This is a genomic window from Pseudomonas juntendi (assembly GCF_009932375.1).
Lineage (GTDB): Bacteria > Pseudomonadota > Gammaproteobacteria > Pseudomonadales > Pseudomonadaceae > Aquipseudomonas > Aquipseudomonas juntendi.
On sequence record NZ_BLJG01000036.1, the window covers coordinates 1 to 43,345 of the forward strand.

The following is a 43,345-nucleotide window of genomic DNA, read 5'->3' on the forward strand; positions in this document are numbered from 1 at the left end:
CCTGCTGGCCGGGTTTCCTGGCCATTCACCGTTGCAGCCGCCACCGCATTCGCGGGTAAACCCGCTCCTACGCTGGTCGGTGGTAGCTACGTGTCCGTGGACCGACGAGGCCTTTTGTGGGGGGCAACCGCGAACAGGCGGGCCTGCTGGCGAGATTTCCTGGCCATTCGCCGTGACAGCCCCGCCGCATTCCCAACATTGGTCGGTAGTGGCTACATATCCGCGGATCACGAAGCCCGATGTAGGAGCGGGTTCACCCGCGAAGAGGCCGGGCCTGCTGGCCGGGATTTCCTGGCCATTCGCCGTTGCAGCCGCCACCGCATTCGCGGGTAAACCCGCTCCTACACTGGTCGGTGGTGGCTGCGTGTCCGCGAAGAAGGCGGGCCTGGCGGCGGGGTTTCCTGGCCATTCCCCCATCAGCCGTACGGCGGCGCCGGAAGTTCGGCCAGCAAGGTTTTCAGGCCTTCGCCCCACTGCCGGCGAATCTGCTGGTAATAGGCATCGTCGCTGGCGATGCGGATGGGCTGCGGTGCCTCCAGGGCATCGGCTCGGTACACCAGCAAGTCCAGGGGCATGCCTACCGACAGGTTGCTGCGGATGGTGGAGTCGAACGAGATCAGGCCACAGCGCAGCGCCTCATCCAGCGGGGTGCGGTACTCCAGGTTGCGGTCGAGTATGGGCCGCCCGTATTTGCTTTCCCCCAACTGCAGGAAAGGCGTGTCGCGCGTGGCCTGGAAAAAGTTGCCCTGGGCATAGACGTTGTAGATCGCCATCGGCCCGCCCGCAATCTGGCCACCGACGATGAACGAGCTGCTCAGGTCGATACCGGCAGTCAGCTTGCTGCGGTCGCGGCACACCACCTCGCGCAGGGTATCGGCCACCAGCACGGTGGCATCGTAGAGCGTGGCGACATTCAGCAGGTGCGGGCCGCTGCCCTGGCTGCGTTGCTGCAGCAGGTTGACCACTGACTGCGAGGTTGCCAGGTTGCCCGCCGTCTGCAGCACGATCAGGCGCTCACCGGGTACGCTGAAGACGAACAACTTGGCAAAGGTGGAGATCTGGTCGATACCGGCATTGGTGCGTGAGTCGCTGATGAAAACCAGCCCGTCTTGCAGGTGCATGGCGACACAGTAAGTCATGCAAGTTCCCTTGTGTGGCAGAGGTAGTGGCCTTGCTGCAGGCGCGCAGCAAGGCTGGCTTGAGGGCCAGGCGTCACTGGCGATGCACGTGAACACTGGCTTGCATGGACTCGGTGCCACCCCCGCGGCGCACGCCCCTGACCGGGCAGGCGTCGAGGTAGTCCAGGCCCACGGCCAGCTTCAGGTGCCGCTCGGGCCGGGTCAGGCGGTTGGTGATGTCGAAGCTGTACCAGGCATCGTCGACCCAGGCTTCGGCCCATGCATGGCTGGCCAGGTGCTGTTCATCCTCGGTGCACAGGTAGCCGGAAACATAGCGGGCCGGCACCCCCAGGCTACGGGCGCAGGCCAGGAAGGCATGGGTATGGTCCTGGCACACGCCCGCACCGGCATTGAACGCTTCGCTGGCCGTAGTGCCGACGGAGGTCGCCCCTGGGCTGTAGGGCATGCGCTCGGCCAGCCCCTGCATCAGGTCGATCAATGCGGCGCGGTCACGGTGCGTGCCGCATTGCTGGGCGGCGAAGGCCACCAGCGCGTCATCGGCCAGGGTCAGGTGGCTGCCACGCAAGAACGGCAGGGGTGACTGGCAGGCTGCCTCCTGTTCGCAGGCCGGGTCGATTTCGACCTGGCCGCTGGCAGTGAGGGCCAGGTGCCCATGGGGCTTGTCCAGCGTCAGCACATGCAGGATGTTGCCGTACGGGTCGATCTGGCTCTTCACCTTGCAAGGCAGGTCCAGTTGCCATTCGACGATGCGCTGGCGTTCGCTGCTGCGCGGGGTAAGGCGCAGGAACTGAATGCTGTTGGACACATCACTGGCGTAGCTGTAGGTGGTGTCGTGGCGGATGGACAGTTTCATACAACCTCCAGGTAGGAGTGATGGACCGCCTGGCCCAGTTGGTTGACGCGGCCGATGAAATCGCTGAGCCAGGGATGCAGCCCGGCGTCGAGGATTTCGTCGATGGCGGTATAGCGCAGCCGCGCGTTGAGCTCGGCGGCCAGCCGCTGGGCCGCTCGCCCGGTACTGCCAGGCAGGCCGGCCAGGATCTGGTCCAGCTCCTCGATACAGGCATGCAGCGAGCGCGGCACGTCGACGCGCAGCAACAGCAATTCGGAAACCGGCCCGGCACTGGGCGCGGCGCGGTAGATTTCATTGAAGGCTTCGTAGGAGGTCAGGGCGCGCAGCAAGGCACTCCACTGGTAAAACCCCCTGGCCGAGTCGTCGCTGACCTCGTCGGAGGCCTCGCCGAACATTTCATAGCGCGCATCGAGCAGGCGCAGGGTGTTGTCGGCCCGTTCCAGGAAAGTGCCCAGGCGAATGAAGCTGTAGGCATCGTTGCGCATGATGGTACCGGAGGTGGCCCCGCGGAACAGGTGCGAGCGCTCCTTGACCCAGTCACAGAACTGGCTGATGCCGTAGCGGCCCAGCCCGTTGCTGGCAATGTTGCGCATTTCGATCCAGGTGGCGTTGATGTTCTCCCACATGTCCGCCGTTATCCGCCCGCGCACTGCATGGGCGTTGGTTCTGGCCGCCTGCAGGCAGCAGTAGATGCTGCCGGGGTTGGTGGCATCGAGGGCGAAGAAATGCAGCATGCGCTCGGTGTCGAGCTCGGCGTGGCGACGGATGTAGTCGTCGAGCGTGCCCGAGGCCAACAGTGACATGGCCAGTTCGGCATGGCCGTCGCTGCGCCCCGCCTGCGGCATCAGTGACAGCGAGTAGCTGACCTCGAGCATGCGCGCCAGGTTTTCCGCACGTTCCAGGTAGCGGGACATCCAGTACAGATCAGAAGCAGTTCGAGAAAGCATGGTTCAGTCCTCCACCACCCAGGTGTCTTTGGTACCGCCACCTTGTGACGAGTTGACCACCAGCGAGCCTTCCTTCAGCGCCACGCGGGTCAGGCCGCCTGGCACCAGGCGGGTTTCGCTGCCCGACAGTACGAACGGGCGCAGGTCGATATGCCGCGGCGCGATGCCGCTGTCGACGAAGGTCGGGCAGGTGGACAGGCACAAGGTCGGTTGCGCGATATAGGCATGAGGACGCGCTTTGATGCGGGCGCGGAAGTCCTCGATCTGCGCGGCAGTGGCGGCCGGCCCGACCAGCATGCCGTAGCCGCCAGAGCCCTGGGTTTCCTTGACCACCAGCTCGGGCAGGTTGGCCAGTACATGGGACAGGTCGGCCGGTTTGCGGCACTGCCACGTCGGTACGTTGTTGAGGATCGGCTCCTCGCCCAGGTAAAAGCGGATCATGTCGGCGACATAGGGGTAGATCGACTTGTCGTCGGCTACGCCGGTGCCCACCGCGTTGGCCAGCACTACGTTGCCGGCGCGGTACACCGAAATCAGGCCGGGCACGCCCAGCATCGAGTCGGGGTTGAACGAGAGGGGGTCGAGGTAGTCGTCGTCCAGCCTGCGGTAAATCACATCGACCCGTTGCGGGCCGGCGGTCGTGCGCATGTACACATGCTCGTCGCGCACGAACAGATCGGCGCCTTCGACCAGCTCGATGCCCATTTCGCGGGCCAGGAAGGCATGCTCGAAATAGGCACTGTTGAAGCGCCCTGGGGTAAGCAGCACAGCAGTGGGGTTATCCAGCGGGCTGGCGCTCTTGAGCGTGTCCAGCAGCAGGTTGGGGTAGTGGTCGATGGGCGCGATGCGCTGGGCGGCGAACAGCTCGGGGAACAGGCGCATCATCATCTTGCGGTCTTCGAGCATGTAGCTGACACCACTGGGGGTGCGCAGGTTGTCTTCCAGCACGAAATAGCTGCCATCGCCATCGCGCACCAGGTCCACGCCGGCGATGTGCGCATACAGGCCCCGGTGCAGGTCCAGGCCCTGCATGGCGATCTGATAACCCTCGTTGGCCAGGACCTGCTCTGGCGGGATGATCCCGGCCTTGAGGATGCGCTGGTCGTGGTAGATGTCTTCCAGGAACAGGTTCAGGGCCTGCACGCGCTGGATACAGCCGCGCTCGACCGTACGCCACTCGCTGGCGCGGATGCTGCGCGGGATGATATCGAAGGGGATCAGCCGCTCGGTGTCCTGTTTGTCGCCATACAAGGTAAAGGTGATACCGGCGCGGTGGAACAGCAGGTCGGCCTCGCGCCGGCGCTGCTCCAGCAGCTCCAGCGGGGTGTTCGCCAGCCAGCGGGCGAACTCCTGGTAGTGCGGGCGGCAGCTGCCGTTCGCGTCGTACATTTCATTGAAAAAAGCCCGGGACATACCCACTCCTTGCCGCCGTTACCGGCAGCTTCATTGCCGTTCATCTGCGTCTTTCAGGGTGCTGCCTAGCTAGTAAGCGGGGGTGTCTTCAGCCTCGGTCGCGTTGGGTGGCGGGTGCATTCCGTTCACCAACCAGCGTTGCAATGAAAGTGCCGAAAACCCGGTGCAGTGCCGGGCAGGCCAGGGAATGGGCGGTGGGCAGCGGTTTTGCTGGGCGGCGCCTGGTCCAGGCGGGGTGAGGTGGCGGCCGGCTGACCGGCCGGCATGCATCAAAACAGGGCGCCTGGTGTGCAGCCGCGTTTTTTGAACCGAGTTGGTGCGTACCGCCATGCCGGCCAGGCCAGGCAGGCGGTTCACACCTCAACCCGCGTGGGCGGTCAGTTCCTTGCGTACGATGGCAGCCCCGGCGCTCAACGCCTTGAGCTTGCCGCTGGCGACCGCGCGCGGCAGTGGGGCCATGCCGCAGTTGGTGCAGGGGTAGAGTTTGTCGGCGTCGACGAACTGCAACGCCTTGCGCAGGGTGTCGGCCACGGCTTCGGGCGTTTCGATGGCAATGTTGGCGACATCGATGGCACCGACCATGACCTTCTTGCCCCGAATCAGCTCAAGCAGTTCCATCGGCACATGGGCGTTGTGGCACTCCAGCGAAATGATATCGATGCTCGACTGCTGCAACGTCGGGAACACCTGCTCATATTGCCGCCATTGCGCCCCCAGGGTCTGTTTCCAGTCGGTGTTGGCCTTGATCCCGTAGCCATAGCAGATGTGCACCGCGGTTTCGCACTTGAGCCCTTGAACGGCGCGCTCCAGGGCGGCCACGCCCCAGTCGTTGACCTCATCGAAGAACACATTGAACGCCGGTTCGTCGAACTGGATGATATCGACGCCCGCCGCTTCCAGTTCCAGGGCTTCCTGGTTGAGTAGCCTGGCAAATTCCCAGGCCAGTTTTTCCCGGCTTTTGTAATGGCTGTCATACAGCGTGTCGATCATGGTCATGGGGCCCGGCAGCGCCCACTTTATTGGCTGGGCAGTTTGCTGGCGGAGGAACCTTGCATCGTCGACGAACACCGGCGCCTGTCGCGCGACAGCACCCACCACCGAGGGCACGCTGGCGTCGTAGCGATCGCGAATGCGCACGGTCTGGCGTTGCTGGAAATCGACCCCGCTCAGGTGTTCGATGAACGTGGTCACGAAATGTTGGCGGGTCTGTTCGCCGTCACTGACGATATCGATGCCCGCGTGCTGCTGTTCCTGCAAAGCCAGGCGCAAGGCGTCCTGTTTGCCTTCGGCCAGCTGCGCGCCCTGCAACTTCCAGGGTGACCAGAGTGTTTCAGGCTCCGCCAGCCAGGAAGGCTTGGGCCAACTGCCGGCAGTGGAGGTGGGAAGTAGCGTGTTCATCAGCGGTTACCTTGTGCGTTGAGGTGATCAGCCGGCGTATTGAGCGGACCATTGCTCCAGGGTGGCCTGGTACGGTTTGACGAAGCGCTCCTCGGCAAACCTGCCTTGTTCGAGCGCCAGGCGGCTGCGCTCTTCGCGGTCGTAGACAATGCGTGTAAGCGAATAGTCCTGGTGCTGCAGGCTCGGTTGGTAGGCCATTGCGGCTGCCGCATTGGCGTTGTAGATCTCGGGGCGGTAGATCTTCTGAAAGGTTTCCATGGTGCTGATGGTGCTGATCAGCTCCAGGTCGTTGTAGTCGGCCAACAGGTCACCGGCAAAGTAGAAGGCCAATGGCGCCACGCTGCCGGGCGGCATGAAGTAGCGCACCTTGAGCCCCATCCTGCTGAAGTACTCGTCGGTCAGCGAGTGGTCGTTCTGGTGATACTCCACGCCCAGCACCGGGTGCTGGTTTTCAGTGCGGTGGTAAACCCTGCTGCTCGACACACTCAGGCAGATGACCGGCGGCTTGTCGAAGTGCGCCTTGTAGGTGGCCGAGTTGATGAAGCACTTGAACAGCTTGCCATGCAGTTCGCCAAAGTTGTCCGGCGTGCTGAAGCTTGGCCGACCCTTGTTGTGTTCCAGCAACAACACACTGAAGTCGTAGTCCCGCACGTACGAGGAAAAGTTGTTACCGACCATGCCGTCGATACGGCGGTTGGTGGTGTGGTCGACGATATGGGTCTGCAACAGCTCGATCAGCGGCAGGCCGCTGCCGCGCTGTGCACTGTGCAGGTGCAGTTCCACCGAAATGATATCCAGCTCTACGCTGTAACGGTCTGCATAAGCATTGTCCCAGTGCGCCAGGGCGTTGAAGCGGTTGTCGATCATCTGCAAGGTGTTGCGCAGGTTTTCCTGGCGGTTTTCCCCCCGCGCCAGGTTGGCGAAATTGGTGGTGATGCGCGTGTTTTCGCCGGGCTGGTAGTGCTCGTCGAAGGCGATGCGCTGCACAGTGAATTGCGGTGCGTAGGCCATGTTGTAGGGTGTCCTGGTGCCTCGCTCGTGCCGTTGGGTAGTGCAAGCAGGCAACTATTGCCATGGCGCGAGCGACGTGATGTCCGTGTTCAGGCCGTATTCTAGGCAGGGTCCCTACATGAATGATATTGAAGATAAATCACTAATGATTTAGCACTGCTCATGATGCTGGGGTGTCGGGAGTAGCCAACGGGAAGGAAAGCTTGTGTATGCGGTCGAGCGCGGGCGGTTGGCCCTGTGATCTTGCTCGCAACTTTCCAGACTAAAGGTACGGAATTTTCAAGTTGGCATGAATATCCCATGTTAGTCGGGAGTCCAGTCTCCACCTACTGCACTACCTCCATCACCTCCACGGAAGAACAAGAAAGGGGGCTAACATGAGTTGTCTGATTTGCGCAGGGCACGCGGAATCCGTCGAATGCACCCTTGGATGGGAGGAGCGGCGCTGTTCCCAATGCGGGTGTTACCGAATGTCCCAGTCGCTGATCCTGGCGATGATGGATGAGGGGCAGATATTCGACACCGAGCGCATGCGCGAGTGGCTGGTCGTGCAACGCGGGCAGGTGCCTGTGCCCGACATCGACCATGACCACGCCATACTGCGCTAACGGCCTGCAGCGGTGTAGCGCCACAGGCCATGGTCGTGCCTGGGGTCAGTGCGCGCTGGCCACGGTCTGCGGTTGCCAGCCGCCACCCAGGGCTTTGTAGATGGAAACGATGCCGCGGTACAGCTCGACCTCGCCTTGCGCTTGCGCATCTTCGGCACTCAGCCGTTCGCGTTCGGCATCAAGCAGCACCAGGTAGTCCACGGTCCCCTCGCGGTAGCGAATCGAGGCCAGTTGCGCCGCCTGGCGACTGGCTTCGCTCTGGCGCATCAACGACAGCAGCCGTTGTTGGGTCTTGGCGTAGTCGCTGAAGGCGTTGGCCGACTCTTCCAGTGCCAGCAACACCTGTTGCTCGTAATTGGCCATGGCGCCTTCGGCGTCGGCCTTGGCCCCGCGCAGGCGGGCCCGCACGCTGCCCAGGTCGAACGCCGCCCAGGTAATGCTGGGGCCCAAGGCCCAGGCATTGGCCGCCGATGAGCCGAGCTGCGACCCGCGCGCGGCGGTAAAGCCCAGGAAACCGCTGAGGCTGACCCGCGGGAACAGGTCGGCGGTGGCGACGCCGACGTTGGCCGTGGCGGCTGCCAGTTGGCGTTCGGCGCTGCGAATGTCCGGGCGGCGGCGCAGCAGTTCGCCGGGGTCGCCCACCGGCAGCGCCTTGGCGATGGCCGGCAGCGCCTTGGGCGACAAGTCTACGCTGAGGGCGTCGGGGCGCTGGCCGAGGAGGGTGGCGATGCGATGCCGCGCCCGGGCCTGTTCGGCCTGCAGTTGCGGCACGGTCGCTTCGACCCCGGCCAGGCGGGCATCGGCGCGCACCACGTCGAGGTCGTTGCCGACCCCGGCGTCGCGCAGGGTTTCGGTGATGCTGCGCGATTGCTGCTGGGTCTTGAGGTTGGCCAGGGCAATCTTCTCGCGCAGCTGTGCACCGCGTAATTGCCCATAGGCATCGACCAGTTCGGCGATCAGGCTGACCTGCAACTGCTGCAGGTCGGCGGCAGCGGCCGCTTCCTGCGCTTCACTGGCTTCGATCTGGCGCTGGATGCGGCCGAACAGGTCCAGCTCCCAGGCCATGTCCAGGCCCAGGTCATAGCGTTCGCTGTTCACCCGTTGCTCGGTCTGGCCAGGAACCTGGCCTTTGCCGATATCGCTGCTGGCACGGCTGGTGACCACCGGGAACGGGTCGTTCTCGGCGTCTTCACGGATCGAGCGGGCCGACTTCAGGCGGGCGAAGGCCACGCGCAGATCCCGGTTGCCGGTCAACGAAGCCTGCACCAGCTGGTTCAGTACCGGGTCGTCGAACTGCTTCCACCACAAGCTTTCAAAGTGGCTGCGGTCATAGGCCTTGGCCTGCGCATCAGCGCCCAGCTGGGCAGGTGCGGTGGCGGGGGCCTGGTAGTCCGGGCCGACCGCGCAGGCGGCCAGGGCCAGGGCCAGCAGGCTTGGCGTCAGGGGTTTGAGCAGGTTCATGCGTGGTTCTCCAGCACTTGCACGCGTTCGGCCTTGCGGGCCTGGCGACGCTCGACGAAACGGCGGATCAGGAAGAAGAACACCGGGGTGAGGAACAAGCCGAATACGGTCACGCCGATCATCCCGGAGAACACCGCCACACCCATGGCATGGCGCATTTCCGAGCCTGCACCCGAGCTGAACACCAGCGGCACCACACCCATGATGAAGGCGATGGAGGTCATCAGGATCGGCCGCAGCCGCAGGCGGCACGCTTCCAGCACGGCAGCCAGCGGGTCGAGGCCCTTGGCCTGTTCGTCCTTGGCAAACTCGACGATCAGGATCGCGTTCTTGCACGCCAGGCCCACCAGCACGATCAGCCCGATCTGGGTGAAGATGTTGTTGTCGCCACCCGATACGATCACACCGGTGATCGCCGACAGCAGGGTCATCGGCACGATCAGGATCACGGCCAGCGGCAGGCTCCAGCTTTCGTACTGGGCAGCCAGTACCAGGAAGGCCAGCAGCACGCACAGCGGGAACACGAACAGCGCGGTGTTGCCCGAGAGGATCTGCTGGTAGGTCAGGTCGGTCCACTCGAAGGTCATGCCGTTGGGCAGTTCCGCTTTCAGCAGTTTTTCGATGGCCGCCTCGGCCTGGCCGGAGCTGTAGCCAGGGGCTGCGGCACCGTTGATTTCAGCGGTGATGAAACCGTTGTAGTGCATCACACGGTCCGGCCCGGAGGTATCGCTGACCTTGAGGAAGGTCGCCAGCGGTATCATCTCGCCCAGGTTGTTGCGCACCTTCAATTGGCCGATTTGCTCGGCATCGAGGCGGAACTGCTGCTCAGCCTGGACGTTCACCTGGTAAGTGCGGCCAAAGCGGTTGAAGTCGTTGGTGTACAGCGAGCCCAGGTAGACCTGCAGGGTGTCGAAGATGTCGCTGATCGCCACGCCATGGGTCTTGGCCTTTTCCCGGTCGATGGCGGCATCGACCTGCGGCACGTTGACCTGGTAGCTGGTGAACAGGCCCGCCAGCTCCGGCACCTCGTGGCTTTTGGCAATGATGTTCTGGGTTTCCTTGTACAGGGCTTCATAGCCCAGGTTGCCGCGGTCTTCGATCTGCAGGCGGAAGCCGCCGATGGTGCCCAGGCCTTGTACCGGCGGTGGCGGGAAGATCGCGATGTAGGCGTCCTGAATGTCGGCGAACTGGGCATTGAGCGCGGCAGCGATGGCGGCAGCCGACTGGCTTGGGTCCTTGCGCTCGTCAAACGGCTTGAGTGGGGTGAACACGATGCCGCTGTTCGGGCTGTTGGTGAAGCCGTTGATCGACAGGCCAGGGAAGGCGACCGAGTCGGCCACGCCAGGTTGCTTGAGGGCGATTTCGCTCATGCGCTTGATGACCGCCTCGGTGCGGTCGAGGCTGGCGGCGTCGGGCAACTGGGCGAAGGCCACCAGGTATTGCTTGTCCTGGGCCGGTACGAAGCCGGTGGGGGTAGACGAGAAACCCAGGTAGGTCAGGCCCATCAGGCCGGCGTACACGAACAAGGCGATGCCGCTGGAGCGAATGACCCGGCGCACGCCGCCCACGTAGCGGTGCGAGGCACGGTCGAAAAAGCGGTTGAACGGGGCGAACAGCCAGCTGCCCAGGAGTTTTTCCAGTACCCGCGAGAAACGGTCCTTGGGCGCATGGTGTTCCTTGAGCAGCACGGCAGCCAACGCCGGTGACAGGGTCAGCGAGTTGAATGCCGAGATCACCGTGGAAATGGCGATGGTCAGAGCGAACTGCTTGTAGAACTGCCCGGTCAGGCCGGAAATGAAGGCAGCAGGCACGAACACCGCACACAGGACCAAGGCGGTGGCGATGATCGGCCCGGTCACTTCGGCCATGGCCTTCTGCGTCGCCTCCAGGGGTTTGAGGCCCAAGCCGATATTGCGCTCGACGTTTTCCACCACCACGATGGCGTCGTCCACCACGATACCGATGGCCAGCACCAGGCCGAACAATGACAGCGCGTTGAGCGAGAAGCCGAACAGGTGCATGACCGCAAAGGTGCCGATCAGCGATACCGGCACCGCCAGCAACGGGATGATCGAGGCGCGCCAGGTTTGCAGGAACAGGATGACCACCAGCACCACCAGCACCAGCGCTTCGAACAGGGTGTGCACCACCGCCTCGATGGAGCCGCGCACGAACACGGTCGGGTCATAGACGATGCTGTAGTCCATGCCTTCGGGGAAGTCCTTCTTCAGCTCGGCCATTTTTGCCCGTACTTCGTCGGAGATCTCGATGGCGTTCGAGCCTGGGCGCTGGAAGATCGGCAGTGCCACTGCCGGCTGGTTGTTCAGCAACGAGCGCAGGGCATATTGGCTGGAGCCGAGCTCGACCCGGGCGATGTCTTTCAGCCGGGTGATTTCGCCGTCGGCGCCGGCGCGGATGATGATGTTCTCGAACTCTTCCTCGTTGACCAGGCGGCCCTGGGTGTTGATCGACAACTGGAAGCTGGTCGAACCTGGGGCGGGCGGGGCGCCCAACTGGCCGGCGGCGACCTGCCGGTTCTGTTCGCGAATGGCTGCGACCACGTCACTGGCGGTGAGGTTGCGCGAGGCGGTCTTGTTCGGGTCGAGCCAGACGCGCAGCGAGTAGTCGCCCATGCCGAACAGCTGCACATCACCCACGCCGCCAAGGCGTGCCAACTCGTCCTTGATATTGAGGATGGCATAGTTGGACAGGTAGAGCATGTCGTAGCGGTTGTCCGGCGAGGTCAGGTGCACGACCATGGTCAGGTCGGGCGAGGCCTTGTCGACGGTGATACCGATGCGGGTCACTTCTTCCGGCAGCTTGGGCTGGGTGCGGGTGACGCGGTTCTGCACCTGCACCTGAGCGTTGTCCAGGTCGGTGCCCAAGGCGAAGGTGATGGTGAGCGTCAGTTTGCCGTCAGCGGTGGACTGGGAAGACATGTACAGCATGTTCTCCACGCCGGTAATGGCTTGCTCCAGCGGCGCAGCCACGGTTTCGCCGATGACTTTCGGGTTGGCACCCGGGAAGTTGGCGCGTACCACCACGGTTGGCGGCACTACCTCGGGGTATTCGCTGATGGGTAACTGGAACAGCGAGATCGAGCCGGCAATCAGCAGCACCAGCGACAGCACGGCGGCGAAGATCGGCCGGGTTATGAAGAATTTGGAGAAGTTCATCGGTCTGGTCCCTTAACCGCGTGGCGCCTGGGCGCTGGCGTTTTTCACGTTGTTGCCCGCCACTTTGGGCGCCGGGTTGCTGGCCTCCAGGGCCTGGCGCTGCTGGGCGAGGGCGGCGAGGGTCTGCTCGCTGGCCATCTGGGTTTCCTGCGGCGTCACCGGCGAACCCGGGCGTACGCGCTGCAGGCCCTTGACCACGATGCGGTCGTCCTTGCCCAAGCCGCTGCGCACGATACGCAGGCCTTCGAGTTTCGGCCCCAGTTCCACGGCGCGGTAGGCGGCCTTGTTGTCCTTGTCCATGACCAGCACGAACTTCTTGCCAAGGTCGGTGCCCACGGCCTCGTCGTTGATCAGTACCGCGTCGTACTGGGCACTGCCCACCAGCTTCAGCCGGGCATACAGGCCGGGGGTGAACTGGCCGTCGCGGTTGTCGAACACGGCGCGGCCACGGATGGTGCCCGTGCGCGGGTTGACCTGGTTGTCGACGAAGTTCATCTGGCCCAGGTGAGGGGTGCCGGTTTCATTGGTCAGGCCGAGATACACCGGGGTGCTCTGGCCGCGTTGGCCCTCGCGCGCCAGCTGGGTGTACTTGAGGTACACGCGCTCGTCGGCGTCGAAGTAGGCGTAGACCTTGTCGGTGGAGACCACGCTGGTCAGCGGGGTCACGTCGGCGCTGACGATGTTGCCGGCCGTGAACGCGGCGCGGCTGACCCGGCCGCTGATCGGCGCGGTAACCCGGGTAAAGCTGAGGTTCAGGCGGGCGAGGTCCAGTTGTGCCTGGATGGCGTCGACCCCGGCCCGGGCTTCGGCAGCGGCGCTGCTGCGCGATTCGGCCAGCTCGGCGGAAATGGCGTTGCTGTCGCGCAGGCGCTCACCACGGCGGGCTTCATTGGCGCTGCGGATGGCGGTGGCCTTGGCTTGTTGCAACTGGGCTTCAAGGCGGCGGACTTCTGCCTGGAACGGGCGCGGGTCGATCTGGAACAGCAGGTCGCCTTTCTTGACCTGGGCGCCCTCGGTGAAGGCGACCTGGTCGATCTGGCCGGACACCCGCGGGCGCACCTCGACGGTTTCCGGGGCTTCGAGGCGGCCGGTGAACTCGTCCCATTCATTGATCGGTTGCTCGATCACCTTGGCCACGGTGACCTTCGGCGCGGCGGGAGCCTGGACGGCGTCGGGGGTTCGGCCGCAAGCGCTGATCACCACCACAGCCAGGGCTGCGAGGGGGAAGCGCAAGGGTTTGAGTGATTGATCCATGGAGAACTCCGCCAATGTATTAGTGATGGGCGGAGTGTGAGTGTCTTGCGCGAGAGGCACGAATCGAACGGGCCGAAATGTATTATCACGCTGAATGATAGGTCGGGATCAGCGGGTGGTGAATCGACGGTGCGGGCCTGCACCCGAAGCCGGTGCCAGGGCCCGCTGCCACGGGCTTAGCGTTGGCTGCCGCCAGCGCCGCCTGCGTCGCCGCCACCGGTCCCTTCGGACCCTGTGCCGTCCATGCCTGGCAAGTCACGATTGTCGTCCTGCTGGGCGGGCGGGCTGTCCGGGTCATTGCCCTTGATGCGTGGGTCGGTATCCCGCGGCATGGGTTTTTCGATCGGGTTTAGGGTGCTGTCCACGCCGGGTTGCGGCGCGTTGTTGTGCGGGTCGTCGGGGTAGGTCGGGCCAGTGCCGGCGGCAAGCGCCAGTGGCGAGGCGAGCAGGGCAATCAGCAGCACGCTTGAGCGGTTCATGGCAGTCTCCATTGCGTCGGGTGGGGCGTACTCCTTTTCGGCCCCACCCGTGGCGCTAACGTGCCATTGTTGCGCTCATTGTTCCGATCAGCGGTTACACCACCAGCGACAACAACATGATGAAGATGATGCCGACGATGGAAAGAATCGTCTCCATCATGCTCCAGGTCTTGAAGGTTTCGGCCACGGTCATGTTGAAGTACTGCTTCACCAGCCAGAAGCCGGCGTCGTTGACATGCGACAGGATCAGCGACCCGGCGCCGGTGGCCAGCACCAGCAACTCACGGTTCACCCCCGGTACCAGGTCGATCACCGGTGCCACGATACCCGCGCCGGTGATGGTCGCGACGGTGGCCGAACCGGTGGCGATACGGATCACCGCCGCCACCAGCCAGGCCAGCAGGATCGGCGAAATTTCCGCTTGCACGGCCATTTGCCCGATCACGTTGCCCACCCCGGTGTCCACCAGCATCTGCTTGAAACCGCCGCCGGCACCGACGATCAGCACGATCGCAGCGGTTGGCGCCAGGCTCTGGTCGAGCATTTTCATGATTTGCTGGCGGTTGAAACCGCGGGCCGAGCCAAAGGTGTAGAAGGCCAGCAGCAAGGCAGCGAGCAGGGCGGTGATCGGGTGGCCGATCAGGTCCATCCACTGGCGCACGATGTGCTCGGCAGGCAGCACCACGTCGGCGAAGGTTTTCAGCAGCATCAAGGCCACCGGCAGCAGCACGGTGATCAGGGTGATGCTGAAGCTCGGCAGGTTGCCCTGGTCGGACTCCTTGGCGATCTGGTCCATCAGCTCCTGCGACGGGTTGCCGGGAATGTAGCGGGAGATGAAGTTACCGAACAGCGGGCCGGCGATGATGGCGGTAGGCAGCGCCACGATCAGGCCGTAGAAAATGGTCTTGCCGATGTCGGCGTGGAAGATGCCGATCGCCAGCAACGGGCCCGGGTGCGGCGGTACCAGGCCGTGCACGACCGACAGGCCGGCCAGCAATGGAATGCCGATTTTCACCAGTGAAACCCCGGAGCGCCGGGCCACGATGAACACCAGTGGAATCAGCAGCACGAAGCCGATTTCGAAGAACAGCGGAATGCCCACCAGGAAAGCGGCGAACATCATGGCCCAGTGCACGTTCTTCTTGCCGAAGGCGCGGATGAGGGTTTGCGCGATCTGGTCGGCGCCGCCGGAGTCGGCCATCAGTTTGCCAAGCATGGTGCCCAGGGCGAGCACGATGCCGACAAAGCCCAGCACACCGCCAAAGCCGTCCTGGAACGACTTCATGACCTTGGCCACCGGCATGCCGGAGGTCAGGCCCAGAAAGCCGGCCGCCAGGGTAAGGGCGACGAAGGGGTGAACCTTGAAGTGGGTGATCAGCAGGATCAGCCCGACGATCGTCACGAGCGCGTCGAGCAACAGGAAGGTATCAGTAGCCAGTCCGAACATGGTTTCAAGGCCTCGGTCTTATCGTTGTTTTGGCGTAGCGTTTTGGGAACTTTCCGCGCTTTCGCGGGCTCGGGTAGCGCTGTCTTTGGTGAGCCGGTAAACCGCTGGGTCAGGCGGTCTGCGCCAGGCCCTGCTCACCGCAGCGCTTTAGCCAGCGGTCTACCGCTTCGGCCAAGGCTTCGATGGGCTGGGTAGCGTCCAGGGCCAGGGTCAGGGGCTCGCCACGGGGCGATTCCAGGGCGGCGAACTGGCTGTCGATCAGGCTGGCCGGCATGAAATGCCCAGGGCGTGCCAGCACGCGCTTTTCGGCTTCGGCAGCCGACAGTTCGAGGAAAACGAACACCAGCCCAGGCATGGCCTGGCGCAGGGTTTCGCGGTAGCGGCGTTTGAGCGCCGAGCAGGTCAGGATCGGGCGTTCGCCGGCCTGGCTGATGGCTTGCAACTCTTCGCCCAGGCGCACCAGCCAGCCGGCGCGGTCGGCGTCGTCCAGGGGGATGCCCGCGCTCATCTTGCGGATGTTTTCGGCAGGGTGGAAAGCGTCGCCTTCGATCAGGCGACCGCCGCTTCGGGCAGCGATGGCAGCACCGATGCAGCTTTTGCCGCAACCGGCCACGCCCATCACCACGATGGCGGACAGGGGAGAATTCATCAGTACCTCCTGCGGGGTGAGGTAGCGCTGTCTCGTCGCTGACGAACAGCCACCTCCCCGGTGTTATTGGTCTTGTCCTTACGCAGTATGGACGCCTGGCAGCACGCGTGTAGCGGCAGCTACCAAAGATTACATTGCCTGCATCCTGAGACAGCGCTACCTTAGTGGCCGTTCCCCATCCTTGCAAGTAGTAAAATTACAACATCCATGTCTCGCACCGGCTCCCGTACCACAGGTCGTCCTACCCTGGCTGAAGTGGCCAGGCTTTCCGGGGTTTCCCCGATCACCGCTTCGCGCGCGCTGCGCGGCGTGAGCACGGTTGCGCCAGAGCTGGCCGCAAAGGTCATGGCTGCCGCCGCTAGCCTGGGCTACGTGGCCAACCCTGCGGCCCGGGCGTTGGCCTCGGCGCGCAGCCAGTCTGTCGTGGTGCTGATCCCGTCGCTGTCCAACCAGCTGTTCATCGACACCCTGGAGGCCATCCACGACGTCATGCGCCCGCGTGGGCTCGAGGTGCTGATCGGCAACTATCACTATGACCTGGCCGAAGAAGAGAACCTGATCCGCAATTACCTGGCCTATCAGCCCTGCGGGATGTTGCTGACCGGGTTCGAGCGCAGCGATGCGGCCCGCCAGATGCTGGCCGCCAGCGGCGTACCCTGCGTGCACATGATGGAGCTCAAGGGCGAGCCGGGGGCAGTATCGGTCGGTTTTTCCCAGGAGCAGGCGGGGCGGGCTGCCGCGCGGCATCTGATCGAGCGCGGGCGCAAGCGCCTGGCATTCATAGCCGCGCAGCTCGACCCGCGGGTGATGCAGCGGGCCGAGGGGTTCCGCCAGGCCCTGGCCGAGGCGGGCCTGCACGCTGCGGAACTGGAAGTGTTGGCCCCGGAGCCTTCTTCGATTGCCTTGGGCAGCACACTGTTCAGCCGCCTGATGCAGCAGGCCCCGGATGTGGATGGCATCTTCTTCTGCAACGACGACCTGGCCCAGGGCGCTGTCTTGCAGGCGTTGCGCCAAGGTGTGGAGGTGCCTCGCCAGGTGGCCATGGTGGGCTTCAACGACCTGCCGGCTTCGGCGCACATGGTGCCGCGCCTCACGTCTATCCGTACCCCGCGGGCTGCCGTCGGTCGGGGCGCGGCCCAGGCCTTGCTCGCGTTGCTGGACGGCAAACGGGTGGCCAGTGCCCAACAGGACCTGGGTTTTGAGCTGATGGTGCGGGAAAGTAGCTGATTCGCTCGCCTGTGCAATGGCGTTGACCACGCCCTGGCGGCCTGCCGGCGTAACAGAAATGGAGTAATCACAAAGCGATGGCACTGTGCTTGCACCGCGCATACGGCCATCTATGCTCATGAAACCGCGCATAAAGGAGGCCCGGCGTCATGTTCGATTTCCATCGCAAATCCGATTTGGTCGAGATCCAGCGCAGCCATCAGGCATTGGCCGACGCACAGGCCAAACTGGCTGCCATCAGTCGCTCCATGGCAATGATCGAATTCGCCCCGGATGGCACCATTCTCGACGCCAACGAACGCTTCTGCCAGGCCATGGGTTACAGCGCTGAAGAGCTGCGCGGCCAGCACCACCGGCTGTTCTGTGAGCCGGGCTACGCCCAGAGCGCCGAGTACCAGCAACTGTGGCATGAGCTCGGCCAGGGCAAGGCCATCAGCGGCACGTTCGAGCGCGTCGACAAGGCCGGCCGTGAAGTCTGGCTGGAGGCCAGCTACATGCCCGTGCTGGATGCCCAGCGCCAAGTCAGCAGCGTGATCAAGGTGGCGTCCGACATCAGTCAGCGCGTCGCCCTTGAGCATGAAAGCGAAAGCCTGCTGAAGGCGATCAGCCGCGCTATGGCAGTGATCGAGTTCACCCCGCAAGGGCGGGTGATCAAGGCCAACCAGAATTTCCTGGACACCATGGGTTACCGCCTCGACGAGGTGGTAGGCCGCCACCATGGCCTGTTCTGCCTGCCGCACGAGCGTGAGTCGGCTGAGTACCGCCAGTTCTGGGCCTCGCTGAACCGTGGCGAATACCACTCGCACCGCTTCGAGCGGGTGAACAAGCAAGGCCAGACGGTGTACCTGGAAGCCTCCTACAACCCGATTTTCGACAGCAAGGGCCGCCTGTACAAGGTGGTCAAGTTCGCCAGCGACATCACCGACCAGGTCTGTACCCAGCAAAGTGCCGCCGATGCGGCCCATGCCAGTTCGGTGCAGACCGATGCCTGCGCGCGCAAAGGCACCGAAGTGGTACAGCAGACCGTGCAGGTGATCGAGCAGATTTCCGTGGAGCTCAACGACGCAGCGCGCAGCATCGATGCGGTGAGCAAACAGTCGGATGTGATCGGGCAGATTGTGCTGACCATTCGTGGTATCGCCGACCAGACCAACTTGCTGGCGCTGAATGCGGCCATCGAAGCCGCCCGTGCCGGCGAACACGGGCGCGGTTTTGCCGTGGTCGCCGACGAGGTGCGCAACCTGGCCGCGCGCACCAGCAAGGCTACCCTGGAAATCGTCGATGTGGTGCGGCAGAACCACGACCTGTCGCTGCTGGCTGTGGCCAGCATGCAGTCAAGCCTGAACCGCACCGGCCATGGCGTGGCGCTGGCCAATGAAGCCGGCACGGTGATCATGGAGATTCAGCAAGGCTCAAGGCACGTGGTCGATGCCATCAGCCAGATCAGTTCGACCCTGCAATTGCATTGAGCGCAGCACGCATATCGTCCAGCAGGGCCTGCAGGCTGGCTTGCAGCCGTGCGCGCGGCTCGTCGGTCGGCGAGCCTTGCGCCTGGGCCGCTTCGATCGCTTCGCAATCCTGGACCACGGTGCGTACCCTGATCATCTTGGCACCGCCCTTGATGCGGTGGGCCAAGGCACGCAGCGCCTCTTCGGGCGCGTCCGCCGCCAGCGCATGCAGGGCCGCCAGGTCTTCACCAACGCTGATCGACAGTTGCTCGAGCAAATGCCTGGTGAGCTGCGCGTCGTCCTGCGTCAGGTGGCGTAGCTCATCCAGGTTCAAGCCGCCCGGGCGGGCTGTTGGCGCAGGTGGGCGGGCCTGGGGCAGGTGGGCTTTGAGGGTTCGCAAACCTATCGGCTTGAACAGGCAAACGTCCATCCCGCTGGCCAGGCAGCGGGTACGTTCCTCGGCCTGGGCATTGGCGGTGATGCCCAGAATCCGGCACCTGGGCAGGCTGCGCTCGGCCTCGAACTGGCGAATGCGCCGGGTGAGTTCATGGCCATCCATGACCGGCATGCTGCAATCGGTGATCACCACATCGAAGCGCCCCGCTTGCCAGCGGCCCCAGGCGACTTCACCGTTCTGCGCCAGGCTCACTTGGTGCCCAAGGGTGTGCAATTGCCGCTCCAGCAATAGCAGGTTGGCAGGGTAGTCGTCGACGATCAGCACATTCAAAGGGCCGTCGCTGTTTTCCAGTTGGGCCGGGTCCTCGGGCACGGCTGCCGGGGGCGCGCAGGTGGGCAGTTGCAGGTTCACTTGCACCCGGGTGCCGACGCCTTCGACGCTTTGCAGCTTCAGCGTGCCGCCCATCAGCTCGGCAAGCGTGCGGCTGATGACCAGGCCCAAGCCTGCGCCCTGGCGGGCCCTGGGGCCGTCGGCCTGGACAAAGGCATTGAACAGGCGGGCCTGGTCGGCAGGACTGATACCGATGCCGGTGTCGCGCACATCCAGCTCCACCGGCAACGTGTCATGGCCGGCGATAACCGGCAGAAGCAGGCTGGCCTGCACCTCGCCACGGTCGGTGAACTTGATGGCGTTGCTGATAAGGTTCGACAGGATTTGCTTGAGCCGCAGCGGGTCCGCCAGCACCCAGGCCGGTTCAGCGGGCAGTTCGCCGTGCAGGTGCAGGCCCTTGGCCCGGGCGTTGCCTTCGAACACGCGCAAGGTGGCGCGCACCAGTTCGCGCAGGTCCGTGGGCACGGGTTGCAGGGTGATGTGCCCGGACTCGATCCGGGAAATATCGAGAATGTCGCCAATCAGTTCCAGCAGGCCAAGCGCTGAATCATGGGCCGTCTGCAGCGTATGGATATCGCTGCGGCCGCTACGGCAGTCCTCCAGCGCCAGTTCCAGCAAACCGATCACGGCATTCATCGGGGTGCGGATTTCATGGCTCATGGTGGCCAGGAACGTGCTTTTGGTCTGGCTGGCCTGTTCAGCGTCGTCCTTGGCCTGGCGCAGTTGCTCCAGCAGCCCGCGGCTCAGTGCCAGCTGGTCCTGCAGGGCATGTTGCGCCTCGGTGCGCTGGTTGATCAGCTTGCGCAGGTAGCTGTTCCAGAACACCACGCCGGCCAGCAGCAGCGCCGACAGCACCAGCACTTGCAGGGCGAGGGTGCGGTAGTCGCGCCAGGGGCTGTCGCTGACCAGTGAGCTGGTGCGCCAGCGGTTGATCAACTGGGCCAGTTCTTCAGGCGGAATGCTCAGCAGCGCCTTGTCGAGAATGGCCTGTAGCTGGGGCTGGTCGGCGGCCACGGCGAAGGCGGCCAGGGCCGGGTCTTCATCGAGCACACTGGCAATGCGCAGGCGGTCCTTGAATACATGGCTGATGTAGTACGCCGCATTGATGTGGTTGCTCAGGGCGACGTCGGCACGGCCATTGGCCACGGCCTCCATCAGGCCCAGCGGGTTGTCCACCTCGACCAGGCGGGCCTGCGGGTAGCGTTGCTGCAGCAAGGCGCGTTGCGGCGAGCCTTTGACCACCGCGATACGCTGGCCGTCCAGGGCCTTCAAAGGGGCGGGTGCGGTGATGTCGCTGCGGGTGACCAACACCCTTGGGCTGACCAGGTAAGGCCGGGTGTAGCGCAGTTGCCTGGCGCGGTCTGCGCCGTAGCCCAAGGCGCCGATCATCAGCGCATCACCTTGGTTCAGCCGCTCGACCATGTGGTAGGCCGATGTGCTTTCAACGGTCTTGAACTGCAACCCGGTGCGCAAGCCGATCTGCTTGAGCAGATCCAGGGTGATGCCGTTGGCGTTGTCCTGGGCGTCGTTGAAGGTCAAGGGCGCCAGTGATGTGTTGATCAGCACGTTGACCACCGGGTGCTCGGCAATCCAGGTTTCCTCTTCGGCACTGAGGGCCGTCAGGTGACGCTGCAACAACAGGCTGGTATTGCCACCGCTCCAGCGGCGCAGGATGTTCAGCCGTTCGCTTTCACTGATGCGGGCCAGTGCCTTGTCGACCAGCTGGCGCAAGTGCAGGTTGTCGCTGGACAGGGCGAACGCGAACGCTTCGGGGGCGGCCGGGGAAAAGTGGTCGATCTTCAACGTGCCCTGGAAGCTTTTGCCGATCATGAAGTCGGTACTGATGGCGTCGCCCAGGTAGGCGTCGGCCTCGCCCAGTTCGACAGCGGCCAGCCCGGCCAGGGTGGAGCGGTAGAGGCTCAGTTGCGCCTTGGGGTACAGGCTGCGTACGGTATTGGCGGGCAGGTAGTGATCAACCATGGCCAGGCGCAGGCCGGCCAGGTCGGGCGTGGCCTTCAGGCTGCGCCCCTCCCGGGTCACGACCACCGGCAGGTCGTCGGCATAGGGTGAGCTCAGGCTGAGGTGGGCGTCTGCTGCCTCGAAGGCGTTGGAGCTGCCCAGCAGGTCGATGCGCCCCTCATGCAGGGCAGTGATGGCCTCGTGGCGGCTGGCAAAACGGCGCACTTCGATGCCAATGCCAAGCTGCTCGCCGATCAGGCCGGCGTAATCGGCGCTCAGGCCTTCGTAGTCACGGGGGCTGACATTGATCTCGAAGGGCGGGTAGTCCGGCCGCGAGCTGCCCAGCACCAGTTGCCGGTGCTGCTGCAGCCACTGGCGGTCTTCGGCCGAGAGCGCCAGCGGCGCGGCAGCACTGACCGAGCGCGCCAACAACTGCCGGGGTTCGCTGCTGGCCTGCAACCCGCTGGCATTGGCCAGGCCGATGATCATGAAGGCGCTCGCCAGCAGGAACTTCATGCTCGCCAGCCGCTCAGTAGACGCTATTGCGCTTGGCCAGGTCGACCATCTCGACCAGCGATTCGGTCTTGAGTTTTTCCATGATGCGGCCCCGGTAGGTGCTGATGGTCTTGGCGCTCAGGTTCATGCAGGTTCCAATGTTCTTGTTGTTTTCGCCGCGTGCCAGGCGCCGCAGCACTTCCATCTCACGGTTGGAAAGGCTGGCCAGGCGCACCGGTTCGCTCTCCAGGGAGTTGCTGTTGACCGACATCTGCGGAAACGTCGAATAGCCCTTCACCAACGCCTTCAGTGCGAACAGCAGGGCCTCGTGGTCCTCTTCCTTGGTGACGAACGCGCCGATACCGGCATCCAGGCAACGGCGCACGTACAAGTCGGTGGCCTGGCCAGTGAGCACCATGATCTTGGGGGTTGGCTCCAGGCACTGAAGGCGCTTGATGACCTCCATGCCGTCCAGGCCAGGCAGGCCGATATCCAGCACCACTACGTCCGGGCGCAGTTCACGGGCCACCTGCGCCACCTCGCTGCCATTGCCGACTTCGCCGACGACATGAAAGCGCTCACGCTCGAGCAGTAGGCGCAACGACAACCGCACGATAGGGTGGTCGTCGACGATCAGCACGGTTGTCATGGGGAAAACTCCTGTCAGGATGTGGTCCGCTTCCTGGAACACTCAGGAATACGTTTGCAAGCGGGTTAATCGGAAGCGCAGCACCATACGGCCAAACCTGACGTTTGGTAATCCCGAGTATAGAAGTGTTGAAAGTTTCCGGACTACTTGTCGAAAATTCCTACAAGTAGTGGAAAAACATCACCACTGCCACAGTGGTGATGTCAGACAGGAAAGGGCGCTCAGGCGCAGCCAGCGGGGTTTCGACCCTGTGCAGGGCAAGCCTGGACGTGCTCAGTCGCCAGGCCGATACAGGTGGGCGTGACCGGCACGGTACAAGGCGGATTCGGCGAACGGCGCATCCCCCAGTACATGGCCTACCAGAATCAGTGCCGTGCGCCGGAAGTGCTTGGCGGCGCTGCGCTCGACGATGTTGCCCAGCGTGCCGCGCACCCAGTCCTGGTCTGGCCAGGTGGCGCGGTGCACCACGGCCACCGGGCACTCGGTGCCGTAGTGGGGCAGCAGCGCTTCAACGATCCGTGGCAGGTGCTTGACCCCCAGGTGAATCGCCAGGGTGCTGCCGTGGCGGGCCAGGTCGGCCAGCTGTTCCCCGGGTGGCATCGGCGAACTGTCGCCGTAGCGGGTCAGAATCACGGTCTGCGCCACTTGCGGCAGGGTCAGTTCACAGCCGAGCAGGGCAGCGCTGGCGGCGGTGGCAGTGACCCCGGGGATGATCTGGTAGTCGATACCCAGTGCCTTGAGGTGGCGGATCTGCTCGCCGATGGCGCCGTACAGGCTGGGGTCGCCGCTGTGTACCCGGGCGACATCCTGGCCGTGTTCGTGGGCGGTGCGCATCGCTGCGATGATCTGCTCCAGGTGCAGTTCGGCGCTGTTGATCACGGTACTGGCCTGGTGGCCTTCGAGCACGGCAGCGGGCACCAGCGAGCCTGCGTAGATGATCACCGGGCATTGGCGGATCAGCCGCTGGCCCTTGACCGTGATCAGTTCGGGGTCGCCGGGGCCGGCGCCGATGAAGTAGACGGTCATGGAATGTCCTTGCAAAAAAGGGTATGGCGCGTTCAGCAGGCCAGGGCGAGTGTCGCCGGGCCGAGCACCTGGCGCTTGAGCAACAGCCGTGGGCTGCCTTGTTGCCGATCGGCCAGGGCCAGTGCGGTGCTCTCGGCCACGCCCCAACACCCGGTGTGGGCATGGGCGGCGGCGGAGCGGTGGCTGAGCAGTGGCTGGTAAGTGTGCAGTTGCTGGCTATGGTACAGCACCAACGGCACACCCAGGTGCTCGGCCAGCTGCTGCAAACCCGGCTCGTCAGCCTTCAGGCTGATGCTGGCGATGCCGCGCAGGTCTGCCAGTGCCAGGCCGTGGTTGGCCAGTGCCTGGCACAACAGGGTGTGCAGGGTGGCCGCCGGGCAACCCCGGCGGCAGCCAAAACCGGCATAGAAAGTGCCCATCAGGCCTGGCTGGAACGGCGGAACAACCAGGCGCTGAGCAGGCCCAAGGCCAGCCAGAACGCCGCATTGGTCAGCCACGAGGCCAGCTTGAACTGGGTTTCCAGGGCCTGCGGGGCCAGGCTTTGGTGAACCTCGGGCTGCGGGGCGCCGAGCACATGCGGGATCACCAGCAGCACCGCGCCCAGCACTTTCAGCAGCCCGTGGCGGGCGAACACCAACAAGGCCAGGCCGAGCGCGGTGGCGCTGGCGGTGCCGACCCACCAAGCCTGGCGTTGCCCCAGGTCTGCTGCAGCGGTGCCTGGCAGTTCGGGCGGCAAGCCCAAGGTCGGGGCCAGGCAGAACACGGCGAACCCGGCCAGCCCCCACAAGGCACCGGTACTGGCGCGGGTGGGCGCGCGCAAGCTGTACAGCGCGGCGAGAACAAGGGCGAAGCCGACGGCAACCACCAGGTTGCCGCCCGTGGTGGCGAGCACTCGTTGCCAGCCATCTTCCGGCGACCAGGCCTCGGCGCTGTGTTCATGGGCAGGCACTTCACTGCCATGCTCATGGTGCGCGGCAGGTGCCGAGGACTCGTAGGTTTCCGCCTGAAGAATCAGCGGGGCCACCCAGAAGCTTTGCAGCAAGGTCAGCAGCAGGGCGGCGAGCAGCCCGCTGAAACCCGCGGTGCGGGCAATGCGCATGATCATGGGGGCGTACTCAGTGGCAGGGGAAGGCGGCGCTGTGGCGGGTGTCGTGGGCGGCGTTATGCACCGCCTCGATGTGCGAGAACCCGGCGAAGTAGACCAGGCACAGGCCCAGCAAGCTGGCACCGACGGCAATGATGACGCGCTGGCTGAGGGTAGCGGGGGTGGCAAGGCTGTGTGGCTTGGTGCTGGCGACGGGCATGACGCGTTCCTCTGCTTTTTGTGGGCAATGGGCAGGCGCGGCAGCCCCGGGCGCGGTTACCCAGGGGAATGCAACAGCGCCCGCCCACCGCGGGTTGTTCATGAACGCCAGGCCGGTCTCCGGGCTTGCGAGGAGGAGCAGGGCTCCTGGCAAGCGTCACCTTCCCATGCCGCACTACATGGCACAGTGGTACAGACGCTTCGCTCGCTTACCGTTGCGGGGGCAGCACCGGCATTGTCGGGCCCTGGTCAGGGCCTGCGACGCACCGGTTTCCCGTTTCACCCCATGAAGGGGCACCTGAACGTGAGGCGTAAGGAGAGCATGGGGCGGCCCTGGCGTCAATTACCCGGTGAGCTGCGCATGTGCCTGGGCCGGGTGGAGCAACCGTTAGCCCCGCGCGAATGCCGCCAGCTTGTCCCCGTCCAGGCGGTAGCGTACCCACTCATCCTGGGCCTCGGCGCCCAGCTTCTGATAAAAGCCGATTGCCGGTTCGTTCCAGTCCAGCACGCTCCACTCCAGGCGCCCACAGTTGTTGGCCACCGCCTCGCGGGCGATGTGCTGCAGCAACTGGCGGCCAGCCCCGTCACCGCGCTGTTCGGGGGTGATGTACAGGTCTTCCAGGTAGATGCCGTTGCGCCCCAGCCAGGTGGAATAGCTGTAGAAATACACGGCAAAGCCGATCGCCTGGCCATCGCGTTCGCAGACCAGGCTGTGCACGGTACTGCCTGCACCGAACAGGCTGTGCTCGATATCGGCCAGGGTGGCGACCACCTCGTGGCGCGCGCGCTCGTACTCGGCCAGCTCGGTGATGAAGTTGAGGATCTGCGCGGCATCGGCAGGCGCGGCAGGGCGAATGGAAAGGCTCATGAGACGGCTTCCTTGATCCAGAATGGCAGCACAGTAATGTGTATCTGCATAATTTGTTGTAACTGTAGTGGTCGCCTAGGAAAGCGACTCCGGTAGTGTGGCAGCACCCTCACTGAAAGTGGAATGCCCGCCATGCCTGCTGCAGAACCCGCGCTGGCTGATGCTGTTCAATGTCCTGATGGCCCTGCTGCTGGTGATTTCACTGTACCCGCTGCTGTTTGTAGAATCGGTGTTCCCCTAGCGTTGCGAGTGCCGTAAACCCATGCAGTTGATTCCCTGGTCCCATGAATGCGCCGAAGGCTTCACCTTGCGTGGTTGGCGAACCCCGGCCAGCGGCAAGCCACTGCTGCATTTCTTGCATGGCAACGGTTTTTGCTGTTTGACCTACCAGCCGTTGCTGATGCGCCTGGGTGAACATTTCGACCTGTGGCTATGTGATGTGCAAGGGCACGGTGACAGTGACCATGGCGGGGCGTTTCTGGGTTGGAACCGCACAGCGGCGCTGGCCGTGGAAGCCTTCGAAGCGGGCCGTGGCGAATACGGCGAAGTGGCCCGCTTTGCCGTGGGCCACAGCTTCGGCGGCGTGTTGACCGGGCTGATGTTAGCCAGTGACCCGCAGTTGTTCGCCCGTGCTGTGCTGCTCGATCCGGTGTTGTTCAGCCGCCGGATGCTCGGGGTGATGGGCGCGGCGGCGCTGGTTGGCCTGCACCAGCGTCATGCCTTGGCGCGCAAAGCCGCCAGCCGCCGCAGCCATTGGCCTGATCGCACAGCGGCGCTGGCTTCGCTGCAGGGCCGGGGCATCTTCAAAGGCTGGGCCGATGCGGCGTTGCAGGCGTATGTCGAGCATGCCATCGGCGATTGCGGCGAGGCCGTGGTACTTAAGTGCCGACCCAGCCGCGAGGTGGAAATCTTCAGCTCGTTCCCTAAGCGCATGTGGGCCAGCCTGTGTGCAATCAATACCCCGACCCATGTGATCTATGGCAAGCACACCTATCCGTTCGTGCCACGCTCGGTGCAGCGCCTGGTGTCGCTGAATGCCAGCATCAGCGCGCAGGAGGTCGCCGGTGGGCACTGCTTCATGCAGGAAGACCCGGCGATGGCAGCCGAACAGGTGCTGGCTTTCTTGCAGCGGTGATTGTTCTGTAGGTGGAACGATGTGGGCCGGCAAAGCCCTCTACCGGCTGATTGTCATCATTGATAAGGTGATCCAAACCGAAACAGGAGCCTTCTCATGAAAACCATTCTGGGTATCCACCACAGCCCCCACGCCCATTGGGTGGGTGATGGCTTCCCGGTCCGCAGCCTGTTCACCTATGACCACCTGGCCAGCCACATCAGCCCGTTCCTGCTGCTGGACTATGCCGGCCCGCATGCGTTCACCCCAACCCAGGCCCGGCGCGGCGTGGGCCAGCACCCGCACCGTGGTTTCGAGACAGTGACCATTGTCTACCAGGGCGAGCTGGAGCACCGCGATTCCACGGGTGCCGGCGGCCTGATCGGGCCAGGCGACGTGCAGTGGATGACCGCTGCCAATGGCATCATCCATGAAGAATTCCATTCGCCAGCCTTTGCCGAGCGGGGCGGCATGCTGGAGATGGTGCAGCTGTGGGTCAACCTGCCCGCTCGCGACAAACGTGCAGCGGCGGGCTACCAGACACTGCTGGCCAGCGATATCCCGGTAGTAGCGCTGGCTAACCAGGCCGGCAGTGTGCGCGTGATAGCCGGGGATTACCAAGGCCACCAAGGGCCGGCGCGCACTTTTACGGCCATGGACGTCTGGGACCTGCGCCTGAACAACGGCGCTGCCTTGCAGTTGCCGGTGGCCGCCGGGCGCAACGCGGCGCTGGTGGTATTGCGCGGCCGCGTGCGGGTCAATGGTGAGCGCGAAGCCGGGCCGTCCAGCCTGGTGCTGTTCGACCCCGAGCTGGCGGATGTGCGGGTCGAAGCGCTCGAAGGCGCCAGCGTGTTGCTGCTCAGCGGTGAGCCGATCGACGAGCCGATCGTGGGTTACGGCCCGTTCGTGATGAACAGCCAGGCGGAGATTGCCGAGTCGTTCGACGACTTCCATGCCGGGCGGTTTGGCCAGCTGCAGCAGTAGAAGGGCGCGGGGCCGGTGCCGGCCCCCACTGAAGCCCTGCGCAACCATTCGTCGTGAAGTTCGTTGCTGCGACCGAACACCCGATCCCGGCAGGCGATCTTCCACTAAGGTGCTAGAGGATTCCCCGCATCATCATTGCCCCGGCGCATGGACGCCCGCCGTGGCATGCGCATTATCAATTGGCACCCAGCCCCACGAGGGCGTACTTCCTCACAACAGGCCATCCCACCGAGAGGGTCGTACCATGTCGTTGATAGGAGTTTCCATGCTCGAGCTGCGGCAGTTGATCGAGCATGCCTGCCTGCCAGATCGCTGTGAAATCAGCTGTACCGATGGTGACAACCTGACCATCCGCCTCGGTCAGGGCCAGAGCCTCGATGAGTGCTGCACCCTCAGCGGGGTGCCATTGCGCAGCCTCAACACCTGCCGCGATGTGCTGAACCTGGTGGAGCAATTGCATACCCTGCGTGACCGCCCGCCTGCACCGGTGAAGTCCATCGCCTGATGCGAGTGCGCGAACCCCGCTCAGCCCTTGGCTGGCGGGGGAAGGCCCGCGCGCTGGCGCCAGCCGTTGATTGCCTAGTGCAGTTCCACCAGCAGGTTCAACCCACCATCGCCACACTTGCCCTTGTCGCGAACGACCCCATGGTAGCTGCGACCATCCCACATGAATGCCACGCTATGGGCGCGCTCGACCTTGTGCGGGAGCGGTGGGCATATGTGTACACGCAGCGCCGCGCGGCCCTGCAGATTCAAGGGCGCAAGTTGGCACTGGCATTCCACGGACTGCGCAACCGGCCCGAACAGGGTGTCGCGAACGTAGTCCAGTTGCAGCGCGGTATTGGGCGAACGGCCGGGCATCTTCATAGGGATTCGACTCGTTGACTACGGCAAGGACGGCAGGTCTGGCAAGGCATGACGGACTCCTGGCGGGCGGCAGTGTAATTATTCTCTGAACCCTGGGGTGGGCAGTCGTTCAACCTGTTTCATGCCGGTGTTGCACAGGCCCGGCAATGCCTAGCCACCGGCCTTGCGCAAGGTGAGGTTGATGCGCCGCTCGCCCATGCGCGGGTGCACGCCGGGCTTGATCGGCAGTACGCCATGAAAGCGCAGGCGGTCTTCGCCGCCCCACACCAGCACATCGCCGTGGCTGAGGGCAATGCGCTGGGTTTTGTCGGCCCGCTGCAACCCGCCGAACAGGAACACCGCCGGCAGGCCCAGCGACAGTGAAACGATCGGTTGGCCAAAATCGTGCTCGTCGCGGTCCTGGTGCAGGCTCAAACGTGTGCCCGGCAGGTAATGGTTGATCAGGCAGGCGTCCGGGGTGAAACCGTCGAAACCGGCCATGGCGGCAGCGCGGTTGGCCAGGGTGAGCAATATCGGCGGCAAGGCAGGCCAGGGCTGGCCGGTCAGCGGGTCCGAACGGCTGTAGCGGTAACCCTGTGCATCACTGACCCAGCCCAGTGTGCCGCAATTGCTCAGCGCCACCGCCATGCGCAGCCCGCCGGGCGTGTGCATGTGCCGAAACGGTGCGGCACGCAGCACCGGGCGCAACGCGTCGAGCAGTGGTTCGACTTCGCCCAGGGCAAACCCGGGCAACAGCACGGTTTCGCTTGCCAGGCGTTGTGGCTGAGGGCCGAACAGGTCGAGGTCGGACTGAATCATGGCCTGGGTATCGAATGGGGTAGGCCCATTGTAATGGGCTTCGTCGCCCAGGCCTATGCGCGGGTCAATACCCGTGGTCGCAATGTCAAGACTGAAACCGGTTTCAAAAGATTTCTGAACGCGCTAGATTACTCGGCTGTCTTTTTGAAGGCCCAACAAGACTCGCCCGCACAACACCAGATGGCGCTTATAAGGCCGCCCGCAGCCGATGAGGATTCACCATGCCCGAGCATGCTCCCGACAACCCGCGCAGGGACTTTCTGCGCAAGACCTTGACCTTGATCCCCGTGGTGACCGTCGCCAGTACCGGGCTCGGGGCAGGTGCCAGCCAGCTGCTGGCCGCGCCGCAGCAGGAACCGAAGGTGCCGGCAGCGCCACCGGCGGGCAAGTACCAGCCAACCTTCTTCAGTGCCGAGGAATGGGCCTTCGTGCAGGCCGCCGTAGCGCGCATCATCCCTGCCGATGCCCTCGGGCCCGGTGCGCTTGAAGCCGGGGCCGCCGAGTTCATAGACCGGCAGATGAATACCCCCTACGCGACCGGGGCTCAGTGGTACATGCAAGGCCCGTTCAACGCCGACGCCCCACCCGAACTGGGCTATCAACTGCAGTTGAACCCGCAGCAGATCTACCGCCTGGGCATCGCTGCAGTGGATGGCTGGTGCAAGGCCAACAGTGGGCAAGTGTTCGCTGCCCAAGACAGCGCTACCCAGGACCGGATACTCGGCAAAGTCGAGGCCGGTGAGCTGGCGTTCGAGGCAGTACCGGCCACGGTATTCTTCAGCCTGCTGGTGCAGAATACCCGTGAGGGGTTCTTCTGTGACCCGATTCATGGCGGCAACAAGGGCATGGTCGGCTGGACCCAGATCGGCTTCCCGGGCGCGCGCGCCGACTTCATGGACTGGGTCGAGCGCAATGAGCCGTACCCGTTCCCGGCTGTATCGATCCGCGGCGAGAGGGCCTAAGGCATGGCGACTGTTTTGAAAAAGGTGGATGCCGTCATTGTCGGTTTTGGCTGGTCGGGTGCGATCATGGCCAAGGAGTTGACCGAAGCCGGCCTGCAGGTGGTGGCCCTGGAGCGTGGGCCGATGCAGGACACCTACCCGGAGGGTAGCTACCCGCAGGTAATCGACGAGCTCACCTACAGCGTGCGCAAGAAGCTGTTCGTCGACGTGTCGAAAGAAACCGTCACCATTCGCCATAGCGTGAACGACGTGGCACTGCCCAACCGCCAACTGGGCGCCTTCCTGCCTGGCAAGGGCGTGGGTGGGGCAGGCTTGCACTGGTCGGGTGTGCATTTCCGGGTAGACCCGGTGGAGTTGCGCCTGCGCAGCCATTACGAGGAGCGCTACGGGCGCAAATTTATCCCCGAGGGCATGACGATCCAGGACTTCGGCGTCAGCTACGAAGAGCTGGAACCGTATTTCGACTTTGCCGAGAAAGTGTTCGGCACGTCCGGCCAGGCCTGGACGGTCAAGGGCCAGCTGGTAGGTGAGGGGCGGGGTGGCAACCCTTATGCACCCGACCGTTCCAACCCGTTCCCGCTGCCGGCGCAGAAGAACGTGGTGTCGGCCAGGCTGTTCGAAAAGGCCGCCAGCAGCCTGGGCTACAAGCCCTACAACCTGCCCTCGGCCAACACGTCAGGGCCTTACACCAACCCCTACGGCGCGCAGATGGGGCCGTGCAACTTCTGTGGTTTCTGCAGCGGCTACGTGTGCTACATGTATTCCAAGGCATCGCCGAATGTGAATATTCTGCCAGCGCTGCGCCAAGTGCCGAATTTCGAGTTGCGGGCCAACGCCCATGTGCTGCGGGTGAACCTGGACGACAGCAAGCGCAAGGCGACCGGCGTGACCTACATCGACGCCCAGGGGCGCGAGGTGGAGCAGCCGGCCGACCTGGTGATCCTGGCGGCGTTCCAGTTCAACAACGTGCGCTTGATGCTGCTTTCCGGTATCGGCAAACCCTACGACCCGGTGAGCAACGAGGGTGTGGTCGGGCGCAACTTTGCCTACCAGAACATGGGCACGGTCAAGGCGTTCTTCGACAAGGACACCTACACCAACAACTTCATCGGCGCCGGTGGCAATGGCATCGCCATCGATGACTTCAACGCCGACAACTTCGACCATGGCCCGCACGGCTTCGTCGGTGGCTCGCCAATGTGGGTGAACCAGGCTGGCAGCCGGCCCATCGCCGGCACTGCCAACCCGCCTGGCACCCCGGCCTGGGGCAGCGCCTGGAAGAAGGCCACGGCGGACTATTACACCCACCAGGTGTCGATGGACGCCCACGGCGCCCACCAGTCCTACCGTGGCAATTACCTGGACCTGGACCCGACCTACCGGGACGCCTACGGCCAGCCACTGTTGCGCATGACCTTCGACTGGCAGGAAAACGACATCAGGATGAACCAGTTCATGGTCGACAAGCTGAGCAAGATTGCCCAGGCGATGAACCCCAAGGCCATTGCCGTGCTGGGCAAGAAGGTCAAGGACCACTTCAACACCGCCAGCTACCAGACCACCCACCTGAACGGCGGCGCGATAATGGGCACCGACCCGAAAACCAGCGCGCTCAACCGTTACCTGCAGTGTTGGGATGTACACAATGTGTTCGTTCCGGGGGCATCTGCATTCCCCCAGGGGCTGGGTTACAACCCCACCGGGCTGGTGGCGGCGCTGACCTACTGGTCGGCTCGGGCCATTCGTGAGCAGTACCTGAAAAACCCCGGCCCGCTGGTCCAGGCTTGAGGAGCGATGAGCATGAAAACAATGTTGATCGCAACCCTGCTGCTGGGCGCCGGCGTGGCTGGCCAGGCCGTTGCCGCTGAAGATGCGCAGGTGCGCCAGGGTGAATATTTGGCCCGCGCCGGTGACTGTGTGGCCTGCCACACCGCCAAGGGGGGCAAGCCCTTCGCCGGTGGCCTGCCGATGCAAACACCTATCGGCACGGTGTACTCCACCAATATCACCCCGTCCGCCAGTGGCATTGGCCATTACAGCTTCGAAGACTTCGACCAGGCTGTACGCAAAGGCATCGGCAAGGACGGCAGCACCCTGTACCCGGCCATGCCATACCCTTCGTACGCGCGGATCACCGAGCAGGACATGCAGGCGCTGTACGCCTATTTCATGAAGGGCGTCGAGCCGGTGGAGCAGCCCAACCAGGCTACCGATATTCCCTGGCCGCTGAGCATGCGTTGGCCGTTGGCCATCTGGCGTGGCCTGTTCGCGCCTGCGGCAACGCCCTGGCAAGCCTCGGCAGCGGCTGACCCGGTGGTCGACCGTGGCGCGTACCTGGTCGAAGGCCTGGGGCATTGCGGTGCCTGCCACACCCCGCGGGCGCTGACCATGCAGGAAAAGGCGCTGAGCCCGGCCGAGGGTAAGCAGTTCCTTGCCGGCAGCGCGCCATTGGAGGGCTGGATCGCCAAGAACCTGCGCGGCGATCACAAGGACGGCCTGGGCAGTTGGAGCGAAGCCGAGCTGGTGCAGTTTCTCAAGACCGGGCGCAGTGACCGCAGTGCGGTGTTCGGCGGCATGAGCGACGTGGTCGAGCACAGCATGCAGTACATGACCGATGCCGACCTGACGGCGATTGCCCGTTACCTGAAGACCCTGCCGCCCAGCGACCCGAACGACCAGCCGCATGTCTACGACAAGCAGGTGGCCGATGCCCTGTGGCGCGGTGACGACAGCAAGCCTGGCGCCGCGGTGTACATCGACAACTGTGCCGCTTGCCACCGAACCGATGGCCAGGGCTACACCCGTGTGTTCCCGGCCCTGGCCGGCAACCCGGTGGTGCAGACGGCGGACGCCACCTCGCTGATCCATGTGGTGCTGGCAGGCGGCACGGTGCCGGCGACGCACACCGCACCGTCGAACTTCACCATGCCAGCGTTTGGCTGGCGCCTGAGCGACCAGGAAGTTGCCGAGGTGGTGAACTTCATCAGGACCAGCTGGGGTAACCAGGCGGGGGCGGTTACCGCCGCGGATGTGAAGGCATTGCGCTGAGAGGGGGTTGCCTCAGGTTCGGCGAAGGCATTGTGTCGCCGAACCTGGCCTTGCCCGGCTGGCCAGCCCGGTCGCTTCGGCCGACCAACGGCATATTGACGAAAGCACCAAGTTTTGGTGTATTGAAACCGGTTTCATCGTCCACCTAATAATCATAAGGACACCCATGACCGACGCGCCTGCCCATGCCCGCGAACGGGTCACCATCAGCGAAGTCGCGCGAGTCGCTGGCGTTTCCAAAGCCACCGTCTCACGCTACATCGGTGGCGATCGCCAGTTGCTGGCCGACGCCACCGCCAAGCGCCTGGCCGAGGTCATCGAACGCCTTGGCTACCGCCCCAACCAGATGGCCCGTGGCCTCAAGCGCGGGCAGACGCGCCTGATCGGCATGCTGGTTGCCGATATTCTCAACCCCTATTCCGTAGCCGTGATGCATGGCGTGGAAACCGCCTGCCGCCAGCATGGCTACAGCCTGGTGGTGTGCAACACCAACCGTGACGACGACCAAGAGCGCCACCACCTGGTCGCCCTGCAGAGCTACAACGTCGAAGGCCTGATCGTGAACACGCTGGGGCACCACCCTGGCGAACTGCTCAACCTCCAGCGCGACCTGCCCATGGTGCTGGTCGACCGTCAACTCCCTGAACTGAATGCCGACCTGGTCGGCCTGGATAATGCCGACGCCGTCGAGCAGGCCCTGGACCACCTGCAGGCACGCGGCTACCGGGATATCCTGGCGGTGAGCGAGCCGCTCGATGGCACCAGCTCGCGCCTGGAGCGGGTGCAGGCGTTCGGGGCCTCGGTCAGCCGCCGCCCAGGCATGCGTCAGCAGGTGCTGGAAACCGGCGCTGGCCTGGCAGGGCGGTTGGCCGCGTTCCTGGCTGACCGGGGTCATGGCCCGCAAGCCATTTTTACCTGCAACGGTGTTGCCACCCTGGCCGTGACCCGTGCCCTGCATGACGCCGGTTGCAATCTGTTTGCCGATGTCGGCCTGGTCGCACTCGACGATCTGGACTGGTACCCCCTGGTCGGCACTGGCATCACGGCATTAGCCCAGCCTACCGAACGCATCGGCGTAGCAGCCTTCGAGAGCCTGCTCGGCCGGCTTCGCGGCGATGGCGCAGCGGCACGACGCATCGAATTCAAGGCCAACCTGGTCATCCGCGGCTCGACCCAACCCCAGTAAGCAGCGGCAGGCCTTGTGCCTGACGCTGCCGTATAAAAATGAAACCGGTTTCAAAAGGATAAAAACAATGTACCCGAACCCCGTTTCCATCAGCCTCTCCAGTTATGGCGCCGACTTTGTCCGGCAACGTGGCCAGGAGCAGTTTCTCGACCTTTTGGCCGCCGCAGGCGTCAGCCGGGTGGAGTTGCGTGAAGAATTGTTCGCAAGTGCACCCGATGCCGCGGCACTGGGTGCCGTGATTGCCGGGTTGGGCATGGAGTGCCTGTATTCGACCCCTCTGGAGCTGTGGACGGCGCAGGGCGTGCCCGACCCTTCGCTGGTGCACAAACTGGACACCGCGCGGGCGCTGGGTGCGGTGGCGCTGAAAGTGTCCTTGGGCCATTTCGATGAACACTGCGACCTTTCGGCCTTGGCGGCGCTGCTGCCAGCGCAGGGGCCGTTGCTGTTGGTGGAAAACGACCAGACCACGCAAGGTGGCAGAATCGAGCCCCTGCAGCGCTTCTTCGAGCAGGCCGATGCATGCGGCCTGAACCTGGGCATGACGTTCGATATCGGTAATTGGCACTGGCAGGGCGAGGTGGCGTTGCACGCTGCCCGGCAACTTGGCCGGTGGGTGCGCTATGTGCATTGCAAGGGCGTACAGCGCCGTGCCGACGGCCGCCTGGTCGCCGTGCCGCCGCAAGCATCAGACCTGCGCGCCTGGGCCGAGCAACTGGCCGAATTCGCCCCTGGGGTGGTACGCGCCGTCGAGTATCCCCTGGCCGACGACGACCTGTTGGCCCTGACCCGGGCCCAAGTGCACAGCCTGTCGCGGCTGGGTGCTGACCAGGAGGTGGCCCATGCATGAGCATGACGTGCTGTGCTTTGGCGAAACCATGGCCATGTTCGTCGCCGAGCACTGCGGCGACCTGGCCAGTGTCGGGCAGTTCGGCAAGCGTATCGCCGGCGCGGACAGTAACGTGGCCATCGGCCTTGCACGGCTGGGCTTCAAGGTGCGCTGGCTGAGCCGGGTAGGTGACGACTCGCTGGGGCGCTTCGTGCTCGACAGCCTGCGCCGTGAAGGCCTCGACTGTTCGGCGGTGGAAGTGGATGGCCACTGCGCCACCGGCTTCCAGCTCAAGGCCCGTTGCGATGATGGCAGCGACCCCGCGGTCGAGTACTTCCGCCGGGGGTCGGCAGCCAGCCGGCTGTCGCCTGCGCTGCTGCAACCTGGCTTGCTGCAAGCGCGCCACCTGCATGCCACGGGCATCCCGCCGGCGCTGTCGGAAAGCTGCCGGGCACTGTCGCACGGGCTGCTTGACGCCATGCGTGCAGCCGGGCGCAGCATCTCGTTCGACCCCAACCTGCGGCCCTCGCTATGGCCGGACCAGGCCAGCATGGTGCGCGAAATCAATGCCCTGGCGAGCAAAGCCGACTGGGTCTTGCCAGGCCTGGAAGAGGGCCGCCTGCTGACGGGCCAGCACAGCCCCGCCGATATCGCAGCGTTCTACCTCGACCAAGGCGTGGAACTGGTGGTGATCAAGCTGGGCGACGCCGGAGCCTACTGGCGCAGTGGCAGCGGCGAGGGCCAGGTCGCCCCTGTAGCCGTCAGCCGTGTCGTGGACACCGTCGGCGCCGGTGATGCGTTCGCCGTGGGCGTGCTCAGCGCACTGCTCGAGGGGCGCCCAGTGGCAGAGGCGGTGGCGCGTGGCAACTGGTGCGGCAGCCGCGCCGTGCAATCGCGCGGCGACATGGAAGGGCTGCCGCTGCGTCACGAACTGGAGGCCTACGACCTGCGCAGAAGTGCCTGAATGCTTTAACCGGAATCACCTGTTGCCACAAAAACAACAAGCTCAGGAGTCACAGACCATGCAAAGCCAAAAACTGGCACCGCGTCGCTGGTGGTACATCATCCCGATCGTGTTCTTCACCTACAGCCTGGCTTATCTGGACCGCGCCAACTACGGCTTCGCCGCCGCCTCGGGCATGGCCGAAGACCTGCACATCACCCCCGTGCTGTCGTCCTTGCTGGGGGCGTTGTTCTTCCTTGGCTACTTCTTCTTCCAGGTACCTGGGGCCATCTACGCTGAAAAACGCAGCGTGAAGAAGCTGATATTCGTCTGCCTGATCCTCTGGGGCGGTTTGGCCACGCTTACCGGGATGGTCAGCAATGTCTACATGCTGATCGGCATCCGCTTCCTGCTGGGCGTGGTCGAGGCCGCAGTCATGCCCGCCATGCTGGTGTACTTGTGCCACTGGTTCACCCGTGCCGAGCGCTCCCGCGCCAACACCTTCCTGATGCTCGGCAACCCGGTCACCATCCTGTGGATGTCGGTGGTGTCGGGTTACCTGATCAAGCATTACGACTGGCGCTGGATGTTCATCATCGAGGGCCTGCCGGCGGTGATCTGGGCGTTCTTCTGGTGGCGCCTGGTGGATGACCGCCCAGCCCAGGTCAGCTGGCTGAGCGCCCAGGAAAAAGCAGACTTGCAACAGGCGCTGGCGGCCGAGCAGCAGGGCATCAAGCCGGTCAAGAACTACCGCGAGGCATTCCGCTCGCCGCAGGTGATCATCCTGGCGCTGCAGTACTTCTGCTGGAGCATTGGCGTGTACGGCTTCGTGCTGTGGTTGCCGTCGATCCTCAAGCAGGCGGCCAACGTCGACATTGTGCAGGCCGGCTGGCTGGCCTCGGTGCCCTACCTGGCGGCGGTAGTGGCCATGGTGGGCGTGTCCTGGGCCTCTGACCGCGTGCAAAAGCGCAAGCGCTTCGTGTGGCCGCCGCTGCTGATCGCTGCCGTGGCGTTCTATGGCTCTTATGCCCTGGGCACCGATCACTTCTGGTGGTCGTACGCGCTGCTGGTGGTCGCTGGCGCCTGCATGTACGCGCCCTATGGCCCGTTCTTCGCCATCGTGCCCGAGATACTGCCGGCCAATGTCGCCGGGGGTGCCATGGCGCTGATCAACAGCATGGGGGCGCTGGGCTCTTTCGGCGGCTCCTGGCTGGTGGGCTACCTCAATGGCGCCACGGGTGGGCCTGGCGCCTCGTACCTGTTCATGTGCGGTGCGCTGCTGACTGCCGTGGCGCTGACGGCCGCCCTCAATACTTCCCAGACCTCCGGCCGGGCCAAACGCAATGGCACGCGCCTGGCGCTGAACCCTTAGGAATGACTGCAATGAAAAAACGAATCGTCTTGTACAAGCGCCTTTCCGATGACCTGATGGCGCGCCTGCACGCCCAGGTGGACGTGACCTGGGTGGACATTGCCCAGCCCGATGGCCTGGCGCGCCTGCGCGATGCGTTGCCAGGGGCGCACGGGTTGCTGGGCGCCAGCCTGCGCCTGGACGCCAGCCTGCTCGATTTGGCGCCGCAGCTGGAGGTCGTGTCCAGCGTTTCGGTCGGGGTGGACAACTACGACGTTGCGCAGCTCAGCCGCCGTGGCGTGATGCTGACCAATACCCCGGACGTGCTGACCGAAACCACGGCGGACACCGGCTTCGCCCTGATCCTGGCGACCGCCAGGCGGGTGGTGGAGCTGGCCAACTGGGTGCGTGAAGGCCATTGGCAGGCCAACCTGGGGCCGGCGCATTTTGGCTGTGATGTGCATGGCAAGACGCTGGGCATCGTCGGCATGGGCCGCATTGGCGAGGCGTTGGCCCGGCGTGCTGCCGCAGGCTTTGGCATGCGCGTGCTGTACCACAGTCAGCGCGCCAAGCCCGACGTAGAAGCACGCCACGCTGCGCGCCAGTGCAGCCTGGACGCGCTATTGCAGCAAGCGGACTTCGTCTGCCTGACGGTGCCGCTCAGTGCCAGTACTGAAGGGCTGATCGGTGCGCGTGAGCTGGGGTTGATGAAGCCCGATGCTATTCTGGTGAACATTTCCCGCGGGCGGGTGGTGGACGAGGCTGCGCTGATCGACGCGTTGCGCGCCAGGCGTATCCGTGGTGCAGGGCTGGATGTGTTCGTGCAGGAGCCGTTGCCGATAGACTCGCCACTGCTGCAGTTGGACAACGTGGTAGCAACCCCGCACATCGGCTCTGCGACCCAGGAAACCCGCCAGGCCATGGCGCGCTGTGCAGTGGACAACCTGCTCAGCGCGCTGGCGGGCGAGCGGCCTGCGAACCTGGTAAACGGATGATAGAAGGCGGCGCTGTGGCGCGCCGTCAGCGGCAGTTACCGGCCTTGCGGTAACCTGCCGCCTGCGCCTCACCTTCATTGGCGAAACTGACCTGGTTCTTGGCCGCTACCTGGGTGTAGCCGGGGCAACCCACTGCCAGGTGGTAGACGTGGCTGTTGCGGTTGCCCAGCACCGAACCCGGCGCCCCGGCATTGGCCTGGCCCGGCTTGCCTGGTGCCTGGGCGGGCGCCGCTTGCGCCACGCCAACCCCGCTGGGTTTGTAATCCGCCGTCCACTTGCGCTGGCCGCTGACGAAAGGGTTGGCATGCCCCATGATCGCGGCGATGCGGCGGTCGCGCTCCTTTTCCCACGCTGACACCGGGTACTGCTTGTCCCAGGCCATCAGCACTTGTTGCTGCTGGCGCGACATGTTCAGGCGATAGCGGTCGTACATGTAGAAGGTGGTACGGGCCACCAGGCCTTTGACTTCGTCACGAGGCTCGGCGGCGCGCTGGGCGAAATCCACCTTGGTGGTGCACTGGCCGTATTCGCCGGCGTTGCCGCTGACCATGCCGTAGTTGAAGTTGCTGCGGTCGCCATTGACCTCACCCACGGCCGGGTACAGGTTGAACAGGTCGGCCTCCATGGCGCGGAACACCGGGTCGCTGTCCACACAATGCTCGCGCCCACCGTTCTTCCAGCATTGGCGCTGGTTGCCGAAGGTATAGGCCGGCACGATGTGTTCCCATTCGGTGCGCTCGGCGCGATTTTGCTGCTTGCGCGTCTGATAGCCGCACGACGCCGCATCGACCCGCCCACCGGACTTGCCGACCCAGGTCCATTTGCAGCCGCAATACAGGTCGCCCATGGCACTGCTGGCTTGGTCCAGGTACACCTTCTGCTTGGCCACGACCTTGGCCTCGGTGAAGGTGGCAGGGGGTGTGGCCCACGCGGGCAAGCTAAAGGAAAATAGTAGAGTTACGGCATAAAGCAGTGATTTCATAAGAGAAAAATATTCAAATGCGAGGACGCGCATTGTAATACTTTCATCGTCATTGGCCAGCACGCCGGGCATACCTGGCGAGCTGGCAAAGGCCCACGCTACTTGAAGCCAGCCACCGCGTGCGGGATATACGGCGCCTGCAGCCGTGCCACTTCATCGGCACTGAGCTGCACCGACAGCGCGGCCAGCGCATCATCCAGATGGGCGGGTTTGGAGGCGCCGACGATCGGTGCGCTTACGCCGTTTTTGCCCAACACCCATGCCAGCGCGACCTGGGCCATTGGCACCCCCCGTTCGCCGGCAATCTGCTCGACGACATCGATGACCCGGCCATCTTCGACCTCGGTATCTTTATAGAACGACTGCCCGGACAGGTCGCTACGGGTGCGGTCGGTCTGCTGGCCGTTGGGGCGCGTGAGGCGGCCGCGGGCCATCGGGCTCCAGGGCAACAAGCCCACGCCTTGGTCCAGGCACAGCGGGATCATCTCGCGTTCTTCTTCGCGGTACAGCAGGTTGAGGTGGTTCTGCATCGAAACGAAGCGGCTCCAGCCGTTGCTGGCCGCTACCTGCTGAGCCTTGGCGAACTGCCAGGCATACATCGACGAAGCGCCGATGTAGCGCGCCTTGCCAGCCTTGACCACGTCGTGCAGGGCTTCCATGGTTTCCTCGATGGGCGTGTGGTAGTCCCAGCGGTGAATCTGGTACAGGTCCACATAGTCGGTGCCCAGGCGCGTGAGGCTGGCGTCGATGCTGGCCATGATCACCTTGCGGGACAAGCCCTGTTCATTGGGCCGGTGGGGGCCTTGCCCCATGTTCGGTGGGTAGAACACCTTGGTGGCGATGACCGTTTCTTCACGGCGCGTGAAGGCCTTCAGCAGTTTGCCGACGATCACTTCCGACGTGCCGGCAGAGTAGCTGTTGGCAGTGTCGAAGAAGTTGATGCCTTGCTCGACGGCATGGCGAATGATCGGCCGGCTGGCCTCTTCGTTCAAGGTCCAGGGGTGGGTGCCGGCATCCGGATCGCCGAACGTCATGCAACCCAGGCACAACCTGGAAATATCCAGGCCGGTGCTACCCAGCTTTACGTATTGCATCGTGATCTCCTAGGAAGGGGAAGGGATGAACCCAGCCTGCGGCTGGTGCTGATGGTAGTGAGTTCAGCAATGGGGGGAGGTTCATCGAACGCCGTGTGACGCTGAACCTGCCCCTGCCCAGCACCGCTGCCGGGTCAATGCCCGCCACGCATTCGCCGGGCGAGCAGGTAGATGCCCAGCCCGACCAGCGCGGTAGCCGCGCCGATGTAGCCGGTGCTGGTCCAGCCCATGCCGGCGGTAATCGCCATACCGCCCAGCCAGGGCCCCAGCGCATTGGCCAGGTTGAACGCGGCATGGTTCGACGCTGCGGCCAGGCTTGGCGCTTCATGGGCAATGTCCATCAAGCGGATCTGCAACGGTGCCGCCAGGGCGATCATGGTGCCCACCAGGCCGATGCCCAGCAGCAGGCTCCAGAGCGCCTGCGCGGCAACGGTAAAGAACAGCAGCACGGCGATCGACCATACCAACACCAACCCCACCGCACGGAACTGCAACCGGTCGAACAGCTTGCCGCCTGCAATGTTGCCAACGATACCGCCCACACCGAAGGCCGCCAGGCCGAACGGAATCCACTGCGGCGCGACCTGGGTCACCTGCAGCATGGTCGGCGCCAGGTAGCTGAATACACAGAACATGCCGGCAAAGCCAATGGCCGCGATGCCCAGTGCCATCCACACTTGCGGCAGGGCAAAGGCGCGCAGTTCCTTTCGTGGGTCGCTGCGCACCTCATCGTGAGGCTGGGGCACGAAGCGCCAGACCAGGACAATGGTGCACAGGGCGATCACGCCGACCAGCACGAACGCCGAGCGCCAGCCAAAGTACTGGCCGAGGAAGGTGGCTACAGGGTTACCTAGCAGCATGGCCAGCGTCAGGCCCAGCATCACCCGGGCCACGGCCCCGGCACGCTGGTCCTTGGCAACCATGCTCGAGGCCACCACCGCGGCGATGCCGAAATAAGCACCGTGGGGCAGGCCGCTGATGAAGCGGAAAGCCACCAGGCCGCTGAAGGAAGGGGCGAGGGCGGTGGCCAAGTTGCCTAGCGCATACAGCAGCATCAACAGCAGCAGCATGTGCTTGCGCAGCAGTTTGGCGCCCAGAATCGCCAGGGTCGGCGCACCGACCATGACCCCCAGCGCATAGGCACTGATGGCGTGGCCCACTTGCGGTTCGCTCAACTGCAGGTTGCTGGCAATGTCGGGCATCAGGCCCATGATGGAAAATTCACCGGTACCGATGGCGAAGCTGCCCAGCGCCATGGCGGCTTCCATCTTGGCGACGGCGCTTTTGCTGGGCGGCGGGGGGAGTTGCTGGACTGACATCTGAATCCCTTGTTGGGCCTATGTTGAAACATGCTGAAACGTTCAAGGCGGGATGATAGTCAATCGGTGGGCGCAACGTCGAGGCAGCGCCGCCGCTCAAACCAGGGGCCAGGCGCCGATCAGCGCTCCAGGTAATGGGTTTGCGCGGCGAAATCGATGAAGCGTTTGCTGGCCAGCGACAGGTATTCCCCTGAACGCCAGCACAACCTGAAGCTCATCTGCTGTGCCGGGCGGAAGGGTACGCCGACAATGCCCGGTGTACGCTGCTGCACCGAGCGCAGCAGGGTGGCCACGCCCATGTTGTCCAGTGCTGCCTGCACCACCAGCGAGACGAAATTGCTCTGCAGAGCCACTTGGTAGGTAATGCCGTGTTCGGCGAAAAATGCGTCCAGCAGATGGCGCTGCACGAAGGTCCGGTCGAATACCACCATGTCGGTATTGCGCAGGTCTTCGGCGGTGAGAAATGCCTTGCCGGCATAAGGGTGGTCGGGGTGCATGCACGCCAGCATCTCGTCGCTGCCCAGCAGGATCGACTCCTTGTCCTGCGGTACGCGCCGCGATTCCAGCAACGCCAGGTCGATTTCCCGTTGTTCGAGGCGTTGGCCGATGTCGGCGGCGCTGCCCTCGAACACGGTCATGGCGATACCGGGGTACGACTGACGGAACGCGTTCATCAAGCCTGGCACATAGTGCAGGCCGAACATTGGCGGGATACCCAGGCGCACCTCGCCGCGCTTCAAGTCCGCCATGTCGCGCAGCTCCTGCCGGGCCACATCCATTTCGCGCAGGGCCGAGGCAATGCGTGGCAGAAACTGCTCGCCTTCGGCCGTGAGCAGCACCTTGCGGGTGGTGCGGTTGAACAGGGTCACGCCCAGCTCTTCCTCCAGCCGGGTAACCGCCATGCTCAACGCAGGCTGGGCTATGTGCAGGTGTTGCGCTGCTTTGGTGAAGCTGCCTTGGCGGACGATTTCGACGCAGCAACGCAGTGCCTTGAGGTTCATTGGGGCGTACGACCTTTCGTAGTCATTGCATTTATAACGAACTGTGATGCCACGCATCATAACAATATATTTATTATTATTAACCAGAGGGCCTACGATGCGCGCCACTGAGACATCCTGCAACATCTCAGTCACGCAGCCGATCTCGCTGCAATCCCCCAAAGATTTTGAGGTAGTCCCCTAAATGGCCAAGGCCGCCGATGTCGTTGTGCAATGTCTGGAAAACGAAGGTGTCGAGTATGTATTCGGCATTCCTGGTGAGGAAAACCTCGACCTGC

39 protein-coding genes, 3 pseudogenes and 1 riboswitch are annotated in these 43,345 nt (G+C 64.1%); of the genes and pseudogenes, 17 read left to right on the plus strand and 25 right to left on the minus strand.

Translation table 11 applies throughout. The features are described from left to right. Window positions 1–416 precede the first annotated feature (416 nt). The 6 genes from GYA94_RS04775 to GYA94_RS04800 form a co-directional block, all read right to left on the minus strand. Window positions 417–1,139, minus strand: coding sequence for a proteasome-type protease (locus GYA94_RS04775; protein WP_029885142.1), 723 nt, complete (start codon window positions 1,137–1,139; stop codon window positions 417–419). Between the two features lie 73 nt (window positions 1,140–1,212). Further along, entirely contained in the window at window positions 1,213–1,992 is a 780-nt protein-coding gene (locus GYA94_RS04780; protein WP_161891880.1) for a transglutaminase family protein, read from the minus strand. Beyond that, on the minus strand, window positions 1,989–2,939 hold the full coding sequence (locus GYA94_RS04785; RefSeq protein WP_009682316.1) for an alpha-E domain-containing protein: 951 nt from the start codon (window positions 2,937–2,939) through the stop codon (window positions 1,989–1,991). The genes GYA94_RS04780 and GYA94_RS04785 overlap by 4 nt, the downstream gene beginning before the upstream one ends. A 3-nt stretch (window positions 2,940–2,942) precedes the next feature. Beyond that, window positions 2,943–4,352 (minus strand): circularly permuted type 2 ATP-grasp protein, encoded by a 1,410-nt coding sequence (locus GYA94_RS04790; RefSeq protein WP_029885140.1) that lies wholly within the window; start codon window positions 4,350–4,352, stop codon window positions 2,943–2,945. A 360-nt stretch (window positions 4,353–4,712) separates the two neighbouring features. Further along, complete coding sequence (locus GYA94_RS04795) at window positions 4,713–5,750, minus strand: methionine synthase (protein WP_161891881.1); 1,038 nt, start codon at window positions 5,748–5,750, stop codon at window positions 4,713–4,715. Window positions 5,751–5,777: 27 nt separating this feature from the next. Next, entirely contained in the window at window positions 5,778–6,761 is a 984-nt protein-coding gene (locus tag GYA94_RS04800; RefSeq protein ID WP_161891882.1) for a DUF1852 domain-containing protein, read from the minus strand. Window positions 6,762–7,231: 470 nt separating this feature from the next. Between GYA94_RS04800 and GYA94_RS27610 the strand changes: the two genes are divergently transcribed. After that, the gene (locus GYA94_RS27610; RefSeq protein ID WP_166524972.1) at window positions 7,232–7,369 is read left to right on the plus strand and encodes a hypothetical protein; all 138 of its coding nucleotides are present in this window, start codon (window positions 7,232–7,234) and stop codon (window positions 7,367–7,369) included. A gap of 45 nt (window positions 7,370–7,414) precedes the next feature. On the opposite strand, the gene GYA94_RS04805 is transcribed toward GYA94_RS27610, so the two are convergent. From GYA94_RS04805 to GYA94_RS04830, 6 genes are all read right to left on the minus strand, one after another. Then, window positions 7,415–8,830 carry an efflux transporter outer membrane subunit gene (locus GYA94_RS04805; protein ID WP_161891883.1) on the minus strand — a complete coding sequence of 472 codons (1,416 nt, stop codon included), beginning with the start codon at window positions 8,828–8,830 and terminating at the stop codon, window positions 7,415–7,417. Further along, window positions 8,827–12,006 carry an efflux RND transporter permease subunit gene (locus tag GYA94_RS04810; protein WP_161891884.1) on the minus strand — a complete coding sequence of 1,060 codons (3,180 nt, stop codon included), beginning with the start codon at window positions 12,004–12,006 and terminating at the stop codon, window positions 8,827–8,829. The genes GYA94_RS04805 and GYA94_RS04810 overlap by 4 nt, the downstream gene beginning before the upstream one ends. A 12-nt stretch (window positions 12,007–12,018) precedes the next feature. Continuing rightward, window positions 12,019–13,260 (minus strand): multidrug efflux RND transporter periplasmic adaptor subunit MexE, encoded by a 1,242-nt coding sequence (mexE, locus tag GYA94_RS04815; protein ID WP_161891885.1) that lies wholly within the window; start codon window positions 13,258–13,260, stop codon window positions 12,019–12,021. A 176-nt stretch (window positions 13,261–13,436) separates the two neighbouring features. Beyond that, complete coding sequence (locus GYA94_RS04820) at window positions 13,437–13,739, minus strand: hypothetical protein (protein ID WP_161891886.1); 303 nt, start codon at window positions 13,737–13,739, stop codon at window positions 13,437–13,439. A 94-nt stretch (window positions 13,740–13,833) separates the two neighbouring features. Then, window positions 13,834–15,186: a GntP family permease gene (locus GYA94_RS04825; RefSeq protein ID WP_054905444.1), complete on the minus strand. Its 1,353-nt coding sequence runs from the start codon at window positions 15,184–15,186 to the stop codon at window positions 13,834–13,836. A 109-nt stretch (window positions 15,187–15,295) separates the two neighbouring features. Further along, entirely contained in the window at window positions 15,296–15,835 is a 540-nt protein-coding gene (locus tag GYA94_RS04830) for a gluconokinase (protein ID WP_161891887.1), read from the minus strand. A gap of 207 nt (window positions 15,836–16,042) precedes the next feature. Between GYA94_RS04830 and gnuR the strand changes: the two genes are divergently transcribed. The 3 genes and pseudogenes from gnuR to GYA94_RS28625 all read left to right on the plus strand — a co-directional run. Next, a complete protein-coding gene (gene gnuR, locus GYA94_RS04835) occupies window positions 16,043–17,062 on the plus strand; it encodes a transcriptional regulator GnuR (RefSeq protein ID WP_110679290.1) in 1,020 nt (339 codons plus the stop codon). A gap of 149 nt (window positions 17,063–17,211) precedes the next feature. Then, window positions 17,212–17,994: pseudogene (locus GYA94_RS28620) on the plus strand (PAS domain-containing protein); the annotation flags it as partial. A gap of 105 nt (window positions 17,995–18,099) precedes the next feature. Further along, window positions 18,100–18,531, plus strand: a pseudogene (locus GYA94_RS28625) (methyl-accepting chemotaxis protein); the annotation flags it as partial. On the opposite strand, the gene GYA94_RS04845 reads toward GYA94_RS28625, so the two are convergent. From GYA94_RS04845 to GYA94_RS04875, 7 genes are all read right to left on the minus strand, one after another. Then, window positions 18,506–21,772, minus strand: a complete 3,267-nt coding sequence (locus tag GYA94_RS04845) for a transporter substrate-binding domain-containing protein (RefSeq protein ID WP_161891888.1) — start codon at window positions 21,770–21,772, stop codon at window positions 18,506–18,508. The pseudogene GYA94_RS28625 and the gene GYA94_RS04845 overlap by 26 nt on opposite strands. A gap of 13 nt (window positions 21,773–21,785) precedes the next feature. Next, window positions 21,786–22,400 carry a response regulator transcription factor gene (locus GYA94_RS04850; protein WP_009682293.1) on the minus strand — a complete coding sequence of 205 codons (615 nt, stop codon included), beginning with the start codon at window positions 22,398–22,400 and terminating at the stop codon, window positions 21,786–21,788. Between the two features lie 273 nt (window positions 22,401–22,673). After that, window positions 22,674–23,426 (minus strand): precorrin-4 C(11)-methyltransferase, encoded by a 753-nt coding sequence (cobM, locus tag GYA94_RS04855; protein ID WP_029885125.1) that lies wholly within the window; start codon window positions 23,424–23,426, stop codon window positions 22,674–22,676. Between the two features lie 32 nt (window positions 23,427–23,458). Then, on the minus strand, window positions 23,459–23,845 hold the full coding sequence (locus GYA94_RS04860; protein ID WP_110679288.1) for a cobalamin biosynthesis protein: 387 nt from the start codon (window positions 23,843–23,845) through the stop codon (window positions 23,459–23,461). Next, window positions 23,845–24,531 carry a CbtA family protein gene (locus GYA94_RS04865; protein ID WP_009682289.1) on the minus strand — a complete coding sequence of 229 codons (687 nt, stop codon included), beginning with the start codon at window positions 24,529–24,531 and terminating at the stop codon, window positions 23,845–23,847. Before GYA94_RS04865 ends, GYA94_RS04860 begins: the two co-directional genes overlap by 1 nt. Before the next feature lie 10 nt (window positions 24,532–24,541). Beyond that, on the minus strand, window positions 24,542–24,730 hold the full coding sequence (locus tag GYA94_RS04870) for a CbtB domain-containing protein (RefSeq protein ID WP_009682288.1): 189 nt from the start codon (window positions 24,728–24,730) through the stop codon (window positions 24,542–24,544). Window positions 24,731–24,823: 93 nt separating this feature from the next. Then, a riboswitch (cobalamin riboswitch) is annotated at window positions 24,824–25,046 on the minus strand. A 71-nt stretch (window positions 25,047–25,117) separates the two neighbouring features. Continuing rightward, window positions 25,118–25,597: a GNAT family N-acetyltransferase gene (locus GYA94_RS04875; protein ID WP_054913258.1), complete on the minus strand. Its 480-nt coding sequence runs from the start codon at window positions 25,595–25,597 to the stop codon at window positions 25,118–25,120. Between the two features lie 136 nt (window positions 25,598–25,733). On the opposite strand from GYA94_RS04875, the pseudogene GYA94_RS04880 reads away from it, so the two are divergent. The 4 genes and pseudogenes from GYA94_RS04880 to GYA94_RS04895 all read left to right on the plus strand — a co-directional run. Next, window positions 25,734–25,838 (plus strand): annotated as a pseudogene (locus tag GYA94_RS04880) (LysE family translocator); the annotation flags it as partial. 21 nt (window positions 25,839–25,859) lie between these two features. Next, window positions 25,860–26,732: an alpha/beta fold hydrolase gene (locus tag GYA94_RS04885; protein WP_161891889.1), complete on the plus strand. Its 873-nt coding sequence runs from the start codon at window positions 25,860–25,862 to the stop codon at window positions 26,730–26,732. Between the two features lie 96 nt (window positions 26,733–26,828). After that, window positions 26,829–27,695: a pirin family protein gene (locus GYA94_RS04890; RefSeq protein ID WP_161891890.1), complete on the plus strand. Its 867-nt coding sequence runs from the start codon at window positions 26,829–26,831 to the stop codon at window positions 27,693–27,695. A gap of 244 nt (window positions 27,696–27,939) precedes the next feature. Beyond that, entirely contained in the window at window positions 27,940–28,200 is a 261-nt protein-coding gene (locus GYA94_RS04895; RefSeq protein WP_110679284.1) for a DUF1652 domain-containing protein, read from the plus strand. 74 nt (window positions 28,201–28,274) lie between these two features. Here GYA94_RS04895 and GYA94_RS04900 read toward each other — a convergent pair whose 3' ends face one another. Both GYA94_RS04900 and alkB read right to left on the minus strand, forming a co-directional pair. Further along, window positions 28,275–28,562 (minus strand): hypothetical protein, encoded by a 288-nt coding sequence (locus tag GYA94_RS04900; RefSeq protein ID WP_110679283.1) that lies wholly within the window; start codon window positions 28,560–28,562, stop codon window positions 28,275–28,277. A gap of 150 nt (window positions 28,563–28,712) precedes the next feature. Next, a complete protein-coding gene (gene alkB, locus GYA94_RS04905; protein WP_029885117.1) occupies window positions 28,713–29,360 on the minus strand; it encodes a DNA oxidative demethylase AlkB in 648 nt (215 codons plus the stop codon). A gap of 221 nt (window positions 29,361–29,581) precedes the next feature. Here alkB and GYA94_RS04910 point away from each other — a divergent pair, with 221 nt between their 5' ends. From GYA94_RS04910 to GYA94_RS04945, 8 genes are all read left to right on the plus strand, one after another. Further along, the gene (locus tag GYA94_RS04910) at window positions 29,582–30,322 is read left to right on the plus strand and encodes a gluconate 2-dehydrogenase subunit 3 family protein (RefSeq protein WP_110679282.1); all 741 of its coding nucleotides are present in this window, start codon (window positions 29,582–29,584) and stop codon (window positions 30,320–30,322) included. 3 nt (window positions 30,323–30,325) lie between these two features. Continuing rightward, on the plus strand, window positions 30,326–32,110 hold the full coding sequence (locus GYA94_RS04915) for a GMC family oxidoreductase (RefSeq protein ID WP_009682279.1): 1,785 nt from the start codon (window positions 30,326–30,328) through the stop codon (window positions 32,108–32,110). Window positions 32,111–32,122: 12 nt separating this feature from the next. Next, on the plus strand, window positions 32,123–33,370 hold the full coding sequence (locus tag GYA94_RS04920) for a cytochrome c (protein ID WP_054913497.1): 1,248 nt from the start codon (window positions 32,123–32,125) through the stop codon (window positions 33,368–33,370). 166 nt (window positions 33,371–33,536) lie between these two features. Further along, a complete protein-coding gene (locus GYA94_RS04925; protein ID WP_161891891.1) occupies window positions 33,537–34,556 on the plus strand; it encodes a LacI family DNA-binding transcriptional regulator in 1,020 nt (339 codons plus the stop codon). Window positions 34,557–34,623: 67 nt separating this feature from the next. Beyond that, entirely contained in the window at window positions 34,624–35,403 is a 780-nt protein-coding gene (locus GYA94_RS04930; RefSeq protein WP_161891892.1) for a sugar phosphate isomerase/epimerase family protein, read from the plus strand. After that, complete coding sequence (locus GYA94_RS04935; RefSeq protein WP_161891893.1) at window positions 35,396–36,346, plus strand: sugar kinase; 951 nt, start codon at window positions 35,396–35,398, stop codon at window positions 36,344–36,346. Before GYA94_RS04930 ends, GYA94_RS04935 begins: the two co-directional genes overlap by 8 nt. A gap of 58 nt (window positions 36,347–36,404) precedes the next feature. Next, window positions 36,405–37,697 carry an MFS transporter gene (locus GYA94_RS04940; protein ID WP_009682274.1) on the plus strand — a complete coding sequence of 431 codons (1,293 nt, stop codon included), beginning with the start codon at window positions 36,405–36,407 and terminating at the stop codon, window positions 37,695–37,697. An 11-nt stretch (window positions 37,698–37,708) separates the two neighbouring features. Further along, entirely contained in the window at window positions 37,709–38,671 is a 963-nt protein-coding gene (locus GYA94_RS04945; RefSeq protein WP_161891894.1) for a 2-hydroxyacid dehydrogenase, read from the plus strand. A 25-nt stretch (window positions 38,672–38,696) separates the two neighbouring features. Here GYA94_RS04945 and GYA94_RS04950 read toward each other — a convergent pair whose 3' ends face one another. The 4 genes from GYA94_RS04950 to GYA94_RS04965 all read right to left on the minus strand — a co-directional run bounded on the left by GYA94_RS04950 (window position 38,697) and on the right by GYA94_RS04965 (window position 43,067). Continuing rightward, complete coding sequence (locus tag GYA94_RS04950; protein ID WP_054913492.1) at window positions 38,697–39,653, minus strand: endonuclease; 957 nt, start codon at window positions 39,651–39,653, stop codon at window positions 38,697–38,699. Between the two features lie 98 nt (window positions 39,654–39,751). Then, window positions 39,752–40,747: an aldo/keto reductase gene (locus GYA94_RS04955; protein WP_161891895.1), complete on the minus strand. Its 996-nt coding sequence runs from the start codon at window positions 40,745–40,747 to the stop codon at window positions 39,752–39,754. A 134-nt stretch (window positions 40,748–40,881) separates the two neighbouring features. Then, the gene (locus GYA94_RS04960; RefSeq protein WP_161891896.1) at window positions 40,882–42,066 is read right to left on the minus strand and encodes an MFS transporter; all 1,185 of its coding nucleotides are present in this window, start codon (window positions 42,064–42,066) and stop codon (window positions 40,882–40,884) included. Between the two features lie 119 nt (window positions 42,067–42,185). After that, window positions 42,186–43,067 carry a LysR family transcriptional regulator gene (locus tag GYA94_RS04965; protein WP_009682269.1) on the minus strand — a complete coding sequence of 294 codons (882 nt, stop codon included), beginning with the start codon at window positions 43,065–43,067 and terminating at the stop codon, window positions 42,186–42,188. A gap of 184 nt (window positions 43,068–43,251) precedes the next feature. Here GYA94_RS04965 and GYA94_RS04970 point away from each other — a divergent pair. Beyond that, window positions 43,252–43,345, plus strand: a 94-nt coding sequence (locus GYA94_RS04970) for a thiamine pyrophosphate-binding protein (protein WP_161891897.1), incomplete at its 3' end; no start/stop codon positions are given.

Excerpts from the sequence above, each read along its gene's own strand:
- GYA94_RS04775 (WP_029885142.1), bottom strand. The coding sequence starts at position 1,139 with ATGACTTACTGTGTCGCCATGCACCTGCAAGACGGGCTGGTTTTCATC.
- GYA94_RS04780 (WP_161891880.1), bottom strand. The coding sequence starts at position 1,992 with ATGAAACTGTCCATCCGCCACGACACCACCTACAGCTACGCCAGTGAT.
- GYA94_RS04785 (WP_009682316.1), bottom strand. The coding sequence starts at position 2,939 with ATGCTTTCTCGAACTGCTTCTGATCTGTACTGGATGTCCCGCTACCTG.
- GYA94_RS04790 (WP_029885140.1), bottom strand. The coding sequence starts at position 4,352 with ATGTCCCGGGCTTTTTTCAATGAAATGTACGACGCGAACGGCAGCTGC.
- GYA94_RS04795 (WP_161891881.1), bottom strand. The coding sequence starts at position 5,750 with ATGAACACGCTACTTCCCACCTCCACTGCCGGCAGTTGGCCCAAGCCT.
- GYA94_RS04800 (WP_161891882.1), bottom strand. The coding sequence starts at position 6,761 with ATGGCCTACGCACCGCAATTCACTGTGCAGCGCATCGCCTTCGACGAG.
- GYA94_RS27610 (WP_166524972.1), top strand. The coding sequence starts at position 7,232 with ATGTCCCAGTCGCTGATCCTGGCGATGATGGATGAGGGGCAGATATTC.
- GYA94_RS04805 (WP_161891883.1), bottom strand. The coding sequence starts at position 8,830 with ATGAACCTGCTCAAACCCCTGACGCCAAGCCTGCTGGCCCTGGCCCTG.
- GYA94_RS04810 (WP_161891884.1), bottom strand. The coding sequence starts at position 12,006 with ATGAACTTCTCCAAATTCTTCATAACCCGGCCGATCTTCGCCGCCGTG.
- mexE (WP_161891885.1), bottom strand. The coding sequence starts at position 13,260 with ATGGATCAATCACTCAAACCCTTGCGCTTCCCCCTCGCAGCCCTGGCT.
- GYA94_RS04820 (WP_161891886.1), bottom strand. The coding sequence starts at position 13,739 with ATGAACCGCTCAAGCGTGCTGCTGATTGCCCTGCTCGCCTCGCCACTG.
- GYA94_RS04825 (WP_054905444.1), bottom strand. The coding sequence starts at position 15,186 with ATGTTCGGACTGGCTACTGATACCTTCCTGTTGCTCGACGCGCTCGTG.
- GYA94_RS04830 (WP_161891887.1), bottom strand. The coding sequence starts at position 15,835 with ATGAATTCTCCCCTGTCCGCCATCGTGGTGATGGGCGTGGCCGGTTGC.
- gnuR (WP_110679290.1), top strand. The coding sequence starts at position 16,043 with ATGTCTCGCACCGGCTCCCGTACCACAGGTCGTCCTACCCTGGCTGAA.
- GYA94_RS04845 (WP_161891888.1), bottom strand. The coding sequence starts at position 21,772 with ATGAAGTTCCTGCTGGCGAGCGCCTTCATGATCATCGGCCTGGCCAAT.
- GYA94_RS04850 (WP_009682293.1), bottom strand. The coding sequence starts at position 22,400 with ATGACAACCGTGCTGATCGTCGACGACCACCCTATCGTGCGGTTGTCG.
- cobM (WP_029885125.1), bottom strand. The coding sequence starts at position 23,426 with ATGACCGTCTACTTCATCGGCGCCGGCCCCGGCGACCCCGAACTGATC.
- GYA94_RS04860 (WP_110679288.1), bottom strand. The coding sequence starts at position 23,845 with ATGGGCACTTTCTATGCCGGTTTTGGCTGCCGCCGGGGTTGCCCGGCG.
- GYA94_RS04865 (WP_009682289.1), bottom strand. The coding sequence starts at position 24,531 with ATGATCATGCGCATTGCCCGCACCGCGGGTTTCAGCGGGCTGCTCGCC.
- GYA94_RS04870 (WP_009682288.1), bottom strand. The coding sequence starts at position 24,730 with ATGCCCGTCGCCAGCACCAAGCCACACAGCCTTGCCACCCCCGCTACC.
- GYA94_RS04875 (WP_054913258.1), bottom strand. The coding sequence starts at position 25,597 with ATGAGCCTTTCCATTCGCCCTGCCGCGCCTGCCGATGCCGCGCAGATC.
- GYA94_RS04885 (WP_161891889.1), top strand. The coding sequence starts at position 25,860 with ATGCAGTTGATTCCCTGGTCCCATGAATGCGCCGAAGGCTTCACCTTG.
- GYA94_RS04890 (WP_161891890.1), top strand. The coding sequence starts at position 26,829 with ATGAAAACCATTCTGGGTATCCACCACAGCCCCCACGCCCATTGGGTG.
- GYA94_RS04895 (WP_110679284.1), top strand. The coding sequence starts at position 27,940 with ATGTCGTTGATAGGAGTTTCCATGCTCGAGCTGCGGCAGTTGATCGAG.
- GYA94_RS04900 (WP_110679283.1), bottom strand. The coding sequence starts at position 28,562 with ATGAAGATGCCCGGCCGTTCGCCCAATACCGCGCTGCAACTGGACTAC.
- alkB (WP_029885117.1), bottom strand. The coding sequence starts at position 29,360 with ATGATTCAGTCCGACCTCGACCTGTTCGGCCCTCAGCCACAACGCCTG.
- GYA94_RS04910 (WP_110679282.1), top strand. The coding sequence starts at position 29,582 with ATGCCCGAGCATGCTCCCGACAACCCGCGCAGGGACTTTCTGCGCAAG.
- GYA94_RS04915 (WP_009682279.1), top strand. The coding sequence starts at position 30,326 with ATGGCGACTGTTTTGAAAAAGGTGGATGCCGTCATTGTCGGTTTTGGC.
- GYA94_RS04920 (WP_054913497.1), top strand. The coding sequence starts at position 32,123 with ATGAAAACAATGTTGATCGCAACCCTGCTGCTGGGCGCCGGCGTGGCT.
- GYA94_RS04925 (WP_161891891.1), top strand. The coding sequence starts at position 33,537 with ATGACCGACGCGCCTGCCCATGCCCGCGAACGGGTCACCATCAGCGAA.
- GYA94_RS04930 (WP_161891892.1), top strand. The coding sequence starts at position 34,624 with ATGTACCCGAACCCCGTTTCCATCAGCCTCTCCAGTTATGGCGCCGAC.
- GYA94_RS04935 (WP_161891893.1), top strand. The coding sequence starts at position 35,396 with ATGCATGAGCATGACGTGCTGTGCTTTGGCGAAACCATGGCCATGTTC.
- GYA94_RS04940 (WP_009682274.1), top strand. The coding sequence starts at position 36,405 with ATGCAAAGCCAAAAACTGGCACCGCGTCGCTGGTGGTACATCATCCCG.
- GYA94_RS04945 (WP_161891894.1), top strand. The coding sequence starts at position 37,709 with ATGAAAAAACGAATCGTCTTGTACAAGCGCCTTTCCGATGACCTGATG.
- GYA94_RS04950 (WP_054913492.1), bottom strand. The coding sequence starts at position 39,653 with ATGAAATCACTGCTTTATGCCGTAACTCTACTATTTTCCTTTAGCTTG.
- GYA94_RS04955 (WP_161891895.1), bottom strand. The coding sequence starts at position 40,747 with ATGCAATACGTAAAGCTGGGTAGCACCGGCCTGGATATTTCCAGGTTG.
- GYA94_RS04960 (WP_161891896.1), bottom strand. The coding sequence starts at position 42,066 with ATGTCAGTCCAGCAACTCCCCCCGCCGCCCAGCAAAAGCGCCGTCGCC.
- GYA94_RS04965 (WP_009682269.1), bottom strand. The coding sequence starts at position 43,067 with ATGAACCTCAAGGCACTGCGTTGCTGCGTCGAAATCGTCCGCCAAGGC.